The following is a 57671-nucleotide window of genomic DNA, read 5'->3' on the forward strand; positions in this document are numbered from 1 at the left end:
TGGGGTTCTGCTTTAGCTTGTTTAATCTCTTACGGATATATTACAATGTTAGGTGCAGATGGATTAACAAACTCTACTAAAAATGCAATATTAAACGCAAACTACATAAAGGAAAGATTGCAAGGTCATTTTGACACCTTATATACAGGTGAAATGGGACGTGCGGCTCATGAAATGATCTTAGACTGTAGAGCTTTTAAACAAAACGGTATTGAAGTAGTAGATATAGCTAAGCGATTAATGGATTATGGTTTCCATGCACCAACTGTATCCTTTCCTGTTGCTGGAACTATAATGGTAGAACCTACAGAAAGTGAAAGCATAACTGAACTAGATCGTTTTTGTGATGCATTAATATCCATCAGAAAAGAAATTAATGAAGCTGTAAAAGATAACAACAACAATGTTTTAAAGAATGCTCCTCATACTCAAGAGATGTTAACTGCTGATGAATGGGACTTACCTTATTCTCGAAAAGAAGCAGCCTTTCCTCTAGAATATATAGCTGAAAATAAATTTTGGCCGTCTGTTAGAAGAGTTGATGATGCTTATGGAGATAGGAATTTAATTTGTTCATGTAACCCTATTGAAGACTACATGGAAGCTGAAGCTTAAAAGCAAATACTTTATATTCACAAAACCACCTAAAAGAAACTTTAGGTGGTTTTTTATTTATTTAACTCTCTAACCCCTTTCTACGCTTTCTAATTAACTCAATGTTATTTTCCTTATTAATTTCACAAAACACTACCTACTTACACTTACCATTATTAATTACCTCTAATTACCCTTAATAAAAAAATACCCACAAATACAATAATTATTAACATATCTTTTATCTGGAAATTAAATTAGTCCATTCGGAAATTAATCAACTCACCTATAATAGAAATAGTGTTTTTTTACATTAGATTTAAATAAATAACTTTATGAAAAAAATAATAATTGCTGCAATTTTTATCGCAAGCGGAATTTTAAATGCTCAAGAAAATAAGGGAGTCACTAAAATCGAAAAAGGAACATGGAATTTCACAACAGATCTTTCTGTTTACAGCTTTAATCGAAGCTATGACCAAATTAAAAATGAAAACTCAACTTTTTCATTTAATATCACACCAAAACTAAATTATTTTATTGGTGATAACCTTAGTCTTGGCTTTGGAATAGGGTATAATTATAGAAAAAATGATAATACAGACAATAATCAAAATCTAACTACACAAAACACAAATACTTTTAGTTTCAACTCTTACATCAAAAAACATTATTTTATTGTTTCAAATTTATCTTTTTTCTTACAGGGTGAAGTGAATTATCAAACTGGAAAAACAAAAACTATTTTTCAAAACTCAAGTAATATACCAACCAGTGATATTAATACATTTTTCATAGGAATTAGACCAGGAGTAAGCTATTTTTTAACAAATAGAATAGCTATTCAAGCCTACTTTGGATCTTTAGGATACACAAATACTACTATTAAAAATGGTACTTCATTTAAAGAAAATCAAAATAGATTTGATCTTAACTTAAACCCTTCTCAATTAATTTTTGGAATGTCATATTATTGGTAATTAACTTTTAAAATCAACAAAAAAGCCACATTAAACATGTGGCTTTTTTATATTTTAATAAATTCTAACTACTCTTTATCATATTTACCTCTAATTAACACATTCATAAATTATAAATTTTGCATTTTCAGCCATTACAGTAACGTTATTAAATAGAATAGTTAAATGAGTTTTATAATTCAAATGTTTGTTCGCAACCAAAAGAAAACGACCGTCTCCATTTAAAACCCTCTTTACTCCCTTAAATAACTCTAAAGCTACTTCTATATTATTTTCATGTTCAAAATGAAAAGGTGGATTAGAAACCACCAAATCAAAATACCCTTCTTCTAAATTATTTAAATTATTATCACAAATAAAAGTAGCTTTTTTATTTTTTAAATTAAGTTTAGACGAAGCTATTGCCAAATTAAAATCATCAATTAAAGTAGCTTCTATATTTGGATATTTACCTATTAACTCATGAGCAATTACACCATTACCACTAGCTAAATCTAAAACTTTCAATTCACTTGGTAACACTTTTATATGTTTCAAAAAAAACTGTGTCCCAATATCAATTTGCCCAGATGAAAACACTCCGTAATATTGATTAAATTCTTTTCCTTTGTAACCTATTTTATTACTACATTCTTTATATTCAATATCCTCTTTTGGTTGTTTTAACACTAACAATCTAGCTTTTTTCCATGCTTTTGATTGTTCCGAAATTTCGAAATAATTTGAAGCTATTTTTAAAAAAGAAGGTGAAAAATACTTAGTCATAAATCCACATACAACTTCCGTAGAAGAAATTGAAGCTTTATGGACTTGTTGTAAAAACAATTCAAATAACTCTAATGATTTAGGTATCTTAATCAATGCCAACTCTACTTTTTCTAAATTATCTAAAGAAGTTTTATAAATAATATTCGAATTTAATTCATTAAGGTTTTTATTATGATTAATTGCCTTTTGCTGACTTGCGTAATTCCAAATAGTAGTTACTTTTTTATCATTTAATGTACAATTCCAAAAACCAAAACGATCATTAAATAAATGAATATTTTTTACGTCTTTACTTATAACATTATTCAACACCAACAACTCAGCATTACTCCATGCCTTTAAAGTATTATCTTTTGTTTTTGGATAACGTTCTAATTGATATTTCTGATTATTTATAGTAAGAGTTGATTCCAAAAAATCTTGTTTGTTTTGATTTATAAATTTTTATGAAAATTTAATTTTCATAAATTTCATTTAAAGAAATAATAGCTCCAGCTTTATCTCTTCTAAATACATGTTTTGAAGTAACATCGCTAATTTTATCTTTACCCATGGCTGCAACTACCTCCTTAACTGCATCAATTGTTTTACTATGATAATTTTTAACCCTAACGTTTTTGTACTTAACAACCAGGGCTTCTACTAAATCTTCATCTTGTGTTGCCACTCCAACAGGACAAGTATCTAAATTACATTCACGCGCCTGAATACACCCTAAACTTAACATAAAACTTCTAGCCATACCTATTACATCTGCTCCCAATGCTAAATATTTAACCACATCAAAAGCATCAATTGCCTTACCACTTGCTATAATTTTAATTTGTTCTTTTAATTTATACTTTTTTAATGTTTTATTCACAAAAACCAATCCATCTAGCAAAGGAGTACCAACATAGTTAGAAAACTCAAGAGGTGCTGAACCTGTTCCTCCTTCTCCTCCATCAACTGAAATAAAATCTGGATAGTTCTTAACCTCTGCAAAAGTTTTAATCATTTCTTCAATCTCATCATTATCACCTACACAAAACTTAACTCCAACAGGTTTTCCATCACTTAAACCTCTAACCTTTTGAATAAAAGCTATCATTTCTTCAAAATTAGAAAAGGCATCATGATTGGGTGGAGAGTCAACCCTAGTATATGGCTCAACAGAACGAATTTTAGAAATTTCTTCTGTATTTTTCTTAGCTGGTAAAATACCTCCATGTCCTGGTTTTGCTCCTTGTGAAAATTTAATTTCAATCATCTTAACTTCCGGTTTTACAGCATTTTCTCTGAAAATTTCCTCATCAAAAACACGCTTACCTTTAACTGTTTTTCCAGCACCAAAATAACCAGTTCCAACTTGAAAAATTAAATCACCACCTTCTAAATGATAGGGTGAAATACCACCTTCACCTGTATTATGTGCAAAATTCCCCATTTTTGCTCCTTGGTTTAGCGCCATAATAGCGTTTTTACTCAAAGACCCAAAAGACATTGCTGAAATATTTATAATAGAAGTATCATACTTTTGAATACACTTATCTGAACCTATTAGCACTCTGTCCCCTTTTACTATATGATGATCTTTTGGAAATAGAGAATGTTTTACAAACTCGTATCCCTTTTCATATACATTATGCTGTGTACCAAAAGGAACAGTTTCAATTTCTTTTTTTGATCGTTGATACACAATACTCCTTTTTTCTCTATTAAATGGAGTACCGTTTAAATCATCTTCAATGAAATATTGCTGAATTTTTTCTCGCTCTTCTTCAAAAACCCAACGCAACCTAGCTACTATTGGAAACGCCCTCATCAATGAATGCTTTTTTTGTAAAAAAGCATCATATATCGCTAACAAGGTGAATGCCGATGCAATGGTTAGCAAAATGTAATTCCCCATATCAGGTATAAAATAAACCAATACGCCACATAAAACATTTGCAATAATAACAACTGCCAAAATAGTGTCTCTCATTTTTTTTGAATTTTACTCGCTAAAATACAAGATTTTCATCATAAAAAAAGCTCTGATAAATATCAGAGCTTTTTTTATATATGAATAAACAAAATTACTTTTTGAATTTTGAATATTTATTTTTGAATTTATCAATACGTCCTGCAGTATCTACTAATTTAGATTTACCTGTATAGAACGGATGAGAAGTTCTAGAAATTTCTAATTTTAATAATGGATATTCTTTCCCTTCAACTTCTAATGTTTCTTTAGTATTAGCTGTTGAACGAGTTAAAAACACATCTCCGTTAGACATATCTTTAAATGCTACCATTCTATAATTTTCTGGGTGTATACCTTTTTTCATCTTTTAAAAAACTTTAAACTTTATAGTGAAATTATTTATAATTGGTAAGATTATAAACGCTTTCAGTAAAATCAAAAACCTGCAATGGCTATTTGAAGTTGCAAATTTAATTCTTTTTTTTAATTTCCAAACAAAAAAATGTTTTAATTTGTAGTATTAATACATAAATTGAAAATCAAACAAAAAAATATGCGCATCTATAAATACTTAACAATACTAGCACTACCTATCATCGCATTAACATCCTGTAGTGAAACTAGTTACAGATTCAAATTAAACACAAGTAAAAAAGTTAAATTAGGAGATAAAGCTGCTGTTAAACTTGAACAATTAAAAGGGGATGCTATTGATTCTGTCCATTTATATGTAAACAGTAAACGTATTAATAATAAAGAAACCAGTATTGCTATAAATACGAATGATTTTGGAGTCGGTAAGCATGCTGTAACCGCAGTTGTTTTTTATCCGAAAAAATCAAAAAAACTAAATAATTCTATTGAGGTTTTAGCTAACAAAAAACCTGACCTTTATAAATATAAAATTGTGAACACTTTTCCTCATGACAAAAATGCATATACGCAAGGGTTAGAGTTTCATGATGGTTTTTTATATGAAACAACTGGAAAAAGAGGGAAATCTTCTTTAAGAAAAGTAGAACTGGAAACAGGAAAAGTTATACAAAAAATTGACTTAGATAAAAAATACTTTGGAGAAGGAATGACCATCTTTAACAACAAAATTTACTGGCTAACTTGGCAAGCTCGTAAAGGTTTTATTTATGATTTAGAAAGTTTTAAGAAATTAGGAGAATTTAATTACAATAATAGTAATGAAGGATGGGGATTAACTCATAGTAAAGATGAACTAATAAAATCTGATGGTACAAATAAAATTTGGTTTTTAAACCCTAATAACCAACAAGAAAAAAGAAATATACAAGCCTATACCAATAAACTTTCTTTAGAAAAATTAAATGAACTTGAATTAATTAATGGTAAAATTTACGCTAATTATTGGCAAAAACCATTAATTGCTATTATCAATCCTAAAAATGGTGTAGTAGAAGGAATTATAAATCTAAAAGGCTTAGTAAAAGAAATGGAAAAGACACAAAAATTAGTAGATGAAGATGATGTTTTAAATGGAATAGCTTACAATTCAGAAAATAATCACTTATATGTTACAGGTAAGCATTGGGGTAAATTATTTGAAATTGAATTGGTAAAACAATAATTTCAATAATCTAAGGTTATATTGTTATTTTTATCACTTTGTTAAACTTATGATACTTTACTTATGAGGTATGTTTATTGCTTTTTATTAGTTTTTTTATTAATTATTAGTAGTTCTTGCAGAAAAGATTTTGAAACTATTCCAAGTTTTGGAAGCCTAGAATTCTCAAAAGACACAGTTTTTTTAGATACTATTTTTAGTAATATAGGTTCAGCTACCTATAATTTAAAAGTTTATAATAAAAGTAATAAAGCTATCACCATCCCTGAAATAAAGCTAGAGAACGGAACAACATCTAACTATCGTTTAAATGTAGATGGAACACCAGGAAAGGATTTTAAAAATGTTGAAATTTTAGCAAATGACAGTATGTATGTTTTCGTTGAAACTACTATTGATTTCAATACTGTAACAAACCCTCTTTACACTGATAAAATTTTATTTGATAATGGTAATAATCAACAAGATGTAGATTTAGTTACTTTGGTTCAAGATGCTCATTTTATTTTCCCTGCTAAAAACAATATGGGAATTGAAACACTTACTATAGATGGTAAAGATTCCAAAATACAAGGACGCTTTCTTAAAGACAATGAACTAATTTTTACCGATGATAAACCCTATGTAATTTATGGATATGCAGCTGTTCCTAATGATAAAACTTTAACTATAAATCCTGGTGCTAAACTTCACTTCCATAGAAATTCCGGATTAATTATAGACACGAAAGCAAGTTTAAAAGCTAACGGAACTTTAAACAAAAAAATAGTTTTTCAAGGAGATAGATTAGAACATAGTTTTAAAGATATCCCAGGACAATGGGGTACAATATGGATGCGAGCTGGAAGTAAGGAAAATGTATTAAACAATACTTTAATAAAAAACGGAATTGTTGGTGTTTTAGTAGACAGTATAGGGCATAATAGCTCTCCTACTTTAACAATTAAAAACACAGAGATTTACAACAATTCTAGTTATGGGATTTTAGGTAGAAACACCAATATATTAGGTAAAAATTTAGTTATTGGAAATACAGGACAATCCTCTTTGGCTTGCACATTTGGTGGCACTTATAATTTTACTCATGCTACCTTCTCTAATTTTTGGAACAACAGTTTACGACAGTTACCTGCTGTTTTAGTTAATAATTTTATAATTTTCACAAATAATAATGGTCAAGAAAACACTTTAACAAGAGATTTATTTGCAGCTAATTTCACTAACTGTATTATTGATGGCAATAACAATATTGAATTTATTTTAGATAAAAGCGATAAAAGTTTATTTAATTATAACATAAAAAACAGTATGATTAAATTTAATGACATTAATAATAGCTTTACAAATAATCTAGAGCTAAAATTTGACAACACTATACATTATCAAAATATTTATTTAAATAAACCTTCAAATTTTAAAGATGTTTTCTCTAATAGTTTTATTATTGGAGATAAAAGTGAAGCTATTAACAAAGGAATCCTCACTACAGTTACTTCTGATATTCTTGGGGTTAACAGAGCTACAAATATAGATTTAGGTGCATATCAACACATTACTTTTTAAACTTAACCACAAATATGCTCCACTTAACTAACTACTAATTAACATCATAAGAAACACACATCTTCCTTTTCACTAATTAATAATTATTAAAAAAATTAGTTTAAATCTTTAAATATTTTATAAAATCTTCAATAAAATAAAGGCTTCTGCTAGATAGTTTTTGTTAAAAAAGTTGTTTTTTTAAGAATAAATTAAGATTTTAGCGACTAATTAATTCAAATAATTATATAATGAGAACAAAGTTTAATGGAATTTTAACGCTCTTGTTAGCGTTTCTTGTTCATGTTACCTATGCGCAAGATAAAGTCATTTCAGGTACTGTTTCAGATGAATCTGGTCCTTTACCTGGGGTTACTATTTTAAAGAAAGGTACCACAAATGGTACTGAGACAGATTTTGATGGTAATTATTCTTTAAAAGTTAAAACAGGTGATATTCTTGTTTTTAGCTTTGTAGGAATGAAAACTGCTCAAAAGGTTGTTGGATCTTCAAATAGAATTGATATCACGTTACAAAATGACAATCTTCTTGATGAAGTTGTAGTTGTAGCATATGGTACTCAAAGTAAAAAAGCTATTGTAGGTTCGGTTTCTATTTTAAATAATGAGATTATAGAAAAGCAACAAGTAGTATCTGTTACCAATGCACTTCAAGGTAGTGTTCCTGGGGTAAATATTATTTCTGCTGGGGGTCAACCTGGTGATAACCCAACGATTCGTGTTCGTGGTGTAGCTTCGATTAATGCAGATGCTTCTCCACTTATCGTTTTAGATGGTACTCCTTATAATGGTAACATTAACTCTATTAGTTCTGATCAAATTGAGTCTATGACAGTATTGAAAGATGCTGCTTCTACCGCTCTTTATGGATCTAGAGGTTCAAATGGGGTAATATTAATTACTACCAAGAAAGGTAAATTTAATGCACCTACAAGAATTACTGTTAGATCTTCTGTTGGTTTCGCAAATCAGGCTGTTAAGGCTCATGATTTAATGAGTACTGATGATCAGTTTAGATATACTTGGGAAGCACTTAGAAATACTAATCAGTATGTAAATGGTCAATCTGCAGCTTTAGCTGGAACTAACGCATCTAATTCTTTGGTATCTGGTCTTGGTTACAACCCTTACGGACCAAGTGTTCCAAATCCAGTAGATGCTAATGGTAACCTTGTTACATCTAACAAATTATGGGATACTGATTGGAGAGCTTTATTATTTAATGATTCAGCTATTAGAACTGAGCATGGTTTAACAGCTTCAGGAGGTAGTGAAACTTCTAGTTTCTTTTTCTCAGTTAATTACTTAGATCAAGAAGGTACAATTTCAAAATCTGATTTTGAACGTGTTACTACAAGATTAAATTACTCTGGTAAATTAAAAGATTGGTTAGAATTAGGTTTCAATACTTCTTATTCAACATCAAGTCAAAATAATCCTACACAATCAGGAAATGCTTTCCAAGCAGCTACACAATGGACTACAAGTGTTTCTTCAATTTACCCTGTATACAGGAGAGATGAAAACGGTCAATTAGTATTTGATAATAAAGGAAATAAAATTTTCGATTATGGAAACACTGCAGGTCAAGTAACAAATGGAACCAGAGCTGTTTTTGAAGGTGAAAATGGATACGGTGCTCTTTTTAATTATATCAATGTTAATAAACGTGATAACTTACAAGCTAATGGACATATTCAATTTAACTTAACTGAAGATTTAAACTTTAGATCTACTTTAGGTTTTGAAAAAGTAATTTTTGATTCTTACGCTTATGTTCATAATGAGTTTGGATTTGCTGCTAATGTTGGAGGTAGAGTTACTCAAAATAGAAATATTACTTCTACCCTTAACTTTATCAATGCTTTAAATTACTCTAAAACATTTGGAAGTCACAGTATTTCTGCTAGTTTTATTCAAGAGGCATACAAACTAAAAACTGAGGGTTTAAGTGCTCAAGGTGTTGGTTTTTTACCAAATGTGCAAGTATTAGATGGTAGTACAACTCCTGAGAGTGTTGGTGGTTTTGTTAATGAAGAAAGATTAGAATCTTATTTAGGTAGACTTTCTTATAACTATAATGAAAAGTATTACCTTGAAGGGTCATACAGACGTGATGGTTCAACAAAATTTGCTGAATCTGTTAGATGGGGTGATTTCTTCTCTATTGGTGGTTCATGGATACTATCTAACGAATCTTTCTTAGAAGGAAATGATATTATAAATTACTTAAAATTAAAAGGTTCTTATGGTGAACTAGGTAACAATAGAGGTATTGGAAACTTCCCATATTTATCATTATTTAATACTGGATGGAATGAATTAGCTAATACAGGAGTTGTATTAGGCAGCGTAACTGACCCTTTATTAACTTGGGAGAAAACTTCTTTATCAAATATTGGTTTAGATTTCGGTATACTTAATAACAGAATTAGTGGTAGTGTAGAATATTATAATAAAAAATCTATTGATTTAATTTATGACAAGCCATTACCTATTTCTACTGGTAACTCTAGTATTAGAACAAATGTTGGTTCTATTGGTAATTCAGGTGTAGAAGTAAATTTAAATTCTCAAAATATTGTTAATGATAACTTTGAGTGGAACACTAACTTAAACTTAACATTCCAGAAAAATGAAATCCTTGAGCTAACTCAAGAGCAATTCATTAACGGAACAAAAAGATGGGAAGTAGGAACTTCTTTATACGAATTCTTTATTCGTGAATATGCTGGTGTTGATCCTGCAACTGGAGAAGCTTTATGGTATAGAGACGATGCAACTACTGGTAATAAAGTTACAACTAATGATTATGCTGCCGCTACAAGATATAGAACGGGTAAAGAATCTTTACCAGATGTAGTAGGTGGTTTAACAAACTCATTTAAATATAAAAATTGGGATTTAAACATCTTAATGAACTTTAGTTTAGGTAGCTATGTATATGATTCTACTTATGCTGGTTTAATGGGCGGTTTTGAAAACTTAGGTAGAGCTGCGTCACCTGACTTAGTAAATCGTTGGCAAAAACCTAACGACATTACTGATATCCCTCGTTTACAAGCTAGTAATAATGATTTTAGTTCTCAATCTGATAGGTTTTTATTTAAAAACGACTACTTAAGAGTTAAAGCATTAACACTTGGATACTCTTTGCCAACAGATGTTGTAGAAAGAGCTGGATTAAGCAGATTCAGAATTTATTTCCAAGGGGACAATTTACTAACATTCCAGAGTCATAAAGGTATTGACCCTGAGCAAAGTTTAGCGGGTACAACAAATAGTAGATCTTTTAATCAAAGAATTTATTCTTTTGGAATTAATTTAGAATTATAAAAACATTAAAAAGATGAAAAATAATTTAACACGTTTTGTCACATTACTGGTAGTAGCGATTGCTATGGTTAGCTGTAATGATGATTTTTTAAATGACCCAAAACCAACTGCTTCTGTAACAAATGAAGTAGTGTTTGGATCAAGAGCTGGAGCCGATGCCTATGTTTCTGGTATCATGAGAAGATTTAGAGGACAATTTACTTCAACTGATGCTGCTGGGGTAAACTCTATTTATTATGCAAGAACTGTAAAAGGAAATGATTTAATCCAACGTAGTACTTGGTTTAGATTTGATTATGAAAATGATAACAGAGAGCCTACATATAGAAGGACTGTTTTTTCTTGGCAATACCCATTTTACATGATTAACCAAGCTAATGCTTTAATTAATGGAGCTAATGCTTCAGACTTATCTACACAAGATAAAAAGCAAATCGTTGGTCAAGGTAGAGCAATTAGAGCTTTCTTTTACTTTCAATTAGCTATGGAATTTCAACATACATATACGTATGATAAAACATTACCTGCACCTCCTATTTACACAGATTTATCAACTGAAGGTAAAGGTATGAGTACTTTAGAAGACATGTATAAATTAATTGTTGATGATTTAGTGTATGCTACTCAAAATTTAGATGCGAGTAGATTAGCTAAGTCTTACATTAATCAAAATGTTGCATATGGTATTTTAGCAAGAGTATACCAAACTATGAATAACTGGACTGGTGCAGAAAATGCTGCTAGAATGGCTTATGGTGGTGGTTCTCCTACTAGTGTTTTAAATGGAAATTATGCTTCAGGTTTTAATGATATCTCAAACTCAGAATGGATATGGGGTAGTGCACAAAGTACTGATCAATCTAACTATTATTGGGGAGCACCTCATGCACATGCTGATCATTATGTTTTATCATATTCTGGTACTTATGTTAATACAGATTTCACTTCACTATTTAGTGCTTCAGATATAAGAAATCAATTTACAAGAAGATACAACGTACCTGTAACCGATTATAGGTATTATGTTACTAGAAAGTTTACATTCAAATTTGATTCTGATCATCCAATTATTAGAACTGCTGAAATGTTACTAGTTGAAGCTGAAGCTAAATACCATAATAGTGACCCTACTGGAGCTCACAATTTGTTATATGCCTTACAATCTCAAAGAGACCCTTTAGCTGTTAAGTCATCTAATACAGGACAAGCTTTACTTGATGAAATTCTTGTAGAGAGAAGAAAAGAATTATATGGTGAAATTGGTGTTGAGTGGTTTGATGCTAAGAGATATAGAAAAGGTATTACAAGAACTGGAAATCAAAGAATTAAAGCATCAGCTTCTTTAACTGCTGATGATAAAAGATTTTTCTTAAAAGTTCCTCAACGTGAAATCGATGCAAATGAAGCTATTGATGATAGTGTTAACACGAACAGATAATCCTTTTTATCTTTTAAAATAAATAAAACCACCTCTTTTAAGAGGTGGTTTTTTTATACTATAAATTAACTACATTTGCACTATGGAAGAAAACACAGTAATTTTTGGAATTAGAGCAATTATTGAAGCAATTGAAAGTGGTTCATCATTAAATAAAGTATACCTTCAAAAAGGATTAAGAGGTGATCTATTTTTTCAATTAGAAAAATTAGTTAAAAAGAATAAAATTTCAACTAGTGTTGTGCCTAATGAAAAGTTAGACCGACTTTCAAAACATAGTAATCATCAGGGTGCTGTTGCAAAAATTTCACCTGTAGAATTCCATGATCTAGAAAACTTAATAGAAACTACTCTTGAAAATACAGATAAACCTTTATTTCTATTGTTAGATCAAGTTTCAGATGTAAGAAATTTCGGAGCTATTATTAGAACTGCTGAATGTACAGGTGTTCATGGAATAATAATTCAAAAAGGAGGTAGTGCACCTGTAAATGCCGAAACAATAAAAACTTCAGCTGGAGCAGCATTTAAGATACCTATTTGTAAGGTTGATCATATTAAAGATGCTCTTTTTCAATTAAAAGCTGCAGATATTAAAATAGTTTCTGCTACTGAAAAAACAGAAGATTCTATTTATGACATCAATTTTAATCAACCATTAGCTATTATAATGGGGTCAGAACATAAAGGAGTTAGTAATTCTGTTCTAAAACTTTCAGATTATAAAGCGAAATTACCATTACTAGGTGAAATAGAATCACTGAATGTATCTGTTGCTTGTGGTGCGTTTTTATATGAAACTGTAAGACAACGTTTATAAAGTATATAACCTAATTATCAGAAATAAAAAACAACCTTAATTGAACGAATTAAGGTTGTTTTTTATTTCTGATAACGCTTTTATTTTATTCTTCTTCTATGTAAATATATTTATAGTTAATTTCTTTTAAGCTTTCTATTTCTTCTTCATCAATAATTTCAGGTGGTAAATAATTACCTTCATCGTCAAACATTTCATCAAATTCAGTTTTAGAAAACTGAAAATTTTCTTTAACAATACCTTCTTTCCTAAAAATAAATGAAAAAACACTTCCTATTAAAAAGCCTGATAAATGTCCTTCCCATGACATTCCTTCTTTAATTGGTAAAACATACCAAACCATACTACCATATAGAAAAATAATAACTAGGGATACTGCTATTAATCTAAAATGTTTTTTTATTATACCACTAAAAAAAGTAAAACTAAAAAGTAAATAAACAATACCACTAGCTCCTATATGATGTGCTTCTCTTGCTATTAACCATGTGAGAATACCTGTAAGTAAACCACCATAAATTAAAACTTTGTCAGCAACTTTATTATAAAAGAAAAAAAGTATTGATGATAATACAAATAAAGGTATTGAATTATTAAATAAATGACTTGTATCGCTATGTATAAATGGAGATAGTATTACCCCCCTAACACCTTTTAAGGTTCTTGGAAAAACACCATACTTATTAAAATTAAAACCAAATTTAATTTCAACCCAATAGACAAGCCATATTAAGATTACAAAACTTAATGGGATTAAAAATAAACTATTTGAGCCTTTTAATTCATCTTTATCATTCATATCATAAAAATAGCAAAAACACTTCCAAATAAATATACCTGAAATAATGACATATAATAGTAATTATTATAATTAAATCGAACCAATCAAATTATTACAAATATTGTTAACTTTGAAATTAAATAGGAAACTTCTATAATGATCCAGCCTTTAGCAGAACGCATAAGACCAAAATCACTGAATGATTACATCAGCCAACAACATTTAGTAGGTAAACAAGGTATTTTAACTAACCATATAAAACAAGGAATAATACCTTCTTTAATTCTATGGGGACCTCCAGGAATTGGAAAAACTACTCTAGCAAATATTATAGCTAATGAATCTGGAAGGCCTTTTTATACCTTAAGCGCTATTAGTTCTGGGGTTAAAGATGTACGTGAAGTAATTGAAAAAGCAAAAAAAAGTGGTGGTCTATTCACTCAAAAAAATCCTATTCTATTTATTGATGAAATTCATCGTTTTAGTAAATCTCAACAAGACTCTTTGTTAGCTGCTGTAGAAAAAGGTTGGGTTACCCTTATTGGAGCAACTACTGAAAACCCTAGCTTTGAAGTTATACCTGCCCTATTATCAAGATGTCAAGTTTATATTTTAAATTCATTTGATAAAGATGATTTAATTTCATTATTAAAAAGAGCGATGGTAGAAGATGATCTCATTTCTAGTAAAGAAATTACCCTTAAAGAGACGGATGCTTTATTACAAGTTTCTGGAGGAGATGCAAGAAAACTATTAAACATATTTGAATTACTCGTTGCTGCAGAAGATAAAATTGAGATTACAAATGAATTAGTTTTAAAAAACATTCAAAAAAACACTGCTAAATACGATAAAACAGGGGAACAACATTATGACATTATTTCAGCATTTATAAAATCAATCAGAGGTAGTGATCCAAATGCCGCTGTTTATTGGCTAGCAAGAATGATAGAAGGTGGTGAAGATGTAAAGTTTATTGCTCGTAGATTATTAATACTTGCATCAGAAGATATAGGAAACGCAAACCCAACTGCCTTAATTTTAGCTAACAATACTTTTCAAGCTGTTTCAATTATAGGAAACCCTGAGTCTCGAATTATTTTAAGTCAATGTGCAGTATACTTAGCCAACTCGACTAAAAGTAATGCTTCATATATGGCTATTGGTGAAGCTCAAAACTTAGTTAAGACAACTGGTGACTTATCTGTTCCTTTACATTTAAGAAATGCTCCAACTAAGTTAATGAAAGATTTAAATTATGGTAAAGATTATCAGTACTCCCATAACTATCAAGGAAACTTTGTAAACCAAGAATTTTTACCTGATGAAATAAAAGGCACTAAATTATATGAACCTGGTAATAATTCTCGTGAAAATCAATTTAGAGAATTATTAAAACAACGTTGGAAGGACAAGTATAAATATTAGAAAACTCTAACCTTAAAACTTAATCGAATAGTGTTTAACTACTTTAGTAGTATCTTCATAGTACTCAACTATCCATTTGTCTTTATTTTTAAATAGAATACCTTTTTTATTTTTTAAAACAAAAACATCCTTAACACTCGTATTTAAAATTTCATAAACCCTTTCAGGTTTTGTATTCACTAATTGAAAACCATTATTTATAGGCTGGGCATATAAAACGTTATTTTCAATATTTATTGTTTTAACTGCATCAACAACTTTTACTTCTTTAACAATTGGAGTTACTACTTCTTTTTTAGAAATATCTACTACCTTAATTGCTTCAGAATTGTATTTGTATTTTAAAGCTTGAACAGACTTAAAAGCATCTCTGATAGCTTCATGATATCCCTTTTTATAATCTTTTAACTTGCTCTTCCCTACTTTTGAAGAAAACACAATATTATTATAACAATCTTTTAACTGAACAATACTCTTAACAGTAAACATTCCTGAATCATCTTTAATAGTACCTGTTAATGCTAAACACCTGTTATCTCCTAATTCTTTAGGTAGTTTCTCATTATCTAAGAAAACAGTAAAACCATATTTTTTGAATAAAAATTTTGTCAAGGAATTCGCTTTGTACTGATCTTCTTTTTTTAAAAAATCAAACCTAGTAGGAACTATTACATATTTGTAATTATTCACCTTTTTTTGACAAAATACTGTTGTTGTTACTAAAAATAAAACAAAAAATACTTTTTTCATTACTTAAAAATTAAATTTACTCCAACTTGAAATGAAGCTTGATTAGCATCAGCAATATCGGTAATTTTAAACAAATTATCTACCATTCCAAATACATTAACTTTTCCTAATTTTGCAGAAAGCCCTACTCCTAAATTACTATAAGAAAAATCATCAATAGTATATGTTACTTTACCTTTTATGCTTTCAAATAGTCTTTTTTCAAGAAAACCTGTTAAAGCAAACTTAGGTCCATTTGGCCTTATAACAGAAAAAATCTGAGCACCAATAGCATTATCAAAATAGTCATTATATGATATATCATGGCAATTTTCTTCTCTTCTAGATTTACCCCAACTATGTTTAATAGAACTATTAAATTTTATAGGTCTTGCTACTGTATATGACTCTTTATTTTCTGCTCTTGGAACTTGTTGTCTAAACTCATTGTCTATATCTCCCCAATAATCAGGATTTGTAGCATCGTATTGAAATTCAATTCCAGAAAAAACAAAATCACCTATCATTGTTCCATTTCTTACATCTTGAGAATAACTGATAAATCCTAAATCTAGTAAACTTGCAGTGATTTCTGTTTGATCATTTAGTTTATAAGTAAATCCAATATCTACTCCTAATCCTAAATTTCCTCCAAAGAAAGTTCTACCTAATAATGTACCAGCAGAAAGATTTGATTCATTATTCTCATCATAAATACCAGAACTATTTCCTGATATATTTATATTATTTAAATAATGAGAATAAATATTATTTTGCCCTAATCTAGTTGTAAAGCTTCCAGTATTACCAGTAGAAGTTACATTTACTGCTCCAGAATAAATTTTCAATCTAGTACCAACTGTTAGTTTTTTATTTAAGGTTCTTGAAATACCAAAATGTAAAACCCCAATAAACTCAGCTTTTACAGATGCTTGAGATAACAAAAAACTTCTATTTACATTTGAAGCATTTCCTTCGTTTATTAAACTCAAAATATCTTTAGGTATAGTAGCAAAAGCATCCATTTCAGTATAAAAACCTGCTGTAATATAATCTCTTTCATTTAATTTATACCCTCCATTTAAAACTTCTATTTGAGAATTTACTTGTATATAGTCATTCTCTGATAGTTTATTAAGAGCATTTCTATATTTAGTAGTAAAATCAACACCGTCATTTCTAAATACATCAGCTAAAGTAACACCTGTTATACCAACATTGGCTGATATATTTGACATTAATGGAATTCCAACATGGTACTTATAATTTGTTACTGCCCCTGGGTTTAGTAATAATGTTTGAGGGATTTCATCAAAACCGTACAAGATTTGTTTGTTTTGACCATAAGAATTAGACATAACTCCAAAAAGAGTTATTAAAATAATTAATAACTTTTTCATTAGTTTATTTTAAAATAAAAGGTTCCTGCTGATTTAAAAGTAAAAACTTTACGCTCGTTGATATTTATAATAGACCCATCAGAACTTGGAAGCAATTCTAATATTACTTCTATCCTTTTAGAGTTTAAAATACTGTTATTAACACTCAAGTCAATTTCTTCTTTATATTTATAATTTAGAGTATTTTCAGGAACAGCTACTTGTCGTAATCTAAATGTTTCAGTACCTGCACCATCCAAAAACCTAAAATCTACTGTAAATCTTCTATTAAAAGGATTGTCAATTTCAAAATCAACATCTATCTTTACTAAATCGTCAGTTACAGAATTTTCAAAAACGAAAAAATTCGAAGTATCAGTTATGCGTGTAATTTCTGTACCTGTTGGGCTTACAAAAGTAGTTTGCTCCAATTTTGTATACGCCAATGAAGCTACAAATGTTGGTGATATTTCAAAATTCTGTGCTTGATCAAAATCTAAATCTTTTACACAAGATGTAAAAAAAATAAGTAATGCACAGCTAATAACTTTAAACAAACTTTGTTTCATCATAATTAGTATAGTAGGTTAAACTTCAACGTTATTTTTTTATAAATATTGCTTTAAATCTAATAATGAACTAACACTAGTTACATCATTTCCTTTGGATTTTTCTTCAGTAAAATGTATTGCATTCATCCCTGTATTCAATGCTCCGATTATATCAGCTTCATAACTATCTCCAATCATAATAGACTCTTGTGGTAAAGCTTCTGCTTCAGATAAAGCAAATTCAAAAACTTTAGGATTTGGTTTTTTAACACCAACACTTTCTGAAGTTACAATGATATCAAAATATTTAGAAATACCTGATTTTTTCATCTTTAATTGTTGAACTTCTTCAAAGCCATTAGTTATAATATGTAATTGATATTGTTTTTTTAAATATTCTAACGTTTCAATTGTTCCTTCAAACAAATGACTAAAGTTTGGTAAATATTTAATATAATCTTCTGCTATTAAATTAATCAATTCATCAGTAATCACATAATTTAAAGCATCAAAAGTATCTTTGAGTCTTTTATATCTCAAACTAGATTTTGAAATTTTTTCATCTCTATATAATCTCCAGTAACTAAAATTTATAGGAGAATATATTTTAATAAACTCTGTAAAATCAAGGGTTATACTTTGTTCTTTAAATATTTGCTTAAAAGTTAACTCAGAATTTTTTTCAAAATCCCATAATGTATGATCTAAATCAAAAAAAAGATGCTTAATATTCGTCATGCTTCAAATTTAAAGGGTTTTATGATTAAAAAAACTATTTTAGCATAAATTTTACTGTAAAATTTTGACAAAAAGTAAACTTCATATCCTTTTTTTATGTGGATGGTACCCCTCAAGGGTTCTGCCTAATAATGGTGATTTTATTCAGCGACATGCAGAAGCTGTGAGCTTAAAACATCAAGTTTCTGTTTTACACATTATTTCAGACGCATCTCTAAATAAAAATATTGAAATTTTCTCAGAATCAATTAATGAAATTCACACACAAATAGCTTATATAAAACCCAGTAAAAATCCTATTATAAAAATAATTCGATATTATAATGCTTTCATAATTTTATTAAAGAGAATTGGTACTTTTGACATAGTACACCTCAACAAACTATTTCCTTTCGGAATATTAGCATTGTATTTAAAATGGGTTAAAAAAAAGCAGTTTGTTATTTCTGAGCATTGGACAGGCTATCATATGCCTTTGGCAAAAAAAATTTCAAATATTGAATTATTTTTATCTAAAATTATAGCAAAACAGGCCTCTTATATTTGTCCAGTTTCTGATGATTTAAAACATTCAATGTTAAACTTAAATTTAATAGGAAAGTATCTAAAAGTACCTAATGTAGTTAATACTAATTTATTTTTCCCATTAAAAATAGCAACTAAACAATTTACTATTGTTCATATTTCAAACATGCTCGATTCACATAAAAATGTGTCAGGTATTATAAAAACCATCACTGAATTAAATAAGACGGTTACTGACTTCAAATTAATTTTAATTGGAGAAAATTCTTTAAAATATAAAGATCTAGCTGATAAATTAAAAATTAGTCATAAAATAGATTTTATTGATCATATTCCTCATTTTAAGGTTATAAACTACATACAACAAGCTGACGTTTTTGTATTATTCAGCAACTATGAAAACTTACCATGCGTTATTCTGGAAAGTTTTGCTTGTGCTACTCCAGTAATTAGTACAAATGTTGGTGGTATTTCTGAGTATTTCCCCAATAAATTCGGATTTTTAATTGAACCAAAAAACGAAGATCAATTACTAGAAAAATTAATATATATATACCGTTTTCCAAAAAACAATACAGAAAAAATGTATAAATATGCTCAAGAAAACTTCAGTAATAACAGTATTGCTAATCAATTCTCTAAACTATATGAAAAAGCATTAAATTGAATTTAATTAAAACCTACATACAAAATTTTTTAAATCGTTCAGGGGGGTATATATTCACTGCCACTATTACAGCACGAATATTCTCTTTTTTAACTTCATGGATCGCTTTACAGTTAATACCAAACAAAGAGCTAGGTTTAGTATTATTTTCTTGGAATATTATTACTTTTTTAATTCCATTTATAGGTTTTGGATTGCATCAAAGTTATATTCGTTATGGAGCACTAACAAATAATAACAAAGACAAAGAATTCCTCCTCAATTATGTATTAAAAAAAGGTGTTATTGCTTCTGGAGTTCTTTCAATTATAATTACTTCTATAGGTTTTTTGTTTCCTTTTAAATTATTTAAAACAGGACATTACCTAAGTATTTTTTCTTTAATTTTCATTCCTCTCTTTTTATTTGAAGTCATTAAAATAAAAGCACGTTTGGAACATAGAAATAAAGTAGTTGCTTATTGCGAAATCATATACAATTCACTTTTAATAGTTACTGTAAGTTTATTTTGCTACTTTTTTCAAGAGAATGGATATATCACTGCCTTAATAACTACACCTATCATTACTGTTTTTGTATTCCGAAAAGAAATAAATATTCAATTAAAAACAAGAATAGAAAAACCTTCTTTTATTAATAAAGAGTTTTGGAAATACGGTTTTTTTGGAGGGTTAGCTAATGTAGCTACCATGTTACTTTTTGCTATTGATATTTTATTAGTTGGTTATCTTTTAGAAGAACCAGAAAGCATTACTGCTTATAGATATATATCCTTAATACCTTTTAGTATTTTATTTTTACCTAGAGTTTTTATTACTACAGACTTTGTTTCTTTTACTGAAAAAATCACTCAAAAAAAATACATTTATAACTATATAAAAAGTTATATGTTATTATTTTCAGTCATTAGTATAGGTTTTGTTATCTTTTTTCATCTTTTTGATGAAATAACTTTAACTTTTTTTGATGCAAGTTTTACTCAATACAGGGAGAGTTTTTTTATTTTGAATATAGGTGTATGTGGAATTTTGATATTTAGAGGTCTTTTTGGTAACCTTTTATCTTCTATTGGAAAAATAAAAGCAAACTATTATATAACTTTAACTGCACTATGTATAAATATAATTTCTAATTATTATTTAATACCCAAATTAGGTATTAAAGGAGCAGCAATAACTTCAGCCTTATTAATGTGGTTTACAGGAATAACTTCCTTTCTTACTTTTGTTTATTATTATAAAAGAAACAATTTCACCGTTTAAAAAACTTAATAAATTTGGATAAGTCATTATAATACAATTGTATATATTTCTCATCAACTGCACCAAAACTTTTATAATAATTAGCAATGTTTTTCATAGAAGAACCTCCAAAATCAAAAACATCAAAATTTCTTGAATATTTATAGATTGCTCTATCGTTCATAAATGTATTAGCCCCATTTTTCCGATTTTTAAAATCAGAAGAACAAACCAATTCAGTTACTCTTTTTTTATGTTTTAAAAAAAAAGCTCCAGAAACAATTCTATTATCCATATCATAAACAGTTAAAAGCTCACCTACTTTTTTACGAATACAAACCTGCATTAATGATAGTAATCTATCATAATCTTTTTCAGAAATTTTTTTTACACGTTTACCTACGTTTTCTTTAAATAAGTTAATTAAAACTGTTGGGCAATCACTCCAACATTCGTTTAAGTCATGAATCACAGCTTTTTTTAATTCTCTTTTTCTATTTCTATTGTAATTAGTATAAATAATCTCATAATCTTGTTTTAACGATAAAACTTGTATTCTTCTTTCTTGTTGAAAAACAGAAAACATGCTAAACGAATTCATGTAATTCAAACGTAATTCGACAAACTTAAAGTTTTCAAAGAGTTCTATTAAAAACTCATTTTCATCTTCAACCTCTTTTGAATATATGCCTAATTGAATTAACCAAAAAGGTGGATAAACATACTTAATAAAAGCTTTTTTTCTAAAAGGCAATGGCATTACAGCCTCATAATCATTCAACACTAAAACACTCCAATCATCAGCTATTATATCTAAATACCAAGAAAACCCGAATACATTTGATTGTAGAGAATTGATAATACAATCATTATACTTTTCTATCTCTAGATCTTTTCTCTTTACGAATGAAATCATTAAGCTTTTACTATTTTTAACATAGAATCATACAACCTACTCCACCCTCTCCAACGTTGATACCCACTTAAACTTTCATTATGAAACAATGTTATAAAAACACCATTTACTCTTTTTACTTCATTTTTTAAATCTCTAATTTTACCTAGAGCTTGTTTCGGAGTTAATTTCATATAATCATTTAACGTAGTATCCATAACAGCAAAAGGAAAAACTTTTAATGGTGTTTGTATTTCAAAATCAATATCGTAAAAATAAAATGGTGTACAAGTACTTGCTCTAAATCCTGCATGGCTTGCATATCCCATTGAATAATCTTCCTCTATTTCTAAATCAATTAGTTTCTGGTAAGTATCAGGCAATGAAAAACGTAAATAATGTTGCCTTGATCGTTTAATAGGCATATTGGTTATAGCTTCCAATCGTTCTTTTTCTTTTTTTAGCATCGCTAAATCATTCATTGTATAATAGGAAGGATGCAAACCTACTCTTGCATAGTCTACCATGTTTTTAATTAATAATTTAAATTTAGTTTTTGAAGCAGAAACATTAGTGTCAAATGTTGTATAATCTGCTATTAAAAAAAAGAAAAGCGTTCTTATATCGTGTTGTTTTTTTAAATCAATAATTTTCTGAAATGTATCAAATGGATCTTTTTTAATATTAAAACGAATACTAAACCTATCCCATAAATTAAAAACTTTTAACTGATATGCATCTTTAAAAAAACCACCTACAGTTCTAACAAAACTTTTATGTTTATATGCAAAAGCATTATCAACGTCAATTGTAGAAATGAAACTATATTTTCTTGAACTATATTCATATTCAGGAAAACGTTGTTTTAATTCTTCTAAAAACATGTACGACCAAATATCAATAAGTGGTTTTTCTAAAAACTTATATTTAAAAGCTATACTTTCTGCTGCTTCAAACCGTCCATGTTTATCTTTTATATGAGGTAAATATTCTTCATAACGAGTAATTAAATAAAAGCTTGCTGAAAATATATCAAAAGGTATATTTGATTTGTCTCCTTGTAAGAAAAAACAAGGAACTCCTTTCCATTTTTGCATGTGTATTTCTACATCTCTTATTCCTTGCTGAAAAAGTAAATCGTGACTTTTAATAAAAAATTCTTTTCCTAATGCTACTTTAGTGTATGAAAATTTAGGTCCATTATGTGCTACAAATTCTTCAACTTTATTTGTAAAACTTATAGGTATTTGTAATACACGGGTTATGATGTGTTTAAAAGTATATCTAACCCTAGGAGTAATCTTATGCGTATAAATTAAAAGCATTTTTATAATTTTATAAGTAGCAAAGTTTTAAGTTTTTTATAAAACTCCCTCATCTGCAAAGCTAAAATACGCTTTTTCAGTAATTATTAAATGATCTAATAATTTTAAGTCTAATGTAAAAGTTGCTTTCTTTATTTTTTTTGTTAATTCAATATCTGAAGCGCTTGGTATTAATTTACCTGACGGATGATTATGACACAATATTAACCCAACGGCAAAAAGTTCCAATGCTTTTTTAAATATAATTCGAACATCAACTAAAGTAGCAGTTAACCCACCTTTGCTTATTTGATGGTTTGCTAAAATTTTATTTGAATTATTTAAATACAACACCCAAAACTCTTCGTGTTCCAAATCTCCTATTATAGGTTGCATTATTTTTGCAACATCAAATGAAGATGTTATTTTACTTATTTGTTGTTTTTTTTCAAATTGTTTTCTTTTACCAAATTCTAATGCAGTAACAATAGTTGTAGCTTTTGCTTCCCCTATTCCTTTAAAGTGCATTAACTCTTCAATGGATAATTTTGATAAATTATTGAGATTATTCCCTACTGATTGTAATATTCTTTTAGATAAATCTACTGCGCTTTCTTCTCTATTACCAGAACTTATTAATATCGCAATAAGCTCAGCATCTGATAATGTATTTTTTCCTTTTAACAATAGTTTTTCACGAGGTCTATCATCTTGAGACCAAGATTTTATAGCTAATTTTTTCATTGTGCAATTTTTCTTTTTAATGATAAATATAAATCATTTTTTGCACAACCCAACCAAGCACAGTATCTTTGTACTCTATCTTTTTTAATTTTAAATATGAAGATTATCATAGCCGGGGCTGGAGACGTAGGTTTTCATTTGGCTAAATTACTTTCTTATGAGTCTCAAGATACTTATGTAATCGATTTTGACGGAGACAAACTTAATTACATCAATAATCATTTAGATGTTATTACCAAAAAAGGTGATGCTACTTCTATTAAATTACTGAAAGAGATTGGTATTAACTCTGCAGATCTTTTATTAGCTGTAACTGAAAGTCAAAATACAAATTTTACAATCTCTGTTATTGGTAAAGCCTTAGGCGTTAAAAAAACTATTGCTAGAATAAACAACCCAGAATTTTTAAATAATGATGTTATCAACTTTAAAGATTATGGTGTAGACTTTATGATTTCTCCTGAGGAGTTGGCTGCTAAAGAAATTAAACTTCTTTTAAATCAATCTTCTTTTAATGACACAGTAGCTTTTGAAAATGGTGTTTTCAATATCATGGGAACAACTTTAGGTTATAAGTCTCCTATTTTAGATTTAACAGTTAAAGAAGTTAAAGAGAAATATTGCCTAGTTGATTTTATTACTATTGCCATAAAAAGAGAAGGAATAGCACAAACTATTATTCCTCGTGGTGATACTGTATATAAAATGAATGATCAAGTTTATTTTTCTGTACCCAGCTATAGTATTGAAAAGTTACATCCTATTATAGGAAAAGAACATGTTGATATTAATAATGTAATGATTCTTGGTGGTAGTAGTATTGGAGAAAAAACAGCAAGGAATTTATGTATTGATAATTTTAAAGTAAAATTAATTGAGCGTAAAAAAGAAAAAGCTTTACAATTAGCTGAAAATCTTAGAAACACACTTGTTATTAATGGAGATGGAAGAGATTTAGAACTCCTTGAAGAAGAAAACATTCGAGAAATGGATGCTTTTGTTGCTGTTACTGGTGATTCTGAAACAAATATCATGTCTTGTTTAGTAGCTAAATCAAAAGGAGTAAAAAAGACAGTGGCTTTAGTTGAAAATATGGATTATATCAATATTTCTCAAACTATTGGTATTGACACACTAATTAATAAAAAATTAATTGCGGCTAGTAATATTTTTCGCCATATCCGTAAAGGTGAAATTTTAGCATTAGCTAATTTACATAATATTGATGCGGAAGTTTTTGAATTTGAAGTTCAACCAAATGCAAGAGTTACAAGAAAAGTAGTAAAAGAGCTACGTTTCCCTAGAGAAGCCATTATTGGAGGTGTAATTAGAGATGGAAAAGCGTTAATGTCTTTTGGTGATTTTCAACTAAAAAGTGGTGACAAAGCTATTGTGTTTTGTTTACCAGAAGCAATATCAATTGTAGAAGATTTATTCAACTAATGGAAAATCTTAACTTTAAACTTATTTATCGTTTTTTAGGTATAACTGCTGTTTTAAATGGCTTGTTTATGTGGCTTGCCATCCCTTTTAGCTTATACCATAATGAAAATGCTGTTTTAGGAATTTTAAATGCAGGAATAATAACCGTTGCAATTGGGCTTTTACTTTTTTTCTTTAACAAGCCTAATTCAAAAAAAATTCAAAAAAAAGAAGGATATCTAATTGTTACTTTAGGATGGTTAACATTGTCATGTACTGGAATGCTTCCTTACTTATTATCTGGTGCTATTTCGTCAATTCCTGATGCTTTTTTTGAAACTATTTCTGGGTATTCAACAACTGGATCTTCCATATTAACAGACATTGAATCTATGCCAAAAGGAATTCTTTTTTGGCGAAGTGCAACACATTGGATTGGTGGTATGGGAATTATAGTACTTACCATAGCTATTCTTCCGCTATTGGGTATAGGAGGAATGCAATTATTTATGGCTGAAGCTCCTGGTCCTTCTGCTGATAAATTACACCCTAGAATAACTGATACAGCTAAACGCTTGTGGTTAATTTATGTTCTTTTAACATTTGTTGAATTTATATTATTAAAAGTTGCTGGTATGACTTGGTTTGATGCTATCAATCATGCCATGGCTACTGTAAGTACTGGAGGTTTTTCAACAAAGAACTCTAGTGTAGCTTATTATAATAACATGCCTATAATACAATACATTATAGCTATATTTATGTTTATAGCTGGTACTAACTTTGTACTTACTTATTTTGCCTTAAAAGGAAAAATTCAAAAAGTTTTACAAAACGAAGAATTCAAATATTATTTATTTAGTGTAATAGGTATTTCAACAATTATTGCAGTAACTATCATCTTTTTTCAAGATCATAATTTAAATACTAGTATTGAACACCCAATGGTATTTGGAAAAGTAGAAAGTGCTTTTCGCCATTCATTTTTCTCTGTTATTTCAGTAATTACAACTACAGGTTTTGTAACTGCCGATTTTACCATGTGGAACTTCTTTATTACGGCAATATTCTTTTCGTTATTTTTCTTAGGAGGATCAGCAGGATCAACTTCTGGTGGTGTAAAAATAGTACGTCATATTATTCTACTTAAAAGTAGCTTTTTAGAATTTAAAAAATCATTACACCCAAATGCCATTATACCTGTTCGTTATGATGGTAAAGCAGTTAGTCAGACCATTGTATTCAACATTCTATCTTTCTTTGTTTTATACATGCTAATTTTTATTCTAGGAACAGTTATTCTAGCATTTTTAGGCTTAGATATTAAATCTGCCTTAGGTGCTTGTGCTTCTTCTTTGGGGAACATAGGGCCTGCTATTGGCTCTGTTAGCCCTGTTGATAATTTTTCTCATTTATCAGTTGGTGCAAAATGGTTCTGTTCATTTTTAATGCTTATTGGTCGTTTAGAACTTTTTACAGTTTTAATATTATTAACTCCTTTTTTCTGGAGAAAAAACTAATACGCCTTTCCCTTTTTATTAATATCATTCAACTCTTTTATTAATTGTTATTCAATAACATGGAGCTTAAACCTCAATAAATATAAGATATTTTTATAAATTAAATACTTTCTTAATTCCTTATAATAACACAGAAATAGTTTAATGTTATACAACTTCACAAAAAAGAGCTCAAACTTCACAAAAAATAAAAATTTGCTTTGAAAATTTCTTCCTTTACTTAAAGCAAAAAACATGAAATCACACATATTCCAAAAAATAATACACTTACGCCTCAATAAATATCACTTAGGTCTTATTTGCAAAAATTAGAAAAGTCTATTCCTACATTTGAGATAAGAAAACTAAATAACTCACTTTAAATAAGACTCTTAAAATCTATACCTTTTTGTATGGATTATGATTAGCAGGACAACCTATTATAATTTGTCTCTGTATGGTATTAACAATTTTAAATTAAATATTAACTACTAAATTTTATTATTATGGATCCATTTTTAGGACAAATCGTATTATTCGGAGGAAATTTTGCTCCAAGAGGTTGGGCTTTATGTGAAGGTCAATTATTACCCATAGCACAAAACTCTGCTTTATTTTCTATTTTAGGAACAATTTATGGAGGAGATGGAAGAACAACATTTGCATTACCAGATTTACGTGGTAGAGCTGCAATTAGTTCAGGTCGTGGACCAGGATTATCTGATCGTAGATTAGGATCAAGAAGTGGTCAAGAAATTGTTACCTTAAATTTAACAAACTTACCAAATCATAGTCATAATGCTACTTTTACACAAACATCAGGAGTTTCAACTACACCAGCTGTAGCTGATGAAGCTAATACTGATGAACCAACAAATAACAAACCTGCTATTCCAAACATTGCAGGAACAAACAGAGCATATAGTAATGCTACATCTGATGCTAACTTAGCAAATGGTACTGCAACAATTACTGGAACAGTTCAAGTTCTTCCTACTGGAGGGCAACAACCCTTTAATAATATGCAACCATACCTAACTACAAACTATATCATAGCTTTACAAGGAGTTTTTCCTTCTAGAAATTAAATCCTTAAGATTAAGGGTAAAAAGAGGAAGGTTAATAATACTATTAATTTTCCTCTTATTTTTAATGTTAAAAATCACTATATTAGCTCAATAACCAAAATACAACTATAAAATGAAACAAAATTATTTTTCAAAACCTTTGAAAATAATGCTGTATCTAGCTTTATTTTTTATCAACATAAATGCATTCTCTCAAGCAACAGTTTTAACTGAAGGAGATATTGCCTTTACTCGAATTAATATGGATGATGAATCATTTTCATTTGTCCTTTTAGTACCTATCACAAATACGACTCAATTTGTAATAACTGATGAAGCATGGAATAGTACTAATTTATTAGCAAATGAATCATCAATTCAATTTACTGCAACTTCTTCATTTGTAGCTGGAGAAGAAATATCAATATCTGCAACATCTCTAGGTTTTACGACAACAGGTTCAGGGACTGCAACCATTACAAGCATTGGTACTATTCACCCTAACGTTGGTAATATGCTGGGGTCTGCAGGTGATCAACTTTTTATATATCAATCTACTGGTTCACCTGGTCCTAACGATTTTATTACAGGTATTAATGCAAATGGAGGTGTATCGGGCTCTTCAGGGAATGCATGGAGTCTTTCAACAAGTTCTTCACACTCATATTTACCTAGTGGATTGACAAACGGAACAGATGCAGTCGGTATATTCCCTATCGGGGGTTCTCAAAGTGAAGTTGATAACGCAAGATACAAATCAACAGCTTTAAGAACAGGTGATAAAGCTACTGTTTTAGCTGCAATTATGAATTTAACTAATTGGGAATATCACAATGATAATGTACAAGCGCCTGTTGGAACATCTTTTACTATAACAGGAGGAAACACAGCTCCAGTAATAGCAGGTACGTCTGCAGGTCAAACGGTAAATGATAATGCTACAGTATCTCCTTTTTCTGCTATAACAACTACAGATGCAGACGGAGATAATCTTTCAGCTACTATTACTTTAGATACTAATGCTAAAGGTGTTTTATCTGGAACTGGATTAACTGGTACTGGTCCTTATGCTATTGCTAGTACTTCACCTGCTGACTTGCAAGCAAAACTTAGAGCTTTATCTTTTAATCCTACTGATAATAGAACAAGTACATCTGAAACAACTACTTTTACTGTAGTTATAAATGATAATACAGATACAGATACTAACAATACAACTACAGTAATTTCAAATGCAGTAGCACCAACTGTTACAAGTATAAGTTCTTCAACTGCCAATGGTACCTATAAAGTTGGCGATAATGTAATAGTTACCGTTACTTTCTCTGAAATAGTTACTGTTACTGGTACTCCTCAAATAACCTTAGAAACTGGAACTACAGATAGAACTGTAAATTACAACGGAACTGGTAGTGGAACAAATACGATACAGTTTACGTATACTGTTCAAGCTGGGGATTTAAGTGCTGATTTAGATTATGTTGCTACAAATTCATTAACTGCTGGTACTAGTATTCAAGATTCTGGTAGTAAAGATGCTACCTTAACTTTACCTAGCCCTGGAGCTGCAAATTCTTTAGGTGCTAATAAAGCATTAGTTATTGATGGAGTTGTTCCTACTGTAACGAGTGTAAGTTCTTCAACAGCTAATGGAACTTATAAAGCTGGAGATAATATTATAGTTACTGTTACTTTCTCAGAAGTTGTTACTGTTACTGGAACACCTCAAATAACTTTAGAAACTGGAACTACCGATAGAACTGTAAACTATGATGGAACTGGTAGTGGAACCAATACTTTACAATTTACATATACTGTTCAAGCTGGTGATGTAAGTGCTGATTTAGATTATGTAGCTACAAATTCATTAACTGCCGGTACAAGTATTCAAGATGCTTCTGGGAATAATGCTTCTTTAACATTAGCTACTCCTGGTGCTGCTAACTCATTAGGTGCTAATAAAGCAATTGTTATTGATGGAGTTACTCCTAATTTAACATCCTCTAATCCAGCAGATGATGCTACTGGAGTTGTTATTTCGCAAAATATAGTATTAACATTTAATGAAAACATTAGCAAAGGTACTGGTAACATACTTATCAAAAAATCATTAGACAATAGTACTGTTGAAACGATAGACGTTACAACTGCTTCTGTTACTGTAAGTACGAATACTGCCACAATTAATCCTAGTTCTGATTTTGATTTAAATACTGGGTATTATATTCAAATAGCTAATACAGCTTTTAAAGATGCAGCTAATAATAATTATGCTGGTATTTCTGATGCTACTTCTTTGAACTTTACATCAGAATCAAATCAAACAAATGCATATGCTGTTGCTAGCGGAAATTGGTCTGTACCAAGTAACTGGTCATTAGGTAGGCTACCTATTAGTACTGATAATGTTAATGTAGGCACAAATACTATTAATTTAGATGTTAGTAATGTTACCATAAACGATTTAAGTATAAGTATCGGTGGATCTTTTAATATATTAAGCGGTCAATCTATTACAGTTGAAGGAAACCTTAACCAAAATGGTACATTAAACATATTATCTAACGCTTCTAACAATGGTTCTTTAATTGTTAAAGGAAACCATACGGGAATTAGCAATGTTGATTATCACCGATATTTATCTACCAATTGGCATTTAGTTGCTTCTCCAATTTCTGGTAAAAACATTAATGATTTTTCAGGAAATGTAAGTACTAGTGGTAACAAATATGCTATTGCTCCTTATGTAAATAATGTTGTAAGCGCTTCTCGTTGGAATCACTACACTACAGCAGCTGGATCAAATGATATTGCAAGTGCAGGAACATTTACTGTTGGTAAGGGGTATTCAATACAAAAAAGTACAGGTGGTACCTTAAATTTTTCAGGTACTCTAAATACTACTGACAAAACTTTCCTAATTACGGATGGTGGTGATAATCCAGCAGGAAACAGATGGAATTTAGTAGGTAACCCATTTACTGCATCATTACATGCTAGTAATGCAGCTGATGCTACTAATAACTTTTTGAAAGTAAACATTGATGCTGGTAACCTTGATCCTTCAAGAGCTGGTTTATACTTATGGAACGGTTCAGCTTATGTAGAAAAAACTGTTGATGATGCTGCTTTTTATATTGCACCAGGACAAGCATTTTTTGTTCATGCTCCTGATGCAGGTGGAACTTCTGTAAGCTTTACGGAAGCTATGGAAACACATCAAACTGGTAATGTATTTTTAAAAGGTAACTCTGTAAGTTATCCTGAGATAATTTTAAATGTAACTGAAGATAAAAACACATCTTCAACAAAAATTAGATACATAGAAAACAAAACTAAAGGTTTAGATCCAGGATCAGATGTTGGTACTTTTACAGGTACAAACGCTACCTTTAAAACATTTACTCATTTAGTTAGTGATAGTAAAGGTATTGATTTTGCTATTCAAGCTTTACCAAATAAAGATTATGAAAACATAGTTGTTCCTATTGGTTTAAAAGCTAAAGCTGGAAAATCGATAGAAATCTCTGCTAAAGGTACTAATTTACCTAGCGGTATTGACATGTATTTAGAAGATAGAACAAACAATGTTTTTACTAATTTATCTAAAGAAAACTACACTATTACCCTTAAAAGTGATGCTGAAGGTATAGGTCAATTTTATATTCACACAACTTCTCAAAAGTTAGGTACTAGTGATACTAATCAATTATTAGAAAACGTAAGTATATACAAGTCTTCTAAAAATGAATTAACAGTAGCTGGATTACAATCAGAAAAAGCTTCTTTAACTGTTTACTCTATACTTGGTAAAAAAATTACTACTAAAAAATTCAGAACTAATGGTGTTTCAACTATTTCCCTTCCTGAAATTGCATCAGGAGTATATGTAGTAGAGTTATCAACTGAATTAGGAAAGTTAAGTAAGAAAATTATAGTTCAATAATTAAAAAGTATGACCATGAAAAAACAAGTTAAAAATAACGACACCGATATAACTCGTAAAGAAGCTCTTAAAAAAATAGGAAATTATGGTAAATATACAGCCCTAACAGCCTTAGGAACCTATATGTTATTAAACCCTAAAAAAGCGCAAGCACAAAGTCCTGAAGCACCAGGGTTTTAATTTTAAACCTATTAATTAAAAGTAAAATAAAAGCCTCAAGAAATTTCTTGAGGCTTTTTTATGTATCCTTTTTTTGAATCTGTTTTGTATAATAAAATTATCTTACACCAAAACAAAATATCGGATTACCACCTATAAATCAACATACTAAACACAACTTTTATTAAATAATATTTTTCTGCTAATTATTTTTTTTCTAAGTTTATAATCTGAAAAAGAAAAATTATGAAAAGAAAAAATTGCCTCGCTTATGCGATAGTTCTTCTATTGCCCTATTTTTTAATCACTTCAACCTATAGTCAACAAATTAATGATAATTTTGACAATGGTGCCATTACAGGTTGGACTCAAGGAACAAATGGTCACTGGACAAGTTCTACAACCTCTCCAATTAATGGTTCTCATTCATTAAAACATAATCTATCAAATACAGCTGGAAAAAGTTATATCAGTAAAAGTATTTCCAGTTTAGATCTAACTACACAAGATATAACTTGGCAATTCAACTTAAAAAACGGGAATTGGGATCCTTCTGGCTCCAATAAGTTTTGGATTTATTTAACTGCTAGTGAATCTAACTTAAACTCTAGTACCGTTGATGGTTATGCTATTGGGGTTAACTTAACCGGTACTTCCGACATTTTAACCTTATGGAAAGTAACAAACGGAACAGTAGATACATCTATAATTACTACCGCTATTGATTGGGATGCTAATGAAATTAAAGGTATTAAAGTTACACGAAGCACAAATGGTTTATGGAAATTATTTATTGACGAAAACGGAGGATTTGATTCTTTAGATCTTAAAGGAAGTGTTACTAACAATGATTATATTATAAAAAACTATTTTGGGATTTATTTTCAATACACTAAGTCTAGAGCTGGTTTATTATGGATCGATGACATATTAGTTGAAGGCAAAACTCCATCAACTAATCCTACTGTAAGTTTTAAAACCAGTACTAGTTCTATTAATGAAACAAACATCACTTTCAATAAACAAATACCTCTCTCATTTTCCAATTATACATCCAACGCTACAATTAATATTACAATTGACGGTAATAGCACGGCAGAAGCAACAGACTATTCATTAAATACATCTTCATTAATTTTTACTTCTAACGGAACTAAAAACATCTCTTTAGATATTAATAATGACCTTGATATGGACAATGAAACAATCATTTTAAAATTAACTATTACTAGTGGAGTTGCCGATATAAATATTAGCACTCATACTTTAGCTATAATAGATGATGATTTACCTAAAATTATTATTAATGAAATTTTAGCTGATCCAACTGGAATTGATGCAAATGGAGATGGTACAATTAGTACTTCACAAGACGAGTTTATTGAATTAGTTAACACTGACATTACCTCTCACATTCTTACAGACTACACCATTTCTGACAATAGCTCTATTAGACATACTTTTGGAAATATAACAATACCAGCTGGTGGATCTGTAGTTGTTTTTGGTGGAGGTGCTCCTACTAATATTTTTGGAATATCATTAGTTGCTTCAACAGGACGTATTAGTTTAAATAATACTGGAGATACAGTAACTTTAAAAAACAACAACGGTGTAATAATTACAACATATACCTACGGAAGTGAAGCAAATGCAGATCAATCCATTGGCAGAAATGATGATTTAACTGGCAACTTTGTAAAACATTCATTAATTACCTCCAATCCGCAAAAGGCTACACCCGGTAAATATAACACCACAGATTTACCTTTTTCTACAATAACGTGGAAAGGTGCTGTTGATTCAAACTGGAATACTTCTTCAAACTGGAGTACAGATAAAATTCCATCAACTTCTGATGAAGTTTTAATTTTAAAAACTACAAATCAGCCTACAGTTAACTCTTTTACATCTATAAAAAAAGTAACCTTAGCTTCTGGGGCTTCATTAATTGCGAATGCACACTTAAATGGAGACATAACTTATAGAAGAAGTTTAGCTACTAATAATTGGTATTTAGTCGCTTCTCCATTAAAATCAGAAACTATTGAAAACTTAATTGCTTATAATGATTTTGCTACTGGTCCAAATAAAAATATCGGCATTGCTCCATATAAAAATGATGGATCAGCCTGGAACTATCTATCAAACAACTCAACTGGAGTAATTACTTCTGGAAAAGGGTATTCTGTTAAATTAAATGTTCCTAGCGATTTAAAATTTACTGGTGAAATAAATACAGGTACCATTACTTATCCTATTACCCAAGCTACCAATAATTTTAATTTAATAGGAAATCCATTTACATCTTACATTAATCTTAGTACTTTCTTTACTGATAATTCAACTGCTTTATCTGAGGAAACAATTTGGCTATGGAATCAAGCAACTAATAGTTATGATTTAAAAATGGGCGGTATAGATGGTAGCTTTCAAATATCACCTACTCAAGGTTTTTTTGTTAGTGCTAATCATAATACCAATATTACCTTTAGTAAAACTAATCAAAGTCATCAATCTGATACCTTCCAACGAAATACAAAAACAGAAATTAATGTAACAGTAACAGAAAACAAAAATACTAAGTCAACCAAATTGTTCTATTTAAATGAAGCAACTACTGGTTTTGATAATGGTTATGACGGTACAATGTTTAATGGTATTTCTTCAAGTTTTGCAATCTATTCTCAATTAGTTAGCAATAATAAAGGCAAAAATTTTGCTATTCAATCCTTACCTATTAATAATTTAGAAACGATAATTGTTCCTATTGGTTTAAAATTTGATGCAGGAAAAACAATAGAATTTTCTGCCAAGTCTATTAACTTACCTTCTAATATTCAAGTATATTTAGAAGATAGAATTCATAATACTTTTACTAACTTATCTAAAGAAAATTATACTAGTACCCTTAAAAATAATGTCGATGGTATTGGACAATTTTACATTCATACTACTTCTCAGAAATTAAGTTCTAGTAATAATAACCAAATATTAGAAAATGTAAGTACTTACCAATCTTCTAAAAACGAAATAACAATAACTGGATTACAGTCTGATAAAGCTTCTTTAAGTCTATATACTATACTTGGCAAAAAAATAATTGAAAAAAAATTCAAATCTAATGGTAAAATAATTATTGGTATACCAAAAATAACTTCTGGAATCTACCTTATAAAAATAACCTCTAAAAACGGGTCTATCAACAAAAAGATTCATGTAAACTAACAATAAAAAAGGTTGTAAAGTATTTTATAACCTTTTTTAAACACCACTAAACAATTAAAAATCAACATTTAATCTATTTTAATTTTCATTCATCTATACTTTAAGGGAATCCATCTAATCTCCTACATAACAACCATCTTCCTTTTTTAATTTTACAATAAGAAACTTAAAAAATAATATTATGATTACTGATTTTACTCTTAAAAAATTATCTTTTGAATATGTAGCTTACGATACCCTTTTAAGCGGAATACATTATAATTTCAATCATCCAACAAAAGGCGCGTTTACAGCATTAATGCCAGATAAGTACTCAAAAATAGAAATTGACTCTGTTGATTTATCCGTTAATCTAATTTTCAACGACATTAACGATTTAAAAGAATGGGTAGCAAATTGATAATAAAAAAACAAGTGACAATTTAAAATCATCACTTGCTAAAACTTTTTACTAAATCAATTAAAACTTACAACTTCCTTCGGTTATCGTCAGATTTTGTATCAATTAATTTATTGTATGGATCAACACCTACTTCAACAGGTTTTTTATCAACTATAATAGAAATTTTATTATTAACCTTCGTAATCTTATGTTTCTTTAAATAAAGTTCTATTTCTTTTTTGTTTCCGTCAACTGTTTCTTCTCCGAAAACACCTATATCAATATAATCTTTTAAAGGAACAGATAAAATAGGCTTTTTCATTTTTTCTGTTTTATATGAAATAGTATCACCTACTTGTTCTCCATAATAACGCTTCCCTTTGTCATTATTTCTATATTTACTAACATTAAATTCAATATCAACTTGATACTTACCATTCTCTAGTTTTTTAGAAGAAACATCCACTACTCTATTTCTATATAATGTAACAGTTTCAAACATATCTTTAATAGTGTACTGTAAGCTATCAGGTACAACTTTTTGTATATAATCAACCATTTCTATAGAAGTAGTATATGGAGCATCTTGAAACTTTACTTTCTCTACATACTCTTTTAACGCTCCATTCAGTTTCTCTTCACCAATATAATCACTCAACGCATAAAATATTAACGATCCTTTTTGATAACGAATATATCCTTGCCCATCATTATACATTAATGGTTTTTCACGCTTTCGCTCCATAGTTCTTTGCGTTAAATACCCGTCTAATGATTTCTTTAAAAATTTACGCATTTCAGTTTTTCCAGCTTTATGTTCTAAAACTTTTAATGCAACATACTCAGATAAACTTTCTGATAACATGGTTGCTCCTAAAACATCAGCACCAATAACTTGATGTGCCCACCATTGGTGTGCTAATTCATGCACTGTTACAGCAAATGGGTAATCTACACCTTCATCTTTTTTATCTACATCAGCAATAAAACCAATAGATTCTGAAAAAGGTATTGTATTTGGAAAAGACTGCGCAAAAGTTCCTCCTGTTTTTGGAAACTCAATAATACGGACTTGCTTATGTTGATAAGGACTAAAGTTTTTTGAATTATAATCTAAAGATGCTTTAATTCCTTTCATCATTCTATCTAAATTATACTCATGTCCTTTTTGATAATATATTTCAAGATTTACATCATTCCATCTATCTTTCTTAATTTCATATTTTGCAGAGTTAAAAGCATAGAAATTCAATATTTTACTATCCATTTTATAATGAAAATACTTACGTCCATCTTTTACCCATTCTTTTTGTAAATACCCAGGAGCAATAGCTATTTGATCTTCATCTGTACTAACAGTAGCTTCAAAATCAATCCAATCACTATCTCCAGAAATATAGGTATTCCCTAAAGCAGTACTATCAGATGGATGTGGTTTTAAATCATTTTTAGCCAATCCATATTTCTTTCTAGTTTTATTATCCGTTAATTCTCCTCCGTCAGAATATCCAAATGAAGGATAAATTCCACTATTCATAAAAGTACCATTTCTACGAACTGGTGAATTCTTTCTGAAAAAATTATTTGGTTTATTTTTAACTGTAAAATTAAGTTCTAAACTGTCTCCTGGTTGTAATGGTGTCTTTAATTTATAAATATCAAAATTTTGAATAGTATCCTCTAACACCAAAGTTGTTGATTTATTAAATTCAAATGTACTTGGATAATTATTATGATTTAAAAACAAGCTATCTATTACCTCGTTTGTTTTATTAATCATTTTATAAGTTCCAGATGATTTAAAATCATATGTTTTTGGGAAAATATTCATATCAATATTTACAGCTACAATTCTTGGTTGTGCTTTTCCTTGATATTTTTTATAATCTTTTTCCCACTTTACTCGTAGTTGTTCACGCTCTTTTCTAGAAGTTCTTTCATTTTTTATATTGTTTTCATAATAAATCCTTCCCCCTAAGGTAAAGAATGCTATTAAAAACACTCCCAATACAGTTATAGTTTTAACTGTTAAACGGCTTTTAAAAATTGTTAATCTTTCTTTAAAAGAATGTGGTAATCCACGAACCCAAAACAAGCTAGTTAATACTAATAATACAAGTCCTCCTAATGTCCAATATCCTTTATATGTTAAATATCTTCTTAATGAAGAACCATAACCATTCATATCTGAATATCTAAAACTAGGTCCTTGATTGTATTTGAAAATTGATTGCTCTATACCTGCAAAGGTTAAAAAAGGAAGTCCAAAATTAATTACAATTAAAATAAATAACCCAACATATGGATTTCCTACCAAAGTTTGAATAAACAATGCTAACAATGCCCAAACTGCAAAATGTATAAACTGTAAAACAAACAACTCATATATATAGTGAGTAAGCTCATAATTATAAAACCCTTTATATGTTTGGTAAATAATTCCAGCAAACATAACAACTGCTAACAAAACTAACTGAACCTTTAACAATGCTATTAATTTAGACAACCACAAAACCCAGTTAGGAGTTGGTGTTACATCAATTAAATGATTTGTTTTTGCCATTTTACCTCTATGCACCAACATTCCTGCATATAAAAATGTTATAATGTTTATTGACAATGTAAATGCACCTATACCACTTTGTAACATTTTCCAAGTTACAGGCAATGTTTTAGTTCCAAATATTAACCCTGTTTCAGATAAGGTGATTATGGTTAAAATTAAACCTACTAAAACAATTGCTATAAAAGGTAATGCCTTAACTATATATTTAAAATCTATATTAGATAACTTCCACGTGTTTTTTAAGTTTTGGGTAAATGAAAAATTATAATTCACTTCTGGTAATTGAACTCTTGTTACACTTCCAAAGTTCTTCTTTGTTACCCTATCTCCTTTTTCTTTTCTGAAAAGAGACAACGTTACAGCATTTTGACTAAATGAAAATTTCTTATAAACCGTAGCAAATATTAATGTAGCAACACCTAACCAAATCAATCTATTATAAATAACAATTCCTTTAAATGGTAAAGCCGCTTCGTTTTGTTCTGCTAAGGTCCAATAACGTGTATAATAATTCAAAGCAGCATCTCCATAAGGATCAATTAAACCTGCTAAAAGCCTGTTTCCTTCTTCAGACAAAAGACTCTGCATTAACCCTTGAACAAACATTAACACTATAATAGTAATAAAACCAGCTGCTATATTTCTAGTAAAAGTTACAACTGCAAAAACAATAGCTCCAAATAATAAGGAATTTGGAATGACATATACTAAATACGAATGTAAATAGGCTCCAAAATTAAATGCATTTACTATTTCAGGATTTGTTCCTGGTAATCGAAACCCTATAACGACCCCTAATCCAATAACTAAAACAATTAAAGAAACAATTAACAAACCACTTAAAAACTTAGCAAATAAATAGCTTGCCTTTGTAAATGGATACGAATATAAAATTGAATGCATTTCACTTTTATAATCCCTAAAAATTGTAACTCCAATTATAGAAGGAAACAAGAAAAATATTAATTGAGCAGTACCAGCAAACATACCGTAAACACCAATTGGAGAATTTACAATTTTATTTCCTCCTGTAGTTACTGTTATACTATCAAAAATTCCTGCGTTTGCTGCAGCAAAAAATGTAGCTATAATGAAAAATATAGCTAGATAAATATAAAATGCTGGTTTTTTAAACCAGTAATTTATTTCGTGTTTAAATATTGTAGAAAACATATATTTTATTTTTTTATTAATTAAATAGCACTTAGGCAGTAACTGGTTCGTCTTGCTTTAATGCAATAAAATACACATCATCTAATTGTGGTGATACTGAAACAAATTTCTCCGATGGTTTATCATCGGCAAACACACGTATATTCAACGTATTATCTTGATTATAATTTGATGATAAAACATTAAAAGTAGCTTCATGCTTTTCTAAATCATCTCTATCAATAATCTTAGTCCAAATTTTCCCTTCTATTTCTTTTGTTGATTCTATTGGAGTAGTATGTTTTAAAATACGCCCACCATTTAAGATGGCCATTTCATTACACAACTCTTTTACATCTTCAACAATATGTGTAGAAAAAATTACGGTTGAATTGGTTCCTACTTCACGTAAAACATTCAAAAAACGATGACGTTCTGCTGGATCTAAACCTGCTGTAGGCTCATCAACAATAATTAACTTAGGATTGTTTAATAATAATTGAGCAATTCCAAATCGTTGCTTCATTCCTCCTGAATATCCTGCTACGTATTTTTTCCTTACCTCATATAAATTAGTTATTTCTAAAACCTCTTTAACAATTTTTTGTCTATCAGATTTTGAACTAATTCCTTTTAACGTTGCAAAATAATCTAACAAATCTTCAGCTGACATTTTAGGATATACTCCAAAAGACTGTGGTAAGTACCCTAACATTTTTCTAAATGTCATTTGATTTTCTAACACATTAATTCCATCAAAAGAAATACTTCCAGAATCTGGACTCTGCAGTGTTGCTATTGTTCTCATTAATGATGATTTCCCAGCTCCATTAGGCCCTAAAAGACCAAACATCCCTGTTCCTATCTCTAAATTTAAATTATCAATAGCTTTTACCCCGTTTTTATAGGTTTTAGTTAAGTTTTTTATAACTAATCTCATAATTATCTGATTTAGTTGATTTTATTTAGTTTCTATGTTAGAAGCTTTAAAAGCTATTTTGTTACAAAAAAAAAGCTCTTTTCGGAAAAAATTTTTATTCATACGGAAACAATATCCTTTAGATTTTATTTAAAAATGGAATATTCGTAGCAAATAAAATATACTATTATGAAAAAATTATTTCTATTACCTATTATTTACTGTATGTTAATAATGGGATGCCAAACAACAGACTCTGATGTTTTGGATAACGAAAAAAAAGAAACATTAACTGTTCAACAACGATCGGAAAATATCCCTCTTATAAGAAAGGTTTCTGCCACTTTTAATAAAGTTGTTCAAAACGAAGAGGCCTGGAAAAAAATACAAGCTTTTGTTACTGAAGATCATGTTATACTTAAAAGTAACAATGTTTTTGAAGATCATTTTATAATGAATGCCAAATTGGTAATTGAAGATGATATCATCTTCAGAGCAGAAACGATAAAAGATGATGTTTTACCTAAATCATCGTTAAAGGAGGTATTTATTAATACTTATAGTTCTCTTTATCCTGAAGACAATATTAATTACACAACTATTTTAAAACAATTACCAAAACTTCATTTTGGAATACCAGTTTCAGCATTAAAAAATTATGATACATGGAAAGAAAACGGATTTCCTGTATTAGCAAAAAGCTACGATGCAAACAATAATAAGTTAGAGAAGGTTAACAAAGAAGAAGCTATTAAGCTAATAGGTATTGATAACTTTAATAAGCTTACTGAAAAATCAAAAGAGCCTTATGAAAGTTATTACGCATCTAAATCAGATGTTGTTATTGCAATAATAGCTATTGCTACAAGAAAAAAACAAGGAAACATTATAACTATTAAAGATGATAAAACGTCTATTGCTTCATTTGAAATCAATGACGAAAAACATTACAATGAATTGATTGTTAATGATGGTAATGAAACCTTTGCTTTTGCACAAAATAATATGATGCAACAAACTTACATCGATTTACCAAATGGATGTAATGGTTATTATTCATTTATATGTGGAAGTGATAAAATGAATACATATACCCAACAAATGCAAAAATTAGCAAATGATACCTGTAACACTATTTGGAGATGTATTCCTTGCTGTGACCCTTATACTGGAGGAATTAATTATTACGCAATGATTTTTGAACCAAATTCTATAAAGTGTAAAAAAACAATGGATTACTTACAAGTATTAAGTATGTACTCATTAGAGGTTAACTATTAATTTAAAATTAAAAAGAGGAGTTTGAAACATTTCAAAACTCCTCTTTCATCCCCTAAAAAAAATTATTTATTTTGGCTTCCTGGTGGATATTTAGCCATTATTTCTTTTACAAATTCTTTAATTCGAGCTTCTTTTCGCTCTACGTTACTTACACTTAAAGCTCCAGTACCAATACCCTGCCAAACCAACTCTTTCTTACCCGCGTCTAATAAATCTATAAATAAAGTTCCTTCGGTGTGTTGTGATACCCTCATTAGACTTGGTCCATAATACCATGGATACCAAAATCCTCCAAAACGATTATCATTTACATTAATTCGTTCTCTTGATTTTGTAAATAAACTAACTAGAACATCTGGTGAAGATGATTTCTTCATTCCTTTCGCTATTAATTCAGCTTCAATAGCACGCATTATACGTTTTTTATCAAGATCAGAAATTGGCGCTTTATCAATACCTTTTTTATAAAAAGCAAATGTTTTGTATTTAGAAAAATCTACTTTGGTATCGTAATCTGTAGTAACTCTTACTGAGACACAAGAAACAGCTAGTAAAGCTATGATAGGTAAGAATAGTAATTTAGATAGTTTCATTTTTTATAGAATTTAGAGTTTCAAGCATTATAGCATTCATTAGTTAAAATTGCTTAACTTGAAACTCTAATTCTTGAAACTGTTACACATTTTCAAACAGTGCGTCATCTACTATATTTGGAAGCGTTACTTGTAATTTTTTCTCAACTTCCATAGCTCTTTTAATTGCAAAAATAGCTTCATCATTTCTTGCCCAACTCCTTCTTGCTATTCCATTATTTACATCCCAAAAAAGCATAGATTGTAAACGACGTGATGCTTCCTTAGAACCATCAAGAAGCATGCCAAAACCTCCATTTATTACTTCACCCCAGCCAACACCACCTCCATTGTGGATTGATACCCAAGTAGCTCCTCTAAAACTATCTCCAATTACATTCTGTATTGCCATATCAGCTGTAAAACGAGACCCATCATAAATATTTGAAGTTTCTCGGTACGGAGAATCAGTACCTGATACATCATGATGATCACGCCCCAATACAACTGGCCCTATTTTTCCTTTTTTAATAGCTTTATTAAAGGCTTCTGCTATTTTCATTCTTCCTTCTGCATCAGCATATAAAATACGTGCTTGCGAACCTACTACTAATTTATTTTCTTGCGCTCCTTTAATCCACTGAATATTATCAGCCATTTGTTGTTGAATTTCAATAGGCGACTTTTTCTTTATCTTTTCTAAAACTTTACAAGCAATAGCGTCTGTTTTTGCTAAATCTTCTGGCTTTCCTGATGTACATACCCAACGGAATGGACCAAATCCATAATCAAAACACATAGGCCCCATAATGTCTTGTACATAACTAGGATACTTAAACTCACGACCAATTGTTGGATTAGAACTCATAACATCAGCTCCTGCTCTACTTGCTTCCAATAAAAAAGCATTTCCATAGTCAAAAAAGTAAGTACCTTTTTCTGTATGCTTATTTATAGCAGCTGCATGACGACGTAAAGTTGACTGAACTTTATCTTTAAACTCTTCAGGTTTATTTGCCATCATTTCATTTGCATCTTCAAATGAAATATCTACTGGATAATATCCTCCAGCCCAAGGATTATGCAATGATGTTTGATCAGAACCTAAATCAATATGGATATTTTCTTCGTCAAATTTTTCCCATACTTCAACAATATTACCTAAATATGCTATTGAAATAACTTCTTTATTTTCTTTAGCTAAACGAACTCTTGAAACCAATTGATCTAAATCAGTAATTTTTTCATCAATCCACCCTTGATCTAAACGTACTTGAGTAATTTTAGGATTTACCTCAGCACAAACTGTAATACAACCAGCTATATTTCCTGCTTTAGGTTGCGCTCCACTCATACCACCTAACCCAGCAGTTACAAATAAATTCCCTTTAGGTTCTTTTTTTATTTTACGAAAACCATTTAATACAGTAATAGTTGTTCCATGAACAATACCCTGAGGACCAATATACATATAACTTCCAGCAGTCATTTGTCCATATTGTGTAACTCCTAACGCATTAAACTTTTCCCAATCATCTGGTTGTGAATAATTCGATATCATCATACCATTGGTAACAACTACTCTAGGTGCATCTTTATGAGAGGGAAATAATCCCATAGGGTGACCAGAATACATAGTTAACGTTTGTTTATCGGTCATTTCCGATAAATATTTCATTGTTAATAGGTATTGTGCCCAATTAGAAAATACTGCACCGTTACCACCATAAGTAATTAATTCATGTGGATGTTGAGCTACTGCATAATCCAAATTATTCTGAATCATTAACATGATTGACTTTGCCTGAGTAGATTTCCCTGGATACTCTTTAATATCACGAGCATGCATTTTGTATGTTGGACGAAAACGATACATATAAATACGACCATATTTCTCTAACTCTTCCTTAAATTCTGGTAATAATACTTCGTGATGTTTTTTATCAAAATAACGTAATGCATTTTTTAGCGCTAATTTTTTTTCTTCAGCAGTTAAAATATCTTTACGCTTTGGTGCTCTATTTATTGACGAATCATAAATTGGCATTTCTGGTAATTCACTAGGAATTCCTTGTTTTATTTGTTCTTTAAATGTCATCATAATGTCTTTTTTAAGCTACTTTAAACTTTTGATTTTTAACCATATTTATTAATGCATTAATATCATCTTTCAATACTCTATCATCTTCTAACTTTGCTACTTCACTTCTAATTAACTTAAAATTATCTTCTATGATAGGTGAAAAAGTATTCGGTCTTCTAAAGTCCATAGCTTGTGCAGCATACATAAACTCAATTGCAAATATTTTATCAATGTTTCCTAGAATTTGATTGAATTTACGTCCAGAAATACTCCCCATAGAAACATGATCTTCTTGTCCTAATGAGGTTGGAACACTATCAGCTGATGGAGGGAAACACAATGATTTATTTTCAGTTACTAAAGCTGCTGTAGTATATTGAGGAATCATAAAACCTGAATTTAATCCACCGGCTTCGGTAAGTAATCTTGGTAATCCATACTTTCCTTCTAAAAGTAGATAACATCGTCTATCTGCTATATTTCCTAATTCAGATGCTGCAATTGAAGCATAATCTAATGCCATTGCTAAAGGTTGCCCATGAAAATTCCCTCCAGATATCGCCTCCGTTTCACTTAAAACTATAGGGTTATCTGTAACCGAATTCATCTCTATTTCTGCCAAATCATTTAAATGAAAATATGCATTTCTAGAAGCCCCATGAACCTGAGGCATACAACGGATTGAATATGGGTCTTGTACTCTAGGAAAACTTGTATCTTCTACGTTTTGAGAATCTTTTAATAACATTCGCATACGTTCAGCAACTTTTAAATTTCCTTTAAATGGTCGAATTTGATGTAACTCTTCTTTAAATGGTGATACATTACCTGAATACCCTTCTAAACTCATAGCTCCAGCTACATCAGCTAAATCTAAAAGGTATTCCATCTTTTTTAAACCTAAAATAGCGTGTGCTAAAATAAATTGTGTTCCATTTATTAAACCTAAACCTTCTTTAGCTTCTAATACTAAAGGCTCCAAATTATTTTTAGCTAATACTCCTTTAGCTGGTTGTATTGTATCTTCAACCCAAAATTCACCTTCACCTAATAGTGGTAAAAAAAGATGTGATAATGGAGCTAAATCTCCTGAAGCTCCAACTGAACCTTGCTCAGGAACAACTGGTAATAAATCATTTTCAATAAAATAAACGATACGTTCAATCATTTCTATACGTACTCCAGAGAATCCTTGACATAATGCTTGTACTTTACAAATCATCATTATCTTAGATAGCTTTTTATCAATTGGATTCCCTACTCCAACAGCATGTGTAATTAGTAAATTTTCTTGTAACTTACTCGTTTCTTGAGGTGTAATTTGCACATCACATAATGGTCCAAAACCTGTATTTATACCATAGATAGCTGCATCAGAATTTGCCATTGTATCTACCTTCTTCCTACATACATCTACTTTGCTCTTAGCTTCTGCTGTTATACCTGCTTTTAAAGTTCCTTCGGCAATTGCAATTACTTTATTTACCGTTAACTGATCTATTCCGTATTTAAACATGTCTTTTATTTCATTTTTTACAAAGTTATTTTTATTTTTGATAACCAACAATATCATCTTTATCATTAAATAATAACCATGAGTTATCAAATAGAATTAAGACATTTTCGTTACTTCTTAGCTGTAGCTGAAGATTTACACTTTAGGAAAGCTGCCGAACGCCTTTTTATATCTCAACCAGGATTAAGCAGACAAATTAAACAAATGGAAGAAGATTTAGACATACAACTGTTTGTTAGGCACAATAGAAAAGTACAATTAACCCCTGTTGGTATGTATTTAAAAACTGAATTAACTAGGAACCTAAAAAACCTTGATTATATTTTAAACTATGCTAAGCTATTACAAGAAGGTAAACATGGTCAATTAAAATTTGGATATGTAGGTTCGGCTATGCAAGAGATTATTCCTAATTTGTTAATTCGCTTTAAAAAAGAACATCCTAATGTTCAATTTGGACTAAAAGAAATGGATAATGATAAACAAATTGATAGCTTATTATCTCAAGATATTGATGTTGGCTTTGTAAGATTAGATCGTGTACCTAGAGGCTTAGTTATTAAACCTATTTTAAAAGAATCTTTCTGCTTAGTATTACCTAAAAACCATCCAATTAATTCAGATACTTTTAAAAATTTAAATCAATTAAAAGACGAATCTTTTATATTATTTGATCCCTCTTATAGCCCCTCTTATTATGAAAAGGTAATGCAAATATTTGATGATAGTGATTTTACTCCAATTATTTCTCATAATACCATACATGCTGCCTCAATATATAAATTAGTTGAAAATAACTTTGGCTTATCTATTGTTCCTAAATCTCTTCAACATGGATATGCTATGGGTGTAAAATTTATTGAACTTACCAATATTTCACAACGCACTACTTTATCTATTATATGGAATAAAAATAACAGAAATCCTATAGTAACTTCATTTCTTGAAAAAACAACTTCATAGATGATTTGAGATTCTTATACTATATTATAAAATTCATTATTTTTACAAACTCAAGAAATGTTGTAATACAACCATGATTTTTATATCAAAACATATAATACCTAAAGGCTTTATTGGTCTAACTTTATACCCTTTTATATTTTTAAAAAGGAAGGACTTAAGATATAATTACGAGCTTGTAAATCATGAAAAAATTCATTTAAAACAACAACAAGAATTACTTATTATTTTCTTTTTTTTATTTTACGCTATTGAATGGTTAATTAAGTTAATTATATACAAAAACAAACACTTAGCATATAAAAACTTAAGTTTTGAACGAGAAGCTTACTGTAATGAAACTAATTTATATTATTTAGAAGAGCGTAAATTATGGGCTTTTTTAAGTTATTTATAATTTACCTACTAGTTTTTGCTTATTCTTTGACTTTAATATCATTTCAAAATTAAATAATGTTTTTCTAACAATACATTTTTCCATAATACCTTCATCATTATAAATGTAAGTATCTATATGCCTACTTCTAGGATTTATTAACTCAAACTCATTAACCTTTATTTTTTTTATTTTTTTATAAAAACCTCCAACCTCTTCAAATACTTTTTCTTTGTCTTTTGGTTTATAATACGTTAACATAATAGTACTTAAATGTATTGGTTTTGTATGTTTTGTTTTTTCTCCGTCAGTAATAATATTATATGTACTATTTAAATATTCTAGTGTTGATTTCTCTCGTATTTTTCCATTCTTTTTCACTTCATAAAAACTCTTTTTTAAAACATTATTTTCATATAATGTTTTCATTATAGTACTTATTTCTTTTTTTCCAAAAAAACGAATTATTGATAATGAATTTGTTGAATATTCTATCTTAGTTCCTTTTATAGTTCTGTTAGCTATAACAGTACCAATTGTTTTTCCAAAAACGTTTACATCATATTTATATTCTTGAGCTACGAGCACGTTACAACCTATAAATAAAGCCAATAACCATAAAATTACACTTACTTTATTTTTCATATTTCTAAAATGAAGTTTTAAACCCTACTCTTATTCCAAATTTTGGACTCTCTGGACCATTCACATTTTTAAAATCTCCTCTCCAAATAAAATCTACTCGTAATGGCCTTAAATTACCATACCCAATATTCTCAATACCAAAGCCGTATTCAAAATATGGTTTTCTGTTTGGTGCTACATATTTAATTGACGATCTATTTATTTTTTTATTTCTTTTTGAAATACTGCCATACACAGTTCTAAAAGTAAGCAGACTACGCAACCCTAATTTTTTAATTAGTGGAATTCGATTCATCAATAAACCATTAAAATGTTGTTCAAAATGACCTTCAACTGAACTATCAGCAACAAAATCATAATAATCTAGTAAAGCAAAAGTATTAGGTGTTAAAAAGTACGTTTGATTTGATGGTACTGCTGTTAATACAGAAAGTGGTGTTTTACCAAAAGTTTTAGCTACAATTAATGTTGGGTCAAATACTCCAAACTTACCAACAGGCAATGGATGATTATATAATATTGATAATTTTTCATAATCTACATTCCCTCCAAAAATTCCTTTATAAGCTTTCTTATAATTTATCAACAACTTAGGGTGTAACTTTGTTCCTAGCTGTCTATCTACTCCAAACCCTTCTGTTACTCTACCTGGTTGATAATTTAAGTAAAAATCAGAATAAACATCATTAGTTACGTTTATTGTTTTATTATTTTTTTGATTAAAAAATGCCATTGAGAAACGATCAGGGTCAGCTGAAATAATTTTTTCATGAGCAAACTTAATTCCCATGTTAAAGTTGTTTACTATTTCTACATCAAATCGAAACATTTTCTTTTTAACTTTTGCTAAAAAATAATTATCACCTCTTACAAAAATTGCTTTTGGTCCTTTATCTGGTTGAGGTATTAAGTTTCTTTCATTAAACTTTGTAAAACCCATTTGCTCAACATCATCTATGTAAGCAGCTCCAACAGTAATTCTAGGCTGAGACGAAAGTAAATACCTTGCTTCTAAACCAAACTTTATTTTTTTATCTTTAAAACCATAAGCCCCATGCCCTAAAATTCTAAAACGATCATTGTTTGTTTTAAAAGTTCTAAAACCTAAACGTAAACGTACACCTTCAATATCATTTTTTGCTGTTGTTGTGAATAAATTACCTAATTGTATTCCTGTAATTGGTGTAAAATATCCATCTGATATAGTATAAATGGTTCCTGTAATTTTTTTTATTTTACCACTTGTCTTTATTTTATTTACAAGTTGAAATGTTTCATTAATTTTTTCATCTTGTTTTCTTTTCCAATAACTAGCTTCTTTTTTATATTGATTCCCTCTTTTTTGAACTATTTTAACATCATAAAAATCAGTTGATTTTTCGTGATCAAAAACATATTTTGAAAACTTTTCGTTCTTCACTAAATATATTCCCTTTTCTTTTTTGTTCTTTGTTAAAAAAGTAAATTCTCCTTTGTATGTGTTTGTTTTTGGTAAGTAAATACTGTCATTTTTTAAAAGGAATGTTTTTCTAATAGATAAATCTCTAACGAAATTTAAGTTAACATTTTTTAATATTTCCATTTCAATTGAAGTAAGAGCAAAACTTTTATCGACTACTTTTAAGTGACCTTTAAAAACTAAATCTCCTTTTTGTCGAGGAAAAAAATGGATTGTATATTCTTTTCTATTATTTACTATTGAGCTATCTGACAAAACATAATCATAACTTCCAAAACCTGATGTAGAAATTGGACTAACAAATGTTTTATCTAAAATATAAATATCGTCATTATACACATCTATTTCTTTAAAAATAGTAGTTGCTCTATCTACATACTTTCCTAATTGATGGATTCCTATTTTACGTTCTCCTTCAATATCTCTCCGTATTTTACCCAGTGAATTATTCCCATAAACTTTTTCACTTTTTTCAATTAACTCTACTGGAATATAATAGGTGTTATTTTCATAATTCTTTTGAACATAGTTTTTCATTTTATTAAATTTATTACGTAAAACTTTACGCATAAATAAACTATCCATATTTCCAAAACCTAATTCTCTTGAACTGTATTGGTTATACTGATAGGCTTTCACTAAAGAAAGTCCGTTTTTTTTCTTTCTTCTCCAAATCTCTTTTAAAATACGAAAAGCTGGGTTCTTTTGTTTTTTCAGTCTTTTTTTAGGTTGTTTTACAATAATAACCTCATCTAACGTAGTACTATCTTCTTTTAAAACTACTTTGATTTTATTAATCTTACTTTTTAATAATATTTCTTGTGATTCAAACCCTAAAAAAACAATTGAAATTATTGAAAAATTCTTTGAACTTTGTATATAAAACTCTCCCTCTTCATTCGTGGTTGTACCAGTTGTAGATCCTTTAAAAAAAACATTCACATAAGGTAAAGGCTCTTTATTTTCATCTAAAACTACTCCACTAACTTTTGTTTGGCTCCATAATGTTGAACATAATAGAACAAATACTATTGTTAATATTCCCTTCACTATAAAACTACTTTACGGTTTTTAATTTGTTTTTTTTGTAAATAGGATTTGTTGAATGAACCCTGTTTCCATCAAATGGACGAGTTATTAAGTTTTTGAAATCTTTATTTTCTTCCACATTCATATTGGTATCTATGCCATGAACAATTTCTGATTGTTTCATTTTACTAAATGTAGAAAAAACACGATCCCAGATTGAAAAAATGTCTCCATAATTACTATCAGTTTGTGGTAATACATAATGATGGTGTATATGATGAGTATTTGGGGTTACAAAAATTAATGATATTATCGCATTATAACGATCTGGTAATTTAGCCTTTGAGTGTGATGTTAAATTAATAAAACTTTGAATAAACTGTTTAATTAACAAGAACTGTACTGGTACTCCTAAAATGAAAACTATACCTATTAAAAAACTTACTCTTACTGTTGTTTCACCTGGGTGTTCTCTTACTGTTGTTGAAATATCTACATCCATGTCGCTATGATGTACTTGATGGAATCTCCAAAAAAAAGGAACTCTATGCATCATTACATGATACCAATAGTCAAAAAAATCTATACAAATAAAAGCCACCAAAAAATGAGCTATAGAGAACTCATTTAATGGTAACTGATAAACAAGCCCCCATTGTTTATCTTGTGTCCAATTTGCAACAATAAAAACAATAGTAGAAAGTGCTAATTGAACTGGTAGCACAAAAATTATAAACTTTGCATTTAACAAAGAATGCAAGGCTTTCTTTTTTACTTTTTCAGAAAATAAAATCAGCTCTAAGCCCCAAAAGAAAAAAATAATTAAGGCATAGGCGATTAACTGTAAAACCAAAGGGTTTTCATTAAGTATTGACATAGTAGGTTTTTTATACGATTATAACTTATTTAGTTTGGTTGATTGATAGTTATAATTCTCTACGCTATATTTTTATATAAAATAGCGATAGCTAGTGTAATTTAAATTTAGGATTGAACTAAATAGAAGTAAATTATTTAGTTACTTTTTCATAATATAAAGTAATAACACCTTCTTCAGTTTTTAAATTCAAAACCATATTTTTAGTAGTAAAGGTTTTAATTTTAAAAATTGTGCTTTCGTTATTTACATCGATTTCAATTTTATTAGCTGCTTTATCTATTTTAAATTTACCCGTAACTTTTTCACCTAAAAATCCCGTAAACTTATTTGGTTTTGTATATTCTTGATACGCTTCTGCTACTCCAAAAACTTCTAAAGGGCTTCCTTTTTGCCCCATCATTCCAACTTCTTTCAACTTCCATTTCCCAATGATTTGAGTTGAAATTTCTTGGCTAAATGCTGAACCACATCCTAACCATAACAAGATAATTACTATTGCTTTTTTTTTCATTTTTTATATATTAAATTAATATTCATTTTTCCTTATTACTAATGCATATTTTAAAGTAACAACATAGGATCAACAGTCAGCAAAGAAACGCTGAATCAATAAAAAAAATGGATTTAATCAGTCCGAGAACACGTACCCGGACACTTTAACACCTATATAAGTAACCAATAACTCATAGATTTCTTTTTTTAAAGTTTATAGTATAAAACCCATAGTTATATGTTGCAATTTCTTTTGAAGTATTCAATATTATATTACCACTCCATAAGTTTTCTATTGAAATTTCCTCTTTAACAAACACCTTTACTTTATAACTATTTTGTAGTACATGAATTATAAAAGTAAATACATCAAATAACACATCAGAACATATTTTCATTTGTTATATAGTTTTAAATTACATGACAAAACTATTTAGGAATAGAAGTATATTTTCACCTAAAACGATGAAACTGGATTTTTTTCGATAAGCCTGTAAAAAAGAGTATTCAAATGATATAAGTATCACTTATTCAACATTTAAATTTCTTTGTCTTTAATAAAAGTAGATTTAATTTAAATCCGCAACCGATTTTAATTTGTTTTTATATTCACTTGGAGTAACACATTCTGAATCTTTAAACGCTTTATAAAAAGTTGATTTAGAAGAAAACCCTGCTTCTTTAGCTAATCCTAGTATAGAATATTGCTTTGCTTTTTCAGAATTAATCAATTTTTTAAATTCTGTAATACGAAACTGGTTTATAAAATGATGAAAATTCTTTTTTGCACACAAATTTATTAAACTAGACAACTCTCTTTCCTTTAAAGCTAACAACTCAGATAATAATTTTATGGTCAAATTAGGATTCGTAAAATACTTTTCTTTTTGTATTTCATTACAAAGTTCTACATACTTTAAATCTTCTAAACTTTCATCAATTTTAATATTTCCTTTAATAATTTCTCTTGGAATTTCGATTTCTGAAACTTCTTCTACATGTGCTATTTGTTGAAAACCATTATAACCAACCCAGTATACAATAAAAAAAGTAACTCCAGTTACTATAAAATCTATACTATTTTCTAAAAACTGATTCTCTTCATTAATAAATAACATGCCACAAACAAACATAAATACATGCAGGCATACAATTGTAATCATTATCACTTTAATCCATGAAAGTGTTTTATTCTCTACATAAGAATAGTAACTCTCTAACCGTTCCTTAAACTTTCTTAATTTATAAAAACTAATAATTAGTAATGGTATGTTTATTAGTAAGTATACTAACTCATATAAAACCTCTTCTAATTCAGAATCTTTATATGAGAAAAGATTTAAAAATATTCCAGGAACATACAAAAGCAACCACCACAAAGCCTTTTTATCTTTACTTATTGTAACCAAATAAAGAAATAACGATGGAATTATGAATAGATATGTATTTAGTTTTATAGATAAATGGCTAAATAAATTGAACAGCTCTTTATCTTTTAAAAAGTCATTAAATATATCAATGCTTAAACTCCACAAAAAAAGAATTAAAAAAATATTCCTGGCTTGATTTTTTATTTTTAATGTTAAAAACAAAAAACCAATCATAACTCCTGCAAATGCGGCTAATAAACTTACAAATATTGTTAGCTGTTCTAAAATTCCCATATTAATTTAACAAAATATAAATATTAGATGTTTTAATTTAATTTTTGTTACAAATCAAAACCCCAGTTTTAAGCGTTTAACTTGTTAAAAAATTTCCTCCTTAAAAAGACTTTATAGTAAGTTTAACAGTTTTCATTACTTTCTCCCTATAATTACCTTCTTATTATTCTTAATAAATCGGAATATTTTTTAATATTTCCGTAAATTGCATGCCAATAATTCAAGTTAATTTACGAATGGAACAAATAACTCCTTATAAACCTATACATAAAGTACGAATTGTAACTGCTGCCTCTCTTTTTGATGGGCACGATGCTGCTATTAATATCATGAGAAGAATTATACAATCAACTGGTGTTGAAGTAATTCACTTAGGGCATGATAGAAGCGTTGAAGAAGTAGTGAACTGTGCTATTCAAGAAGATGCAAATGCTATAGCAATGACATCATACCAAGGTGGTCACAATGAGTATTTTAAGTATATGTATGATTTGCTTCAAGAAAAAGGAGCTACTCACATCAAAATTTTTGGTGGAGGTGGTGGAGTTATTCTTCCTGAAGAGATTAAAGAATTGATGGATTATGGAATAACTCGTATTTATTCTCCTGATGATGGAAGAGAATTAGGTTTACAAGGCATGATTAATGATTTAGTAAAAACTTCTGATTTTGCTATTGGTGATGTTTTAAATGGAGAGGTTAAAAAATTAGCTTCTAAAGAAATTGGTAGCATAGCTCGTGTAATATCTTCTGCTGAGAATTTCCCTGAAGTAGCTAAAGAAACTTTAGATACCATTCATGAAAAAAACAAAAATTCTAAAACACCTGTTTTAGGGATTACTGGAACTGGTGGTGCTGGAAAATCTTCATTAGTAGATGAGTTAGTTCGTCGTTTTTTAATTGATTTTCCTGAAAAAACAATTGGGCTAATTTCTGTAGATCCTTCTAAACGTAAAACTGGTGGAGCTTTATTAGGAGACCGTATTCGTATGAATGCTATTAATAATGACCGTGTTTACATGCGATCATTAGCTACTCGTCAATCTAATTTAGCCTTATCAAAATATGTAAATGAAGCAGTTGAAGTTTTAAAAGCTGCTGAATTTGATTTAATCATCTTAGAAACTTCTGGAATTGGGCAATCTGATACGGAAATTATTGAACATTCAGATACTTCTTTATATGTAATGACTCCTGAATTTGGGGCTGCTACTCAATTAGAAAAAATTGACATGCTTGATTTTGCTGATTTGGTTGCAATCAATAAATTTGATAAACGTGGTGCCTTAGACGCTATACGTGATGTAAAAAAACAATACATGCGTAATAATAATTTATGGGATGTTCATATGGATGACATGCCTGTTTTTGGTACTATTGCCTCTCAATTTAATGATCCTGGAATGAATACGTTATACAAACGTATTATGGATAAATTAGTTGAAAAAACTGGAGCAGATTTAAAGTCTAATATGGAAATTACCAAAGAAATGTCTGAAAAGATATTTGTAATTCCACCAAGTAGAGTTCGTTATTTATCTGAAATATCTGAAAACAATAGAGCATATGATAAAAAAGTTGACAGTCAAGTAATTGTTGCTCAAAAATTATATGGTATTCATCAAACTATAGAATCAATAGTTAATTCGGATGTTAAAATTATTAAAACAGGATTAAATGAAGATGAAATTTTACAAGAAACTCAAAACGATGAACAAGATTTCATTAAGCTTTTAATAGCTCAATTTGATAAGGTAAAACTAAATCTTGACCCTCATAATTGGGAAGTCATTTTAAACTGGCAAGAAAAAGTACAGAAGTATAAAAATCCTATTTACACGTTTAAAGTACGTGATAAAGAAATTAAAATAGCAACACACACTGAGTCTCTTTCTCATTCTCAAATACCAAAAGTAGCACTTCCAAAATACCAAGCTTGGGGAGATTTATTACGTTGGAATTTACAAGAAAATGTTCCTGGAGAATTCCCTTATGCATCTGGTTTATATCCTTTTAAACGTACAGGTGAAGATCCTACAAGAATGTTTGCTGGTGAAGGTGGTCCGGAACGAACAAATAGACGTTTTCATTATGTAAGTTTAGGTATGCCTGCAAAACGTTTATCTACTGCTTTTGATTCTGTTACTTTATATGGTAATGACCCTGGTCACAGACCTGATATTTATGGTAAAATTGGTAATGCAGGAGTTTCAATTTGCTGCTTAGATGATGCAAAAAAACTATACTCAGGTTTCGATTTAAGTCATGCTATGACCTCAGTTTCTATGACTATTAATGGTCCAGCACCAATGTTATTAGGATTCTTTATGAATGCTGCTATCGATCAGAATTGCGAGAAATACATCAAAGAAAACGACTTAGAAAACGAGGTTGAAGCTAAATTTAAAGAAATTTATGACTCTAAAGGGTTGGATAGACCTAAATACCAAGGTGAACTACCTGAAGGAAATGATGGTTTAGGTTTACTTTTATTAGGCTTAACTGGTGATATGGTTTTACCTGCCGATGTTTATGCTGATATTAAAACTACTACATTAGCACAAGTTCGTGGTACCGTACAAGCAGATATTTTAAAAGAAGATCAGGCTCAAAATACATGCATTTTTTCTACAGAATTTGCTTTACGTTTAATGGGAGATGTTCAAGAATATTTTATAAACAAACAAGTTCGTAATTTTTATTCTGTTTCTATTTCTGGGTACCATATTGCAGAAGCTGGTGCTAATCCAATCACTCAATTAGCGCTAACCTTAGCCAATGGATTTACCTATGTTGAATACTATTTATCTAGAGGAATGGATATTAATAAATTTGGACCAAATTTATCATTCTTTTTCTCTAATGGAATTGATCCTGAATATTCTGTAATAGGTCGTGTGGCTCGTAAAATATGGGCTAAAGCATTAAAAAACAAATACAATGCTAACCCAAGAGCACAAATGTTAAAGTACCATATTCAAACTTCTGGTCGTTCTTTACACGCTCAAGAAATTGATTTTAATGATATTCGTACTACATTACAAGCTTTATATGCTATATATGATAATTGTAATTCATTACATACCAATGCATATGATGAAGCAATTACAACGCCTACTGAAGAATCAGTACGTAGAGCAATGGCAATTCAATTAATTATTAATAAAGAATTAGGGTTAGCTAAAAATGAAAATCCTATACAAGGATCATTCATTATTGAAGAATTGACTGACTTGGTTGAAGCTGCAGTTTTAGAAGAATTTGATAGAATCACTGAACGTGGTGGAGTTTTAGGCGCAATGGAAACCATGTATCAACGTTCAAAAATACAAGAAGAAAGCTTGTATTATGAAACTTTAAAGCACACTGGAGAGTTCCCTATTATTGGTGTAAATACATTTTTAAGTTCTAAAGGATCTCCAACCGTACAACCAGCAGAAGTAATTCGTGCTACGGAAGAAGAAAAGCAATTCCAAATTCAAACAAAAGAGCTACTTAACAAAGCTAATGACGGAAAAGTACAAGAACAGTTAGCTATTTTACAAGAAGCAGCTATTCAAAACGAAAATTTATTTGACAAATTAATGGAAGCTACTAAGTATTGTTCATTAGGACAAATTACTCAAGCTTTATTTAAAGTTGGAGGGCAATATAGACGTAATATGTAATAAGTATTACCTTTTAGATATCTAAAACCCTCACAAAATTTGTGAGGGTTTTATTTTTAACAGTAAAAAATATTTTTTTACTATTATAACATAATAGCATTTAAATTTACTGTAAAGAAAGTGGTAAATGGTATTAATATAATATTCGTATTTTTGGTAATGCTATGAAAAAAACACCTGATTACCCTATTTCTATTACCATAAAAAGAGTTTTACATAAAAAACAAGATGTTTTAGTTATTGTATTTCCTTATTCAGATTTAATCATTTCAAAATTAAAAAAGCTTAATGGTTACTATTGGAGTAAAACTCTTCATTCCTGGCTCTGTTCTTTTTCAGAAAAGAAACTAGCTGAAATTCAACATGCTTTAAAACAAGAAGCTTCTTTTGTTTTGGATACATCATTATCCATTAATCCGACCATTAAACCTAAAAAGGAAAAAAGAAATATTTCTTATGAAAACAAAATACTTATTAGACAATTTGTTCAATATTTAAAGGGTAAACGATATAGTGAGAGTACAATAAAAACATATTTCACTTTCGTTGCAGATTTTATTAATTACATAGAACCAAAACCTATAAAAGAACTTATAAACAGAGATGTTGAGCTATTTATTGAAAATATTTTTGTTCCATTAAATTACAGTATTAGCTCTCAAAGGCAATTTGTAAGTG

44 protein-coding genes (2 of these 44 cut by a window edge) are annotated in these 57671 nt (G+C 29.2%); 22 read left to right on the forward strand and 22 right to left on the reverse strand.

Annotated elements, in window-relative coordinates; all coding sequences use genetic code 11:
* Both gcvP and DS884_RS03405 read left to right on the forward strand, forming a co-directional pair.
* Positions 1-615, forward strand: partial view of an aminomethyl-transferring glycine dehydrogenase gene (gene gcvP, locus DS884_RS03400; RefSeq protein ID WP_113785785.1) — the end only. The gene continues 2241 nt to the left of window position 1, outside the view; the window shows 615 of its 2856 coding nt (coding positions 2242-2856); its start codon lies beyond the left edge, outside the window; the stop codon is at positions 613-615.
* Positions 616-929: 314 nt separating this feature from the next.
* A complete protein-coding gene (locus DS884_RS03405) occupies positions 930-1574 on the forward strand; it encodes an outer membrane beta-barrel protein (protein WP_113785786.1) in 645 nt (214 codons plus the stop codon).
* A 90-nt stretch (positions 1575-1664) separates the two neighbouring features.
* On the opposite strand, the gene DS884_RS03410 is transcribed toward DS884_RS03405, so the two are convergent.
* The 3 genes from DS884_RS03410 to DS884_RS03420 all read right to left on the reverse strand — a co-directional run bounded on the left by DS884_RS03410 (position 1665) and on the right by DS884_RS03420 (position 4654).
* Positions 1665-2756 (reverse strand): class I SAM-dependent methyltransferase, encoded by a 1092-nt coding sequence (locus DS884_RS03410; RefSeq protein WP_113785787.1) that lies wholly within the window; start codon positions 2754-2756, stop codon positions 1665-1667.
* 40 nt (positions 2757-2796) lie between these two features.
* Positions 2797-4308, reverse strand: a complete 1512-nt coding sequence (locus DS884_RS03415) for an FMN-binding glutamate synthase family protein (protein WP_113785788.1) — start codon at positions 4306-4308, stop codon at positions 2797-2799.
* Between the two features lie 94 nt (positions 4309-4402).
* Positions 4403-4654 (reverse strand): type B 50S ribosomal protein L31, encoded by a 252-nt coding sequence (locus DS884_RS03420; RefSeq protein WP_093870624.1) that lies wholly within the window; start codon positions 4652-4654, stop codon positions 4403-4405.
* Between the two features lie 189 nt (positions 4655-4843).
* Between DS884_RS03420 and DS884_RS03425 the strand changes: the two genes are divergently transcribed.
* The 5 genes from DS884_RS03425 (at position 4844) to rlmB (ending at position 13043) form a co-directional block, all read left to right on the forward strand.
* Positions 4844-5887, forward strand: a complete 1044-nt coding sequence (locus tag DS884_RS03425) for a glutaminyl-peptide cyclotransferase (RefSeq protein ID WP_113785843.1) — start codon at positions 4844-4846, stop codon at positions 5885-5887.
* 63 nt (positions 5888-5950) lie between these two features.
* Positions 5951-7450 (forward strand): hypothetical protein, encoded by a 1500-nt coding sequence (locus tag DS884_RS03430; RefSeq protein ID WP_113785789.1) that lies wholly within the window; start codon positions 5951-5953, stop codon positions 7448-7450.
* Between the two features lie 230 nt (positions 7451-7680).
* A complete protein-coding gene (locus tag DS884_RS03435; protein ID WP_113785790.1) occupies positions 7681-10785 on the forward strand; it encodes a SusC/RagA family TonB-linked outer membrane protein in 3105 nt (1034 codons plus the stop codon).
* Positions 10786-10798: 13 nt separating this feature from the next.
* Entirely contained in the window at positions 10799-12223 is a 1425-nt protein-coding gene (locus DS884_RS03440; RefSeq protein ID WP_113785791.1) for a RagB/SusD family nutrient uptake outer membrane protein, read from the forward strand.
* Between the two features lie 82 nt (positions 12224-12305).
* The gene (rlmB, locus tag DS884_RS03445; RefSeq protein ID WP_113785792.1) at positions 12306-13043 is read left to right on the forward strand and encodes a 23S rRNA (guanosine(2251)-2'-O)-methyltransferase RlmB; all 738 of its coding nucleotides are present in this window, start codon (positions 12306-12308) and stop codon (positions 13041-13043) included.
* Positions 13044-13128: 85 nt separating this feature from the next.
* On the opposite strand, the gene DS884_RS03450 is transcribed toward rlmB, so the two are convergent.
* Positions 13129-13842, reverse strand: coding sequence for a rhomboid family intramembrane serine protease (locus tag DS884_RS03450; protein WP_113785793.1), 714 nt, complete (start codon positions 13840-13842; stop codon positions 13129-13131).
* Positions 13843-13980: 138 nt separating this feature from the next.
* Between DS884_RS03450 and DS884_RS03455 the strand changes: the two genes are divergently transcribed.
* Positions 13981-15252, forward strand: coding sequence for a replication-associated recombination protein A (locus tag DS884_RS03455; protein ID WP_113785794.1), 1272 nt, complete (start codon positions 13981-13983; stop codon positions 15250-15252).
* 12 nt (positions 15253-15264) lie between these two features.
* Here DS884_RS03455 and DS884_RS03460 read toward each other — a convergent pair whose 3' ends face one another.
* From DS884_RS03460 to DS884_RS03475, 4 genes are read right to left on the reverse strand one after another with little or no spacing between them, the layout of a single operon-like run.
* Entirely contained in the window at positions 15265-16002 is a 738-nt protein-coding gene (locus DS884_RS03460) for a hypothetical protein (protein WP_113785795.1), read from the reverse strand.
* A complete protein-coding gene (locus DS884_RS03465; protein WP_113785796.1) occupies positions 16002-17381 on the reverse strand; it encodes a DUF5723 family protein in 1380 nt (459 codons plus the stop codon). The genes DS884_RS03460 and DS884_RS03465 overlap by 1 nt, the downstream gene beginning before the upstream one ends.
* On the reverse strand, positions 17381-17932 hold the full coding sequence (locus DS884_RS03470; RefSeq protein ID WP_147239364.1) for a hypothetical protein: 552 nt from the start codon (positions 17930-17932) through the stop codon (positions 17381-17383). The genes DS884_RS03465 and DS884_RS03470 overlap by 1 nt, the downstream gene beginning before the upstream one ends.
* A gap of 36 nt (positions 17933-17968) precedes the next feature.
* Complete coding sequence (locus tag DS884_RS03475; RefSeq protein WP_113785798.1) at positions 17969-18649, reverse strand: YjjG family noncanonical pyrimidine nucleotidase; 681 nt, start codon at positions 18647-18649, stop codon at positions 17969-17971.
* Between the two features lie 64 nt (positions 18650-18713).
* Between DS884_RS03475 and DS884_RS03480 the strand changes: the two genes are divergently transcribed.
* Together DS884_RS03480 and DS884_RS03485 are read left to right on the forward strand one after the other, a co-directional pair.
* Entirely contained in the window at positions 18714-19841 is a 1128-nt protein-coding gene (locus DS884_RS03480) for a glycosyltransferase family 4 protein (protein ID WP_113785799.1), read from the forward strand.
* Positions 19838-21103, forward strand: a complete 1266-nt coding sequence (locus tag DS884_RS03485; protein ID WP_113785800.1) for a polysaccharide biosynthesis C-terminal domain-containing protein — start codon at positions 19838-19840, stop codon at positions 21101-21103. Before DS884_RS03480 ends, DS884_RS03485 begins: the two co-directional genes overlap by 4 nt.
* Here DS884_RS03485 and DS884_RS03490 read toward each other — a convergent pair.
* From DS884_RS03490 to radC, 3 genes are read right to left on the reverse strand one after another with little or no spacing between them, the layout of a single operon-like run.
* Entirely contained in the window at positions 21093-21998 is a 906-nt protein-coding gene (locus tag DS884_RS03490) for a hypothetical protein (RefSeq protein WP_113785801.1), read from the reverse strand. The genes DS884_RS03485 and DS884_RS03490 overlap by 11 nt on opposite strands.
* Positions 21998-23302 carry a polysaccharide deacetylase family protein gene (locus tag DS884_RS03495; RefSeq protein ID WP_113785802.1) on the reverse strand — a complete coding sequence of 435 codons (1305 nt, stop codon included), beginning with the start codon at positions 23300-23302 and terminating at the stop codon, positions 21998-22000. The genes DS884_RS03490 and DS884_RS03495 overlap by 1 nt, the downstream gene beginning before the upstream one ends.
* Before the next feature lie 36 nt (positions 23303-23338).
* The gene (gene radC, locus DS884_RS03500; protein WP_113785803.1) at positions 23339-24025 is read right to left on the reverse strand and encodes a RadC family protein; all 687 of its coding nucleotides are present in this window, start codon (positions 24023-24025) and stop codon (positions 23339-23341) included.
* Between the two features lie 96 nt (positions 24026-24121).
* Here radC and trkA point away from each other — a divergent pair, with 96 nt between their 5' ends.
* From trkA to DS884_RS03530, 7 genes are all read left to right on the forward strand, one after another.
* Entirely contained in the window at positions 24122-25468 is a 1347-nt protein-coding gene (gene trkA, locus DS884_RS03505; protein ID WP_093870608.1) for a Trk system potassium transporter TrkA, read from the forward strand.
* Complete coding sequence (locus DS884_RS03510; RefSeq protein WP_093870607.1) at positions 25468-26967, forward strand: TrkH family potassium uptake protein; 1500 nt, start codon at positions 25468-25470, stop codon at positions 26965-26967. Before trkA ends, DS884_RS03510 begins: the two co-directional genes overlap by 1 nt.
* 485 nt (positions 26968-27452) lie before the next feature.
* Entirely contained in the window at positions 27453-28034 is a 582-nt protein-coding gene (locus tag DS884_RS03515) for a phage tail protein (RefSeq protein ID WP_113785804.1), read from the forward strand.
* A 112-nt stretch (positions 28035-28146) separates the two neighbouring features.
* Complete coding sequence (locus DS884_RS03520; protein ID WP_113785805.1) at positions 28147-31959, forward strand: Ig-like domain-containing protein; 3813 nt, start codon at positions 28147-28149, stop codon at positions 31957-31959.
* A gap of 15 nt (positions 31960-31974) precedes the next feature.
* Positions 31975-32139 (forward strand): hypothetical protein, encoded by a 165-nt coding sequence (locus DS884_RS18550; protein WP_199488180.1) that lies wholly within the window; start codon positions 31975-31977, stop codon positions 32137-32139.
* 225 nt (positions 32140-32364) lie between these two features.
* Positions 32365-35346, forward strand: coding sequence for a lamin tail domain-containing protein (locus DS884_RS03525; protein ID WP_113785806.1), 2982 nt, complete (start codon positions 32365-32367; stop codon positions 35344-35346).
* Between the two features lie 181 nt (positions 35347-35527).
* On the forward strand, positions 35528-35746 hold the full coding sequence (locus DS884_RS03530; RefSeq protein WP_093870603.1) for a hypothetical protein: 219 nt from the start codon (positions 35528-35530) through the stop codon (positions 35744-35746).
* A 67-nt stretch (positions 35747-35813) separates the two neighbouring features.
* Here DS884_RS03530 and DS884_RS03535 read toward each other — a convergent pair whose 3' ends face one another.
* Positions 35814-39467 (reverse strand): ABC transporter permease/M1 family aminopeptidase, encoded by a 3654-nt coding sequence (locus DS884_RS03535; protein WP_113785807.1) that lies wholly within the window; start codon positions 39465-39467, stop codon positions 35814-35816.
* 31 nt (positions 39468-39498) lie between these two features.
* Positions 39499-40386, reverse strand: coding sequence for an ABC transporter ATP-binding protein (locus tag DS884_RS03540; protein WP_113785808.1), 888 nt, complete (start codon positions 40384-40386; stop codon positions 39499-39501).
* 168 nt (positions 40387-40554) lie between these two features.
* On the opposite strand from DS884_RS03540, the gene DS884_RS03545 reads away from it, so the two are divergent.
* The gene (locus DS884_RS03545) at positions 40555-41646 is read left to right on the forward strand and encodes a hypothetical protein (protein ID WP_147239365.1); all 1092 of its coding nucleotides are present in this window, start codon (positions 40555-40557) and stop codon (positions 41644-41646) included.
* Between the two features lie 62 nt (positions 41647-41708).
* Here the strand turns inward: DS884_RS03545 and DS884_RS03550 are convergent, their stop codons facing one another.
* The 3 genes from DS884_RS03550 to hutH form a co-directional block, all read right to left on the reverse strand.
* Complete coding sequence (locus DS884_RS03550) at positions 41709-42239, reverse strand: DUF4136 domain-containing protein (protein ID WP_113785810.1); 531 nt, start codon at positions 42237-42239, stop codon at positions 41709-41711.
* Positions 42240-42321: 82 nt separating this feature from the next.
* Positions 42322-44316 carry a urocanate hydratase gene (locus tag DS884_RS03555; protein WP_113785811.1) on the reverse strand — a complete coding sequence of 665 codons (1995 nt, stop codon included), beginning with the start codon at positions 44314-44316 and terminating at the stop codon, positions 42322-42324.
* 13 nt (positions 44317-44329) lie between these two features.
* Positions 44330-45817: a histidine ammonia-lyase gene (gene hutH / locus DS884_RS03560; RefSeq protein ID WP_093872010.1), complete on the reverse strand. Its 1488-nt coding sequence runs from the start codon at positions 45815-45817 to the stop codon at positions 44330-44332.
* A 78-nt stretch (positions 45818-45895) separates the two neighbouring features.
* Here hutH and DS884_RS03565 point away from each other — a divergent pair, with 78 nt between their 5' ends.
* Positions 45896-46780, forward strand: a complete 885-nt coding sequence (locus DS884_RS03565) for a LysR family transcriptional regulator (protein ID WP_093870597.1) — start codon at positions 45896-45898, stop codon at positions 46778-46780.
* A 73-nt stretch (positions 46781-46853) separates the two neighbouring features.
* Positions 46854-47177 (forward strand): hypothetical protein, encoded by a 324-nt coding sequence (locus DS884_RS03570; protein WP_093870596.1) that lies wholly within the window; start codon positions 46854-46856, stop codon positions 47175-47177.
* On the opposite strand, the gene DS884_RS03575 is transcribed toward DS884_RS03570, so the two are convergent.
* The 6 genes from DS884_RS03575 to DS884_RS03600 all read right to left on the reverse strand — a co-directional run bounded on the left by DS884_RS03575 (position 47172) and on the right by DS884_RS03600 (position 53325).
* Positions 47172-47801 carry a DUF6134 family protein gene (locus tag DS884_RS03575; RefSeq protein WP_113785812.1) on the reverse strand — a complete coding sequence of 210 codons (630 nt, stop codon included), beginning with the start codon at positions 47799-47801 and terminating at the stop codon, positions 47172-47174. The two genes, DS884_RS03570 and DS884_RS03575, sit on opposite strands and share 6 nt — an antisense overlap.
* Positions 47802-47805: 4 nt before the next feature.
* Positions 47806-50310 (reverse strand): DUF5686 family protein, encoded by a 2505-nt coding sequence (locus DS884_RS03580; RefSeq protein WP_158530814.1) that lies wholly within the window; start codon positions 50308-50310, stop codon positions 47806-47808.
* A gap of 7 nt (positions 50311-50317) precedes the next feature.
* Positions 50318-51166, reverse strand: a complete 849-nt coding sequence (locus DS884_RS03585) for a sterol desaturase family protein (protein WP_093870593.1) — start codon at positions 51164-51166, stop codon at positions 50318-50320.
* Between the two features lie 133 nt (positions 51167-51299).
* On the reverse strand, positions 51300-51680 hold the full coding sequence (locus DS884_RS03590; RefSeq protein ID WP_093870592.1) for a hypothetical protein: 381 nt from the start codon (positions 51678-51680) through the stop codon (positions 51300-51302).
* Positions 51681-51852: 172 nt separating this feature from the next.
* Positions 51853-52059 (reverse strand): hypothetical protein, encoded by a 207-nt coding sequence (locus DS884_RS03595; protein WP_113785814.1) that lies wholly within the window; start codon positions 52057-52059, stop codon positions 51853-51855.
* A gap of 171 nt (positions 52060-52230) precedes the next feature.
* Positions 52231-53325, reverse strand: a complete 1095-nt coding sequence (locus DS884_RS03600) for a helix-turn-helix domain-containing protein (RefSeq protein WP_113785815.1) — start codon at positions 53323-53325, stop codon at positions 52231-52233.
* A 236-nt stretch (positions 53326-53561) separates the two neighbouring features.
* Here DS884_RS03600 and DS884_RS03605 point away from each other — a divergent pair, with 236 nt between their 5' ends.
* Complete coding sequence (locus DS884_RS03605) at positions 53562-56993, forward strand: methylmalonyl-CoA mutase family protein (protein ID WP_113785844.1); 3432 nt, start codon at positions 53562-53564, stop codon at positions 56991-56993.
* A 164-nt stretch (positions 56994-57157) separates the two neighbouring features.
* A protein-coding gene (locus DS884_RS03610; RefSeq protein ID WP_113785816.1) for a tyrosine-type recombinase/integrase crosses the window boundary here: on the forward strand, positions 57158-57671 show its 5' portion. The gene runs 680 nt beyond the window's last position; the window shows 514 of its 1194 coding nt (coding positions 1-514); the start codon lies at positions 57158-57160; the stop codon falls past the right edge of the window.

This window comes from Tenacibaculum sp. E3R01 (assembly GCF_003318185.1).
Taxonomy (GTDB): Bacteria; Bacteroidota; Bacteroidia; order Flavobacteriales; family Flavobacteriaceae; genus Polaribacter; species Polaribacter halocynthiae.

What these genes read in the sequence shown, in the direction of transcription:
- DS884_RS03520 (WP_113785805.1), top strand. Translation starts at nt 28,147, where the DNA reads ATGAAACAAAATTATTTTTCAAAACCTTTGAAAATAATGCTGTATCTA.
- DS884_RS03540 (WP_113785808.1), bottom strand. Translation starts at nt 40,386, where the DNA reads ATGAGATTAGTTATAAAAAACTTAACTAAAACCTATAAAAACGGGGTA.
- DS884_RS18550 (WP_199488180.1), top strand. Translation starts at nt 31,975, where the DNA reads ATGAAAAAACAAGTTAAAAATAACGACACCGATATAACTCGTAAAGAA.
- DS884_RS03415 (WP_113785788.1), bottom strand. Translation starts at nt 4,308, where the DNA reads ATGAGAGACACTATTTTGGCAGTTGTTATTATTGCAAATGTTTTATGT.
- DS884_RS03460 (WP_113785795.1), bottom strand. Translation starts at nt 16,002, where the DNA reads ATGAAAAAAGTATTTTTTGTTTTATTTTTAGTAACAACAACAGTATTT.
- DS884_RS03605 (WP_113785844.1), top strand. Translation starts at nt 53,562, where the DNA reads ATGGAACAAATAACTCCTTATAAACCTATACATAAAGTACGAATTGTA.
- DS884_RS03465 (WP_113785796.1), bottom strand. Translation starts at nt 17,381, where the DNA reads ATGAAAAAGTTATTAATTATTTTAATAACTCTTTTTGGAGTTATGTCT.
- DS884_RS03550 (WP_113785810.1), bottom strand. Translation starts at nt 42,239, where the DNA reads ATGAAACTATCTAAATTACTATTCTTACCTATCATAGCTTTACTAGCT.
- DS884_RS03535 (WP_113785807.1), bottom strand. Translation starts at nt 39,467, where the DNA reads ATGTTTTCTACAATATTTAAACACGAAATAAATTACTGGTTTAAAAAA.
- DS884_RS03525 (WP_113785806.1), top strand. Translation starts at nt 32,365, where the DNA reads ATGAAAAGAAAAAATTGCCTCGCTTATGCGATAGTTCTTCTATTGCCC.
- DS884_RS03475 (WP_113785798.1), bottom strand. Translation starts at nt 18,649, where the DNA reads ATGACGAATATTAAGCATCTTTTTTTTGATTTAGATCATACATTATGG.
- DS884_RS03435 (WP_113785790.1), top strand. Translation starts at nt 7,681, where the DNA reads ATGAGAACAAAGTTTAATGGAATTTTAACGCTCTTGTTAGCGTTTCTT.
- DS884_RS03530 (WP_093870603.1), top strand. Translation starts at nt 35,528, where the DNA reads ATGATTACTGATTTTACTCTTAAAAAATTATCTTTTGAATATGTAGCT.
- DS884_RS03515 (WP_113785804.1), top strand. Translation starts at nt 27,453, where the DNA reads ATGGATCCATTTTTAGGACAAATCGTATTATTCGGAGGAAATTTTGCT.
- DS884_RS03440 (WP_113785791.1), top strand. Translation starts at nt 10,799, where the DNA reads ATGAAAAATAATTTAACACGTTTTGTCACATTACTGGTAGTAGCGATT.
- DS884_RS03600 (WP_113785815.1), bottom strand. Translation starts at nt 53,325, where the DNA reads ATGGGAATTTTAGAACAGCTAACAATATTTGTAAGTTTATTAGCCGCA.
- DS884_RS03425 (WP_113785843.1), top strand. Translation starts at nt 4,844, where the DNA reads ATGCGCATCTATAAATACTTAACAATACTAGCACTACCTATCATCGCA.
- DS884_RS03570 (WP_093870596.1), top strand. Translation starts at nt 46,854, where the DNA reads ATGATTTTTATATCAAAACATATAATACCTAAAGGCTTTATTGGTCTA.
- DS884_RS03575 (WP_113785812.1), bottom strand. Translation starts at nt 47,801, where the DNA reads ATGAAAAATAAAGTAAGTGTAATTTTATGGTTATTGGCTTTATTTATA.
- trkA (WP_093870608.1), top strand. Translation starts at nt 24,122, where the DNA reads ATGAAGATTATCATAGCCGGGGCTGGAGACGTAGGTTTTCATTTGGCT.
- DS884_RS03495 (WP_113785802.1), bottom strand. Translation starts at nt 23,302, where the DNA reads ATGCTTTTAATTTATACGCATAAGATTACTCCTAGGGTTAGATATACT.
- DS884_RS03545 (WP_147239365.1), top strand. Translation starts at nt 40,555, where the DNA reads ATGAAAAAATTATTTCTATTACCTATTATTTACTGTATGTTAATAATG.
- DS884_RS03430 (WP_113785789.1), top strand. Translation starts at nt 5,951, where the DNA reads ATGAGGTATGTTTATTGCTTTTTATTAGTTTTTTTATTAATTATTAGT.
- hutH (WP_093872010.1), bottom strand. Translation starts at nt 45,817, where the DNA reads ATGTTTAAATACGGAATAGATCAGTTAACGGTAAATAAAGTAATTGCA.
- DS884_RS03490 (WP_113785801.1), bottom strand. Translation starts at nt 21,998, where the DNA reads ATGATTTCATTCGTAAAGAGAAAAGATCTAGAGATAGAAAAGTATAAT.
- DS884_RS03565 (WP_093870597.1), top strand. Translation starts at nt 45,896, where the DNA reads ATGAGTTATCAAATAGAATTAAGACATTTTCGTTACTTCTTAGCTGTA.
- DS884_RS03595 (WP_113785814.1), bottom strand. Translation starts at nt 52,059, where the DNA reads ATGAAAATATGTTCTGATGTGTTATTTGATGTATTTACTTTTATAATT.
- radC (WP_113785803.1), bottom strand. Translation starts at nt 24,025, where the DNA reads ATGAAAAAATTAGCTATAAAATCTTGGTCTCAAGATGATAGACCTCGT.
- DS884_RS03455 (WP_113785794.1), top strand. Translation starts at nt 13,981, where the DNA reads ATGATCCAGCCTTTAGCAGAACGCATAAGACCAAAATCACTGAATGAT.
- DS884_RS03590 (WP_093870592.1), bottom strand. Translation starts at nt 51,680, where the DNA reads ATGAAAAAAAAAGCAATAGTAATTATCTTGTTATGGTTAGGATGTGGT.
- DS884_RS03585 (WP_093870593.1), bottom strand. Translation starts at nt 51,166, where the DNA reads ATGTCAATACTTAATGAAAACCCTTTGGTTTTACAGTTAATCGCCTAT.
- rlmB (WP_113785792.1), top strand. Translation starts at nt 12,306, where the DNA reads ATGGAAGAAAACACAGTAATTTTTGGAATTAGAGCAATTATTGAAGCA.
- DS884_RS03510 (WP_093870607.1), top strand. Translation starts at nt 25,468, where the DNA reads ATGGAAAATCTTAACTTTAAACTTATTTATCGTTTTTTAGGTATAACT.
- DS884_RS03555 (WP_113785811.1), bottom strand. Translation starts at nt 44,316, where the DNA reads ATGACATTTAAAGAACAAATAAAACAAGGAATTCCTAGTGAATTACCA.
- DS884_RS03450 (WP_113785793.1), bottom strand. Translation starts at nt 13,842, where the DNA reads ATGAATGATAAAGATGAATTAAAAGGCTCAAATAGTTTATTTTTAATC.
- DS884_RS03405 (WP_113785786.1), top strand. Translation starts at nt 930, where the DNA reads ATGAAAAAAATAATAATTGCTGCAATTTTTATCGCAAGCGGAATTTTA.
- DS884_RS03470 (WP_147239364.1), bottom strand. Translation starts at nt 17,932, where the DNA reads ATGATGAAACAAAGTTTGTTTAAAGTTATTAGCTGTGCATTACTTATT.
- DS884_RS03420 (WP_093870624.1), bottom strand. Translation starts at nt 4,654, where the DNA reads ATGAAAAAAGGTATACACCCAGAAAATTATAGAATGGTAGCATTTAAA.